This is a genomic window from Streptomyces coryli, from assembly GCF_011044975.1.
GTDB classification, from domain to species: Bacteria; Actinomycetota; Actinomycetes; order Streptomycetales; family Streptomycetaceae; genus Streptomyces; species Streptomyces coryli.
Window position 1 is genome coordinate 1 of the sequence record NZ_JAAKZV010000015.1, and the last position, 56,890, is coordinate 56,890.

48 protein-coding genes and 1 pseudogene (1 of these 49 cut by a window edge) are annotated in these 56,890 nt (G+C 70.6%); 18 read left to right on the forward strand and 31 right to left on the reverse strand.

Annotation, left to right across the window (positions count from 1 at the left end; genetic code table 11):
• Window positions 1–173: 173 nt before the first annotated feature.
• Both G5C51_RS05905 and G5C51_RS05910 read left to right on the forward strand, forming a co-directional pair.
• On the forward strand, window positions 174–806 hold the full coding sequence (locus G5C51_RS05905; RefSeq protein ID WP_165232822.1) for an ATP-dependent Clp protease proteolytic subunit: 633 nt from the start codon (window positions 174–176) through the stop codon (window positions 804–806).
• Entirely contained in the window at window positions 806–1,411 is a 606-nt protein-coding gene (locus G5C51_RS05910; protein ID WP_165232825.1) for a ClpP family protease, read from the forward strand. The genes G5C51_RS05905 and G5C51_RS05910 overlap by 1 nt, the downstream gene beginning before the upstream one ends.
• A gap of 9 nt (window positions 1,412–1,420) precedes the next feature.
• On the opposite strand, the gene G5C51_RS05915 is transcribed toward G5C51_RS05910, so the two are convergent.
• Together G5C51_RS05915 and G5C51_RS43985 are read right to left on the reverse strand one after the other, a co-directional pair.
• Window positions 1,421–2,083 (reverse strand): response regulator, encoded by a 663-nt coding sequence (locus tag G5C51_RS05915; RefSeq protein ID WP_165232828.1) that lies wholly within the window; start codon window positions 2,081–2,083, stop codon window positions 1,421–1,423.
• Window positions 2,080–3,405: a histidine kinase gene (locus tag G5C51_RS43985; protein ID WP_206313494.1), complete on the reverse strand. Its 1,326-nt coding sequence runs from the start codon at window positions 3,403–3,405 to the stop codon at window positions 2,080–2,082. The genes G5C51_RS05915 and G5C51_RS43985 overlap by 4 nt, the downstream gene beginning before the upstream one ends.
• A gap of 127 nt (window positions 3,406–3,532) precedes the next feature.
• Here G5C51_RS43985 and G5C51_RS05925 point away from each other — a divergent pair, with 127 nt between their 5' ends.
• A complete protein-coding gene (locus tag G5C51_RS05925; RefSeq protein WP_206313495.1) occupies window positions 3,533–4,627 on the forward strand; it encodes a pectin acetylesterase-family hydrolase in 1,095 nt (364 codons plus the stop codon).
• A 9-nt stretch (window positions 4,628–4,636) separates the two neighbouring features.
• Here G5C51_RS05925 and G5C51_RS05930 read toward each other — a convergent pair whose 3' ends face one another.
• The 12 genes from G5C51_RS05930 to G5C51_RS05985 form a co-directional block, all read right to left on the reverse strand.
• Entirely contained in the window at window positions 4,637–5,038 is a 402-nt protein-coding gene (locus G5C51_RS05930; protein WP_165232836.1) for a helix-turn-helix domain-containing protein, read from the reverse strand.
• Window positions 5,039–5,163: 125 nt separating this feature from the next.
• Window positions 5,164–6,210: an ABC transporter ATP-binding protein gene (locus tag G5C51_RS05935; protein WP_165232839.1), complete on the reverse strand. Its 1,047-nt coding sequence runs from the start codon at window positions 6,208–6,210 to the stop codon at window positions 5,164–5,166.
• Window positions 6,203–7,201, reverse strand: coding sequence for an ABC transporter ATP-binding protein (locus G5C51_RS05940; RefSeq protein WP_338118029.1), 999 nt, complete (start codon window positions 7,199–7,201; stop codon window positions 6,203–6,205). Before G5C51_RS05940 ends, G5C51_RS05935 begins: the two co-directional genes overlap by 8 nt.
• Before the next feature lie 12 nt (window positions 7,202–7,213).
• The gene (locus G5C51_RS05945; protein WP_165232845.1) at window positions 7,214–8,143 is read right to left on the reverse strand and encodes an ABC transporter permease; all 930 of its coding nucleotides are present in this window, start codon (window positions 8,141–8,143) and stop codon (window positions 7,214–7,216) included.
• Window positions 8,136–9,068 carry an ABC transporter permease gene (locus G5C51_RS05950; protein WP_165232848.1) on the reverse strand — a complete coding sequence of 311 codons (933 nt, stop codon included), beginning with the start codon at window positions 9,066–9,068 and terminating at the stop codon, window positions 8,136–8,138. Before G5C51_RS05950 ends, G5C51_RS05945 begins: the two co-directional genes overlap by 8 nt.
• Before the next feature lie 104 nt (window positions 9,069–9,172).
• On the reverse strand, window positions 9,173–10,795 hold the full coding sequence (locus G5C51_RS05955) for a peptide ABC transporter substrate-binding protein (RefSeq protein WP_165232851.1): 1,623 nt from the start codon (window positions 10,793–10,795) through the stop codon (window positions 9,173–9,175).
• A 351-nt stretch (window positions 10,796–11,146) separates the two neighbouring features.
• Window positions 11,147–12,316, reverse strand: a complete 1,170-nt coding sequence (locus tag G5C51_RS05960; RefSeq protein WP_165232854.1) for an ABC transporter ATP-binding protein — start codon at window positions 12,314–12,316, stop codon at window positions 11,147–11,149.
• Window positions 12,309–13,364: an ABC transporter ATP-binding protein gene (locus G5C51_RS05965; protein ID WP_165232857.1), complete on the reverse strand. Its 1,056-nt coding sequence runs from the start codon at window positions 13,362–13,364 to the stop codon at window positions 12,309–12,311. Before G5C51_RS05965 ends, G5C51_RS05960 begins: the two co-directional genes overlap by 8 nt.
• Before the next feature lie 11 nt (window positions 13,365–13,375).
• Complete coding sequence (locus G5C51_RS05970) at window positions 13,376–14,308, reverse strand: ABC transporter permease (protein ID WP_165232860.1); 933 nt, start codon at window positions 14,306–14,308, stop codon at window positions 13,376–13,378.
• Window positions 14,301–15,227, reverse strand: a complete 927-nt coding sequence (locus G5C51_RS05975) for an ABC transporter permease (protein ID WP_165232863.1) — start codon at window positions 15,225–15,227, stop codon at window positions 14,301–14,303. The genes G5C51_RS05970 and G5C51_RS05975 overlap by 8 nt, the downstream gene beginning before the upstream one ends.
• 99 nt (window positions 15,228–15,326) lie before the next feature.
• On the reverse strand, window positions 15,327–16,952 hold the full coding sequence (locus G5C51_RS05980) for a peptide ABC transporter substrate-binding protein (RefSeq protein ID WP_165232866.1): 1,626 nt from the start codon (window positions 16,950–16,952) through the stop codon (window positions 15,327–15,329).
• Window positions 16,953–17,275: 323 nt separating this feature from the next.
• Complete coding sequence (locus G5C51_RS05985; protein WP_165232869.1) at window positions 17,276–18,406, reverse strand: serine hydrolase domain-containing protein; 1,131 nt, start codon at window positions 18,404–18,406, stop codon at window positions 17,276–17,278.
• A gap of 128 nt (window positions 18,407–18,534) precedes the next feature.
• On the opposite strand from G5C51_RS05985, the gene G5C51_RS05990 reads away from it, so the two are divergent.
• Window positions 18,535–18,957 (forward strand): hypothetical protein, encoded by a 423-nt coding sequence (locus G5C51_RS05990; protein ID WP_165232871.1) that lies wholly within the window; start codon window positions 18,535–18,537, stop codon window positions 18,955–18,957.
• A gap of 234 nt (window positions 18,958–19,191) precedes the next feature.
• Here G5C51_RS05990 and typA read toward each other — a convergent pair whose 3' ends face one another.
• On the reverse strand, window positions 19,192–21,066 hold the full coding sequence (gene typA / locus G5C51_RS05995; protein WP_165232874.1) for a translational GTPase TypA: 1,875 nt from the start codon (window positions 21,064–21,066) through the stop codon (window positions 19,192–19,194).
• 127 nt (window positions 21,067–21,193) lie between these two features.
• Window positions 21,194–23,368 (reverse strand): ABC transporter family substrate-binding protein, encoded by a 2,175-nt coding sequence (locus G5C51_RS06000; protein ID WP_165232877.1) that lies wholly within the window; start codon window positions 23,366–23,368, stop codon window positions 21,194–21,196.
• A 287-nt stretch (window positions 23,369–23,655) separates the two neighbouring features.
• Between G5C51_RS06000 and G5C51_RS06005 the strand changes: the two genes are divergently transcribed.
• The 7 genes from G5C51_RS06005 to G5C51_RS06035 all read left to right on the forward strand — a co-directional run bounded on the left by G5C51_RS06005 (window position 23,656) and on the right by G5C51_RS06035 (window position 32,054).
• Complete coding sequence (locus G5C51_RS06005) at window positions 23,656–23,943, forward strand: hypothetical protein (RefSeq protein WP_165232880.1); 288 nt, start codon at window positions 23,656–23,658, stop codon at window positions 23,941–23,943.
• A gap of 59 nt (window positions 23,944–24,002) precedes the next feature.
• Window positions 24,003–24,842: a hypothetical protein gene (locus G5C51_RS06010; RefSeq protein ID WP_165232884.1), complete on the forward strand. Its 840-nt coding sequence runs from the start codon at window positions 24,003–24,005 to the stop codon at window positions 24,840–24,842.
• Window positions 24,843–24,858: 16 nt separating this feature from the next.
• A complete protein-coding gene (locus G5C51_RS06015; protein WP_165232887.1) occupies window positions 24,859–26,802 on the forward strand; it encodes a fumarate reductase/succinate dehydrogenase flavoprotein subunit in 1,944 nt (647 codons plus the stop codon).
• Window positions 26,799–27,587: a succinate dehydrogenase/fumarate reductase iron-sulfur subunit gene (locus G5C51_RS06020; protein WP_165232890.1), complete on the forward strand. Its 789-nt coding sequence runs from the start codon at window positions 26,799–26,801 to the stop codon at window positions 27,585–27,587. The genes G5C51_RS06015 and G5C51_RS06020 overlap by 4 nt, the downstream gene beginning before the upstream one ends.
• 74 nt (window positions 27,588–27,661) lie before the next feature.
• Entirely contained in the window at window positions 27,662–29,245 is a 1,584-nt protein-coding gene (dacB, locus tag G5C51_RS06025; protein WP_206313496.1) for a D-alanyl-D-alanine carboxypeptidase/D-alanyl-D-alanine endopeptidase, read from the forward strand.
• Window positions 29,246–29,300: 55 nt separating this feature from the next.
• The gene (locus G5C51_RS06030; RefSeq protein ID WP_165232893.1) at window positions 29,301–31,256 is read left to right on the forward strand and encodes a TPM domain-containing protein; all 1,956 of its coding nucleotides are present in this window, start codon (window positions 29,301–29,303) and stop codon (window positions 31,254–31,256) included.
• Between the two features lie 39 nt (window positions 31,257–31,295).
• Window positions 31,296–32,054, forward strand: coding sequence for a PspA/IM30 family protein (locus tag G5C51_RS06035; RefSeq protein WP_165232896.1), 759 nt, complete (start codon window positions 31,296–31,298; stop codon window positions 32,052–32,054).
• 3 nt (window positions 32,055–32,057) lie between these two features.
• Here the strand turns inward: G5C51_RS06035 and G5C51_RS06040 are convergent, their stop codons facing one another.
• The 5 genes from G5C51_RS06040 to mgtE all read right to left on the reverse strand — a co-directional run bounded on the left by G5C51_RS06040 (window position 32,058) and on the right by mgtE (window position 37,756).
• Window positions 32,058–34,499 carry a SpoIIE family protein phosphatase gene (locus tag G5C51_RS06040; RefSeq protein WP_165232899.1) on the reverse strand — a complete coding sequence of 814 codons (2,442 nt, stop codon included), beginning with the start codon at window positions 34,497–34,499 and terminating at the stop codon, window positions 32,058–32,060.
• A 169-nt stretch (window positions 34,500–34,668) separates the two neighbouring features.
• Window positions 34,669–35,121 carry an ATP-binding protein gene (locus G5C51_RS06045; RefSeq protein ID WP_165232902.1) on the reverse strand — a complete coding sequence of 151 codons (453 nt, stop codon included), beginning with the start codon at window positions 35,119–35,121 and terminating at the stop codon, window positions 34,669–34,671.
• A gap of 89 nt (window positions 35,122–35,210) precedes the next feature.
• Complete coding sequence (locus G5C51_RS06050; protein ID WP_165232905.1) at window positions 35,211–35,402, reverse strand: SPOR domain-containing protein; 192 nt, start codon at window positions 35,400–35,402, stop codon at window positions 35,211–35,213.
• Window positions 35,403–35,547: 145 nt separating this feature from the next.
• The gene (locus tag G5C51_RS06055; protein ID WP_165232908.1) at window positions 35,548–36,300 is read right to left on the reverse strand and encodes a GntR family transcriptional regulator; all 753 of its coding nucleotides are present in this window, start codon (window positions 36,298–36,300) and stop codon (window positions 35,548–35,550) included.
• A 100-nt stretch (window positions 36,301–36,400) separates the two neighbouring features.
• A complete protein-coding gene (gene mgtE / locus G5C51_RS06060; protein ID WP_165232911.1) occupies window positions 36,401–37,756 on the reverse strand; it encodes a magnesium transporter in 1,356 nt (451 codons plus the stop codon).
• Between the two features lie 140 nt (window positions 37,757–37,896).
• Here mgtE and G5C51_RS06065 point away from each other — a divergent pair, with 140 nt between their 5' ends.
• Window positions 37,897–38,649 carry a PIG-L deacetylase family protein gene (locus G5C51_RS06065; protein ID WP_165232914.1) on the forward strand — a complete coding sequence of 251 codons (753 nt, stop codon included), beginning with the start codon at window positions 37,897–37,899 and terminating at the stop codon, window positions 38,647–38,649.
• 85 nt (window positions 38,650–38,734) lie between these two features.
• Entirely contained in the window at window positions 38,735–39,484 is a 750-nt protein-coding gene (locus G5C51_RS06070; protein WP_165232917.1) for a MerR family transcriptional regulator, read from the forward strand.
• Window positions 39,485–39,496: 12 nt separating this feature from the next.
• Here the strand turns inward: G5C51_RS06070 and G5C51_RS06075 are convergent, their stop codons facing one another.
• Complete coding sequence (locus G5C51_RS06075; protein ID WP_165232919.1) at window positions 39,497–40,492, reverse strand: GlxA family transcriptional regulator; 996 nt, start codon at window positions 40,490–40,492, stop codon at window positions 39,497–39,499.
• 71 nt (window positions 40,493–40,563) lie between these two features.
• Between G5C51_RS06075 and G5C51_RS06080 the strand changes: the two genes are divergently transcribed.
• Together G5C51_RS06080 and G5C51_RS06085 are read left to right on the forward strand one after the other, a co-directional pair.
• Window positions 40,564–41,850 carry an APC family permease gene (locus G5C51_RS06080; RefSeq protein WP_165232922.1) on the forward strand — a complete coding sequence of 429 codons (1,287 nt, stop codon included), beginning with the start codon at window positions 40,564–40,566 and terminating at the stop codon, window positions 41,848–41,850.
• A gap of 98 nt (window positions 41,851–41,948) precedes the next feature.
• On the forward strand, window positions 41,949–42,794 hold the full coding sequence (locus G5C51_RS06085; protein WP_165232925.1) for an SDR family oxidoreductase: 846 nt from the start codon (window positions 41,949–41,951) through the stop codon (window positions 42,792–42,794).
• Here the strand turns inward: G5C51_RS06085 and G5C51_RS06090 are convergent.
• The 9 genes and pseudogenes from G5C51_RS06090 to G5C51_RS06130 form a co-directional block, all read right to left on the reverse strand.
• Window positions 42,787–43,116: pseudogene (locus tag G5C51_RS06090) on the reverse strand (flotillin); the annotation flags it as partial. The gene G5C51_RS06085 and the pseudogene G5C51_RS06090 overlap by 8 nt on opposite strands.
• Window positions 43,035–43,247, reverse strand: a complete 213-nt coding sequence (locus G5C51_RS44235; RefSeq protein ID WP_165232985.1) for a hypothetical protein — start codon at window positions 43,245–43,247, stop codon at window positions 43,035–43,037. The gene G5C51_RS44235 and the pseudogene G5C51_RS06090, both read right to left, overlap by 82 nt.
• 126 nt (window positions 43,248–43,373) lie before the next feature.
• On the reverse strand, window positions 43,374–44,066 hold the full coding sequence (locus tag G5C51_RS06100; RefSeq protein WP_165232928.1) for a hypothetical protein: 693 nt from the start codon (window positions 44,064–44,066) through the stop codon (window positions 43,374–43,376).
• A 130-nt stretch (window positions 44,067–44,196) separates the two neighbouring features.
• Complete coding sequence (locus G5C51_RS06105) at window positions 44,197–47,169, reverse strand: CHAT domain-containing protein (RefSeq protein WP_165232931.1); 2,973 nt, start codon at window positions 47,167–47,169, stop codon at window positions 44,197–44,199.
• A 4-nt stretch (window positions 47,170–47,173) separates the two neighbouring features.
• Window positions 47,174–49,090, reverse strand: a complete 1,917-nt coding sequence (locus G5C51_RS06110) for a caspase family protein (protein WP_165232934.1) — start codon at window positions 49,088–49,090, stop codon at window positions 47,174–47,176.
• A 16-nt stretch (window positions 49,091–49,106) separates the two neighbouring features.
• On the reverse strand, window positions 49,107–49,688 hold the full coding sequence (locus G5C51_RS06115; protein WP_165232937.1) for a nucleotide exchange factor GrpE: 582 nt from the start codon (window positions 49,686–49,688) through the stop codon (window positions 49,107–49,109).
• Window positions 49,685–50,833 (reverse strand): tetratricopeptide repeat protein, encoded by a 1,149-nt coding sequence (locus G5C51_RS06120; RefSeq protein WP_165232940.1) that lies wholly within the window; start codon window positions 50,831–50,833, stop codon window positions 49,685–49,687. The genes G5C51_RS06115 and G5C51_RS06120 overlap by 4 nt, the downstream gene beginning before the upstream one ends.
• A 21-nt stretch (window positions 50,834–50,854) precedes the next feature.
• Window positions 50,855–52,459 carry an Hsp70 family protein gene (locus G5C51_RS06125; protein ID WP_165232943.1) on the reverse strand — a complete coding sequence of 535 codons (1,605 nt, stop codon included), beginning with the start codon at window positions 52,457–52,459 and terminating at the stop codon, window positions 50,855–50,857.
• A gap of 102 nt (window positions 52,460–52,561) precedes the next feature.
• Window positions 52,562–53,137: a TetR/AcrR family transcriptional regulator gene (locus G5C51_RS06130; RefSeq protein ID WP_165232946.1), complete on the reverse strand. Its 576-nt coding sequence runs from the start codon at window positions 53,135–53,137 to the stop codon at window positions 52,562–52,564.
• 101 nt (window positions 53,138–53,238) lie between these two features.
• On the opposite strand from G5C51_RS06130, the gene G5C51_RS06135 reads away from it, so the two are divergent.
• The 3 genes from G5C51_RS06135 to G5C51_RS06145 form a co-directional block, all read left to right on the forward strand.
• On the forward strand, window positions 53,239–54,627 hold the full coding sequence (locus G5C51_RS06135) for an MFS transporter (RefSeq protein WP_165232949.1): 1,389 nt from the start codon (window positions 53,239–53,241) through the stop codon (window positions 54,625–54,627).
• A gap of 135 nt (window positions 54,628–54,762) precedes the next feature.
• Entirely contained in the window at window positions 54,763–56,217 is a 1,455-nt protein-coding gene (locus G5C51_RS06140) for an MFS transporter (RefSeq protein ID WP_165232952.1), read from the forward strand.
• A 161-nt stretch (window positions 56,218–56,378) separates the two neighbouring features.
• A protein-coding gene (locus G5C51_RS06145) for a polysaccharide deacetylase family protein (RefSeq protein WP_165232955.1) crosses the window boundary here: on the forward strand, window positions 56,379–56,890 show its 5' portion. 352 nt of this gene lie beyond the right edge of the window; only the first 512 of its 864 coding nucleotides appear in the window; it begins with the start codon at window positions 56,379–56,381; its stop codon lies off the right edge, out of view.

Sequence of the window (56,890 nt, forward strand, 5' to 3'; positions counted from 1 at the left end):
GGCGGGTGGGTACAGCCACGGCGCGCAGCGCCGGAAACCCCGCGCGCAACCGGCGGCCGCAGACATCGCTCTGCCCTCGGCAGATCTGCCCCCGGCAGAGATCCCTGGCGCGCCGGGGCCCCCGCGACGGACAGTCGCAGCAGTAGGCCCGACCAGTCAGGAGGCAAGGCACCATGACTCAGCAACCCAGGGCGGCGGACGGGGACACCGCCCCCACCCCCTTCGACGATCATCTGGCGACGCAGCTGCTCGGGCAGCGCATCGTCGTTCTCGGCACCCAGGTGGACGAGGTCTCCGCCAATCGCGTGTGCGCGCAGCTGCTCCTGCTGTCCGCCGAGGACCCGCGCACGGACATCGCGTTGTACGTGAACAGCCCCGGCGGCTCCGTACACGCCGGCCTCGCCATCTACGACACGATGCGGCTGATCCCGAACGACGTCGCGACCGTGGCGATGGGCTTCGCGGCCAGCATGGGCCAGTTCCTGATCACGGTCGGCACCCCGGGCAAGCGGTTCGCGCTGCCGAACGCCCGGATCATGATGCACCAGCCCTCCGGCGGCATCGGCGGCTCCGCCGCGGACATCGAGATCCAGGCGGAGAACCTGGAGTTCGCCAAGCGCGAGATGGAGCGGCTGATCGCCGAGCACACCGGCCAGACCCAGGAGACGATCGCCCGCGACGGCGACCGGGACCGCTGGTTCACGGCGGAGCAGGCGAAGGAATACGGAATGGTCGACCGGGTGGTCGAGTCGATGGCGGACGTGCGTCCGGCCAGCACGCGCAAGCAGAGGGTGGGGCTGTACTGATGAGCTCGTACACGATTCCGAACGTCGTCGAGCGCACGCCGCAGGGCGAGCGCGCCTACGACATCTACAGCCGGCTGCTCAACGACCGCGTCATCTTCCTCGGCACGGAGATCGACGACGGGGTCGCGAACGTGGTCATCGCCCAGCTCCTCCACCTGGAGTCGGACAGCCCGGGCAGCGAGATCCAGATCTACATCAACTCGCCCGGCGGATCGCACACTTCACTGATGGCGATCTACGACACGATGACCTACGTGCAGGCCCCGATCTCCACGACCTGCGTGGGCCAGGCGGGCTCGACCGCGGCGCTGCTGCTGGCGGGCGGCGCCCCCGGGCGCCGGGCCGTACTGGAACACGCCCGCGTGCTGCTCGGCCAGCCCGCGACCGGCGGCATGCAGGGCACGGCATCGGATCTGAGCGTGCAGGCCAAGGAGGTCCTGCGGATCCGCTCGCAGATGGAGGAGGTCCTGTCCCGCCACACCGGCCACGACGTGGCGACGCTCAGGGCCGACATGGACCGGGACAAGGTCTTCACCGCGGAGGAGGCGGTCGCGTACGGACTCGCCGACTCGGTGCTGAGCCGGCGGCTGCAACCGGCGGCCTGACGGCCGCCGTCACATGCCGGCGCGGACCAGGCCGCATTCGTAGGAGAAGATCACGGCCTGCACCCGGTCCCGGAGGCCGAGCTTGGTCAGAATGCGGCTGACGTGGCCCTTCACGGTCCCTTCGGTGAGGAAGAGACGGCCGGCGATCTCGGCGTTGGACAGGCCTCGGGCGATCAGTTCGAGCACCTCGCGTTCGCGCTCGGTGAGGACCCGGAGTTCGGCCTCCGTACGCGGCAGCGGGTCGCCGGACGTGCCGATGTGGCGTTCGATCAGCCGCCGGGTCACCGGTGGCGCGACGATGGCGTCGCCGTTCGCCACCACGCGGATCGCGGACAGCAGGTCGGCGGCGAGGGTGTCCTTGAGGAGGAAGCCGCTGGCGCCGGAGCGCAGCGCGGAGTACACGTACTCGTCGAGATCCCAGGTCGTGAGGATGAGGATGCGCGGCCCTTCGGGAAGCGACGCGCGGATGCGGCGGGTCGCCTCGAGGCCGTCGACCTCGGGCATCCGGATGTCCATCAGGATGACGTCGGGGGCCGTTTCGGCGGCCAGCGAGGCGGCCGTGGCGCCGTCGTCGGTCTCCCCGACGACGGCCATGTCCTCGGCGTTCTCGAGGATCATCCGCAGGCCGGTACGGAGCAGGTCCTGGTCGTCGACCAGGAGGACACGGATCATGCGGTCGCTCCCGGATCGAGTCCCGGATCGAGGGGGATGCGGGCCCGTACGGCATAACCGCCGTCGGGGCCGGGGCCCGCGGACACCTCGCCGCCGAGCAGCGCCGCGCGTTCGCGCATGCCCCGCAGCCCGTTGCCGGTCCCGTCGGCGGCCGGCACGGCGGCGGCGCCGTTGTCGCTGATATCGAGCCGCAGCTCGTCGCTGCCGTAGGCCACCGTCACGTGGGCGCGGGCTCCGGGCCCGGCGTGCTTCATGGTGTTCGTGAGCGCCTCCTGGACGATCCGGTACGACGAGACGTCCGCGCCGGCGGGCAGCGGGCACGGCGATCCGTCGATGCGCAGCTGGACCGGGGTGCCAGCCTGCCGTACCTGGTCGATGAGGCGGGGCAGTTGCGCCAGTCCCGGCACCGGCCGCGCGGGGGCGTCGGGCTGCTCGGGCTGCTCGGGCGCGGACAGCACCTGCCGCATGTCGGCGAGCGAGGCGCGGCCGGTCGCCACGATGGTGTCCAGCGCGGCGAGGGTGTCGGTGGGCCGGTTGGCGAACGCCGCGGCGCCGCCCTGCGCCTGCATCACGATGACGGCCAGGCCGTGCGCCACCACATCGTGCAGCTCGCGGTGGATACGGGCCCGTTCGGCGGCCACGGCGAGCGCGGCCTGCTGGTCGCGCTCGCGCTCCAGGTCCTGTGCCCTCGCCCGGAGTTCGGCGAGATAGGCGCGGCGGCTGCGCAGGCCCCACCCGATCGCCCAGGCGCCGGCGAGCAGGGGGCCGAGGACGGGCATCCCGCCCCAGTCCGTCGGGCCGAACGTGGGTCCCTCGGTGGGCGGCGGTACCTCACCGGCCGCGGCTCCCGGCGGGCGTTCCTGTCCGCCGCGGCCGAAGGGGCCGCCGTGCAGCCAGCCGTCCGTCCTGCCGTCGTACGCCACGAACGCCGACCAGACCGTCGCCAAGGCCAGGGCGGCACCGAGCAGGACGAGCGACACCTTGGGCGGCCGCTGCGCGGCGATCGTATAGAGGGTGATCGGAACGGCCAGGTCGGCGGGCACCGGCCCCGCCGCCAGCGCCATCTGCCCCACGGCGGCGAGCGACGCCGCGGCGAACGCCGGAACCGGCCACCTGCGGCGCACCGCCACGGCGGCGACGCAGATCCCGATCAGGACCCACTGGACCAACGGCTCCCGCAGCCCGGCCGCAGCGGCGAACGAGTCGCTGAGCACCGGAGTCACGGACGCACCGGCACCGGCCCACGTGCCGGCCAGCAGCAAGGCGGCGAGGCCGGCGTCCTGAACGCTCGACCGGCGTAAGGCGCCCCGTAAGCCTGCCACCTGACTCTTCATAGGAGGCAACACCTTAAGGCCCGGCGTCGCCGCCCGATACCCGCCGAAAGTCAGGGTTCGGAGCATGACTCCGGGCAGGCGCGCGGCCGTTGCGACACCGCGCAGCCTGAGCAGCATGATGAAGACACCACTGCTTCTCCTCGCCGCTACGGCCCTCGTGCTGGCCGGGTGCGGCGCCCCCGGGCACCACGCCGCCGACCCGCTGAAGTGGGAACGGGTCGTACCGGCAGGTGACTGCAACTGCGCCGACGGCAGCAAGTTCAACTTCTGGGAACACCGCGCCGATCCGGCCAAGGTCGTGTTCTTCCTGAACGGCGGCGGTGTCTGCTGGGACGCGGCCAGCTGTGCCTTCACCAGCGACGGCTCTCCCGGCGAGAGCGAGCTCTACGACTGGAATCTCCAGAACACCAACCCGGACAACCGGGGCGGGATGTTCGACGTCACGAGGGCGGACAATCCGTTCGCCGGTTACTCGTTTCTCTATGTGAGTTCCTGCACCGGTGACGCCCACCTGGGCAACGCCTCCCAGGCCTACTCGCCGGAGTTGACCGTCGAGCACCGCGGCTACGCCAACGGAACGGCGGCGCTCGACCACCTCGCCAAGCACTATCCCAACGCCAAGGAGATCGTCGTCGTCGGCAAGACCGCGGGGTCGATCGCCGCCCCCATCTACGGCGGACTCGTCGCCGACCGGCTCCCCGACGCCAAGGTCACCGTGTTCGGCGGCCAGTCCGGCGCCTGGCCCGACAATCCCGACTTCAACACCGACGTCCTCGACAAGGCATGGGGCGCCTACGACACCATGCCCGGCTGGGCCGTCCAAGGACTCACCGCCCGCCAATGGGGCGTCCCCAGATTCTGGAACCGAGCCGGCCGGCACAACGCCGACCTCGTGCTGTCCCGATTCGACTTCGCCTACGACCCCCACGCCGCCGTCGAGATCAGCGGATGGGAACCCGGCGACTCACCGAGCGTCGACACCGTGCCCGGCTTCGACGAGCTGGCCGTCATCGACGCCAACGAAAAGGCCGTCGAAGCCACGGGAACAGACCTGCACAGCTACACCGCACCCGGCGAGGGCCACGGGCTCTTCGAGTTCGAGACGTTCTACAAGCTCAAAGTGCAGGGCGTCCGGCTGACCGACTGGCTCGACACCCTGCTCCATGACAAACCGCCCGCAGACGTCCACTGCGACCCCTGCGACCCGTAAGCCCGTCGGCTACGCCGCCAGCCGCACCTCGCCCGCTCCGGGTCCGGCCGCCCGCGTGGCCGAGCTGCGGCTGCCCAGGCGGGTGACCGACGCGAGCGAGGTCTCCGACCGCAGAGCCGGCTGCGCGGTGCGCAGGATCTCCTCCTGTACGCGCCCGAGAAGATCCGCCAGCCGCAGGCCGAGCGCATGCGCCGCCGCCGCGAGGACCTCCGACGAGGCCTCCTTGCGGCCGCGTTCCACCTCGGAGAGGTAGGGCATGGAGATGCGCGCCTCCTCGGCCACCTCCTTGAGCGTGCGCTCTTGCGCAAGACGCTCGCGGCGCAGGACGTCGCCGACGACGTCGCGCCACAGGGGCTCCTTCGGCTGCGGCAGGGGTACGACTCGGAGAGGCTCCGGCTGCGTGGTCGTCATCGCCTCAGCATAGGAGCGCCGCGGCCCGCAAGGCAGGGACCGGCGTTCCGCCCTGGGCGAAGCACGTAAACGGGCAAAGGCCCCGAGCTCCCCCCCTTGGGGTGCCCGGGGCCCTCGTTGATGGGTTACGCCGCGTGCACGACGTCCTTCTCCTCGGCGAAGTGGCACGCCGACTCGTGTGCCGCGCCCGAGTCCGTGTCCCGGAAGCGCTCGGGCACCGCGAGCAGCGGCACCTCCTCGGCGCACTTGTCCTGCGCCTTCCAGCAGCGGGTACGGAACCGGCAGCCCGACGGCGGATTCGCCGGCGACGGCACGTCGCCGGAGAGGATGATCCGCTCGCGGCCGTCCCTGGCCTCGGGGTCCGGCACCGGGACCGCCGACAGCAGCGCCTGGGTGTACGGGTGCGTCGGGTGGTCGTAGATCTCGGTGTCCGTGCCGATCTCCGCCATCTTGCCCAGGTACATCACGCCGACCCGGTCGGAGATGTGCCGCACGATCGACAGGTCGTGCGCGATGAAGATGTAGGAGAGGTTGAACTCGTCCTGCAGCTTCTCCATCAGGTTGATCACCTGCGCCTGCACCGACACGTCCAGCGCCGACACCGGCTCGTCGCAGATGATGATCTCCGGGTTCAGCGCCAGGCCGCGCGCGATGCCGATGCGCTGCCGCTGGCCGCCGCTGAACTGGTGCGGATACCGGTTGATGTACTCGGGGTTGAGGCCCACGACGTCCAGCAGGTCCTGGACCTTCCGGCGGCGGTCGCCCTTCGGCGCCACCTCCGGGTGGATGTCGAAGGTCTCGCCGATGATGTCGCCCACCGTCATACGGGGGTTCAGCGAGGTGTACGGGTCCTGGAACACCATCTGGATGTTCCGGCGGACCTCCTTCAGCGCGCGCCCGGACAGCTTGGTGATGTCCTGGCCCTTGTAGAAGACCTCGCCGGCCGTCGCCTGCTCCAGGTTCATCAGCAGCTTCGCCACCGTGGACTTGCCGCAGCCGGACTCGCCGACGATGCCGAGGGTCTCGCCCTGGAACAGGTCGAAGGAGATGCCGTCGACGGCCTTCACCGCGCCGACCGTCTTCTTGAAGACGACCCCCCGGGTCAGCGGGAAGTGCTTCTTCAGGTTGCGAACCTGGAGAATCGGCTCTCGCTGCGAAGTCTGCTCAGCCATTGAGCGTCTCCTTCCAGAAGTGGCACGCGCTGCCGCGGTCCTCGGATACGGCGGCCAGCGCCGGCAGCTCCGTACGGCAGATGTCCTCCGCCTTCGGGCAGCGCGGGTTGAAGGCGCAGCCGGACGGGACCCGGAGCAGGTTGGGCGGCAGGCCCTTGATCGCGTAGAGCTCCTGGCCCTTCTGGTCCAGGCGCGGGATCGAGTCGAGCAGGCCGCGGGTGTACGGGTGGGCGGGCTGCGCGTACAGCTCCTTCACCGGAGCCGTCTCCACGATCCGGCCCGCGTACATGACCGCGATCTTGTCGGCCACGTCCGCGACCACGCCGAGGTCGTGGGTGATGAGGATCAGGCCCATGTGGAACTCCTGCTGGAGCTCCGCGAGCAGGTCCATCACCTGCGCCTGGACGGTGACGTCCAGCGCCGTGGTCGGCTCGTCCGCGATGATCAGGTCCGGCTCCAGGGCCAGTGCCATCGCGATCATGATGCGCTGGCGCATGCCGCCGGAGAACTGGTGCGGGTAGTCGTTCACCCGCTGCGCCGCGGCCGGGATCTTCACCCGGTCCATCAGCTCGATGGCCTTCGCCTTGGCCTGCTTCTTGTTCAGGCCCTGGTGGACGCGGAACATCTCGCCGAGCTGGTAGCCGACGCTCAGCACCGGGTTCAGCGACGACAGCGCGTCCTGGAAGATCATGGCGATCTTCTGGCCGCGCAGCTGCCGGCGCTCCTCGCGGGACATGGTCAGCATGTCCTGGCCGCGGAAGCGGATCTCGCCCTGCGGGATCTTCGCCGGCGGCATGTCGAGGATGCCCATGATCGCCTGCGCGGTGACGGACTTGCCGGACCCTGACTCGCCGAGGACGGCGAGGGTCTCGCCCGAATTCACCGAGTAGTTGACGCCGTTGACCGCGCGGACCACGCCGTCCCGGGTGTGGAACTCGACGTGCAGGTCGCTGACTTCGAGCAGCGGGGTGGTGTTCTCTGCAGTAGTCACTTGACGCCTCACTCAGCGCAGCTTGGGGTCGAGGGCGTTGCGGACCGCTTCGCCGAGCATGATGAACGCCAGCACACAGATGCTGAGCATGACCGCGGGGGCCATCAGGGTGTGCGGGGCGTTGCGGAGGTTGTCGGCGCCCTGGGAGATGTCCAGGCCCCACGAGACGGCCGGGTCGGACAGGCCGAGACCGAGGTACGACAGCGTCGCCTCCGCCGTGATGTACGTACCCAGGGCGATGGTCGCGACGACGATCACCGGGGCGAGGGCGTTCGGCAGGATGTGCCGGAGCATGATCCGCGGCGTGGAGGCGCCGAGCGCCTTCGCGGCCTGGACGTAGTCCGCCTGCTTCACCGTGATCACCGAGCCGCGCATGACGCGGGCTATCTGGGTCCAGCCGAGGAAGGCCAGCGCCAGCGAGACCATCCACCACTTCCGGTCGGTGAAGGCCTGCATCACGACCATCGCGCCCAGCAGGAACGGGATGCCCAGGAAGATGTCGATCACCCGGGAGAGGACCGCGTCGACCCAGCCGCCGAAGTAGCCGGCCACCAGGCCGACGAGCCCGCCGAAGAAGACCACCAGCGCCGTCACGCTGATGCCCACCAGCACCGAGGCACGGGTGCCGTAGATGAGCCGGGCGTAGATGCTGCGGCCCTGCTTGTCGTAGCCGAACCAGTCGGTCTGGAAGAAGTGGCCCCAGTTGGGCTCGCCCAGGTAGTGATTGGCCAGGTCGGCCCGGCGCGGGGAGGCGCCGGTGAACAGGCCGGGCCAGGCGGTGATCACCAGCAGCAGCACGATGAGCAGCGCCGAGACGATGAAGTACGGGTTGCGGCGCAGGTCCCGCCAGGCGTGGCCCCAGAGGCTGCGGGCCTTGTCCGGGGCCGGGGTGGCGGCTTCGACGGCCGGAGCCGGGGCGTCCTTCGTAAGCGTGTCAGGCATAGCGGATCCTCGGGTCCAGGACCGCGTAGAGCAGGTCGACGATGAGGCTGGCGGCGAGGTAGATCAGCACCATGACGGTCACCAGGCCGACGACCGTGGTGCCCTCCTGCCGTTGGATGGCGTCGAAGAGGTAGTAGCCGACGCCCTTGACGTTGAACATGCCCTCGGTGACCACCGCGCCCGCCATCAGCGAGCCGATGTCGTAGCCGAGGAAGGTGACCACGGGGATCAGCGAGTTGCGCATCAGGTGCACGCCCACCACGCGGCGCCGGGGCAGGCCCTTGGCGACGGCGGTGCGCATGTAGTCGGCGCGCAGGTTCTCCGCGATCGAGGTGCGGGTGAGCCGGGCGACGTACGCGAGCGAGAGGGCCGCGAGCACGGTCGCCGGGAGGAACAGCTCGCTGACGGACATGGAGTCCTGGACGTTGGGCGTCACCCAGCCGAGCTGGTTGGCGAAGAGCCACTTGAAGAGGAAGCCCAGGACGAAGACCGGGACCGAGATCAGCAGCAGCGTCAGCAGCAGCACCACGTTGTCGCGCAGCTTGCCGGCCTTCAGGCCGGAGACGATGCCCAGCGCGAGGCCCAGCACCAGCTCGATGCCGAACGCGATAAGCGCCAGCCGCATCGACACCGGGAACGCGTCGCTGAGCACGTCCGTGACCGGCCGGCCGCTCTGGATCTGGGTGCCGAAGTCGCCGTGCAGCACCATGCCGGTGAGGTAGTCCCAGTACTGCTTGATCAGCGGCTGATCGAGACCGAGGTCGTGCCGGATGTGCGCGAGGGTCGCGGGGTCGGCACCCCGGTCCCCGAACATGGCGCGCACCGGGTCCCCGGGCAGCGTGTACGCCATGAGAAAGATCAGCAGAGTGGTCCCGACGAACACCGGGATCATCTGGAGCAGTCGTCGTACGACGTAACGCCCCATCGTGCCTCCATATGAGCGGGCGCGGCAGCGGCGGCCGACGGGCCTTCCCCGGGTCGTACGGGGTGTGGGCCCGCCGGCCGCCGTCGCGAACTACGCGGTGACTGCTACTTCTTCAGGACCTCGACCTGGTGGAACACCGGGTCGCCGTGCTGGTCGAACTCCACGTTCTGGACGTTCTCGGAGTAGCCGGAGTTCACCTTCTGGTCCCAGAGCGGGATCGCCGGCATCTCCTTGACCAGCTCCTTCTCGACCTGCTGGTACGCCTTCACGGAGGCGTCGAGGTCCTTGGCGGAGTCAGCCTTGGCCATCATGTCGTCGACCTTCTTGCTGGAGAAGTCCGACTGGTTGCCCGCGCGGCCGGTGCCGTACAGGTCCTGCATGAAGTTCATGTTCAGCGGATAGTCCTGCACCCAGCCCGAGCGGTACATCGACTTGACCTCCTTGGCGTCACGAGCCTTCGTGTCCGCCTGGAAGGTGGTCTTCGCCGCGCCGGTGCACTCCACCTTCACGGCCTGGCGGATGGAGTTGCAGACCGCGTCCACCCACTCCTTGTGACCGCCGTCGGCGTTGTACTGGATGGAGATCTTGTTCTGCGGAACGCCGCCGCCGGCCTTGATGAGCTGCTTGGCCTTCTTCGGGTTGTACTTGGTGACGTCGCCGGCGGCGTTCTTCTGGTAGCCGAACACGGTCGACGGCACGAAGCCGGTGGCGGGCACGCGGGTGCCCTGCAGCACGGTCTTGGTGATGGTGTCGCGGTCGATCGCCATCGACAGGCCCTGGAGGACCTTCGGGTCGACGTCCTTGAACTGCTTGCCGTAGAAGGCCGGGACGATCGTCTGGGTGGCGGAGTACGGCTGGTCGATGGCGCGGTCGCCGAGGTCGTCCTTGTACTTCGCCAGGTCGCGCGGGGCGAGCTGGGTCATCGAGTCCACGTTGCCGGACTGCAGGTCCTCGTAGGCAGCCTCGAGCTTGGTGTAGTTCTTGAAGATCACGCCGCCGTTCTTGGCCTGGTTCGGGCCCTGGTACTTGGCGTACTTCTTGATCTCGATCTGCTTGTTGTGCTCCCAGCTGACGAACTTGTAGGCGCCGTTGCCGACCGGCTTCTGCCCGGCGGCCTTCGGGTCCTTGTAGAACGACTTCGGCTGCGGCGAGAACGCGTAGTAGCCGAGCTTGTACGCGAAGGCCGGCATCGGGTTGTTCAGCTCGATGGTGAAGGTCGTGTCGTCGACCACCTTCAGACCGGCCAGCTTGTCGGCCTTCGGGTCACCCTTCTCCGGGTGCACGTCCGCGAAGCCCTTGATGTCGGAGAACCAGGAGGCCTGCGTCTGGTTGTTCTTCGGGTTGGCGGCCCAGTTCCAGGCGTCGACGTAGGAGTCGGAGGTCACCGGGGTGCCGTCGTGGAAGGTGTAGTCCGGCTTGAGCTTGACGGTCCAGGTCTTGTTGTCCTTGGACTCCACGGACTCGGCGTTCTCCATGGTGAGCTTGCCCTTGGAGTCATAGCCCGTGAGCTGGTCGAAGACCGTCATGGCGATGTAGGCGCCGTTGGTCTCCATGGTGCTCGTCGGCACCAGCGGGTTCTGCGGCTCGCCGCCCTGCATCTTGAAGATGCCGTTCGGGTCGACCTCACCCCCGCCGCTGCCGCTGTCGCTGCTGCCACCACAGGCCGTAGCCGCGAGACCGACGGCTATCGCGCCGGCGACCCACTTAGCGCTCTTCGCACCGCGCATGGGTTCCTCCTAGGAGTGCACTGTTCTGATCTGAAGGGGGTGAGCACCCGGGTAAGGAACCGAGCCTCAAGTGAATTCACTATCGGTCACGACAGTGCCTGTAAACCACACTTAAAAGGTCTCGATCAGATCACGCAAGATCCTTTAAGAAAGACAAATAGGGACAGACCGTACTAGACAGATCACGCAAAAACGGACTCTGTTGCGTTCACCACACATCATCGTCCGGTATACGGACGAGTAACAGATCCCGCCCTGACGTCCATCCGCGTAAGCGTCTGCGAACGAAAAAGCGGCCCGGCGCCCCGACTTCGGGGCACCGGGCCGCTCGGCCCGCGCAGCGCTCGCGCCTCAGCCCGCGAGCACGCTCTTCTCCTCGGCGAAGTGGCACGCCGACTCATGGTTCGCCGGCGAGTCCGACCCGCTGAAGACCGCCGGCACCGCGAGCAGCGGCTCCTCCTCGGCGCACTTGTCCTGCGCCTTGAAGCACCGCGTACGGAACCGGCAGCCCGACGGCGGATTCGCCGGCGACGGCACATCGCCGGTGAGGATGATCCGCTCCCGGTCCTCGCGCACATCCGGGTCCGGTACGGGCACGGCGGACAGCAGCGCCTGGGTGTACGGGTGCGTCGGGTGGTCGTAGATCTGCCGGTCGGTGCCGATCTCCGCCATCCGCCCCAGATACATCACGCCGATGCGGTCGGAGATGTGCCGGACGACGCTGAGGTCGTGCGCGATGAAGAGGTAGGACAGGGTGAACTCGTCCTGCAGCTTCTCCATCAGGTTGATCACCTGCGCCTGGATGGAGACGTCCAGCGCCGACACCGGCTCGTCGCAGATGATGATCTCCGGGTTCAGCGCCAGGCCGCGCGCGATGCCGATGCGCTGCCGCTGGCCGCCGGAGAACTGGTGCGGGTACCGGTTGATGTGCTCCGGGTTGAGCCCCACCGTCTCCAGGAACTCCTGGACCTTCCGCCGCCGGTCGCCCTTCGGCGCCACCTCGGGGTGGATCTCGAACGGCTCCCCGATGATGTCGCCGACCGTCATCCGCGGATTCAGCGAGGTGTACGGGTCCTGGAAGACCATCTGGATGTTGCGGCGTACGGCCTTCAGCGCCCGGCCGCTCAGCCGGGCGATGTCCTCGCCCTTGTAGAAGATCTCCCCGGAGGTCGGCTCCTCCAGCTTCATCAGCAGCTTCGCCACCGTGGACTTGCCGCAGCCGGACTCCCCCACGATGCCCAGGGTCTCGCCCTGGTGCAGGTCGAAGGAGACGCCGTCGACCGCGCGGACCGCGCCGACCTGCCGCTTGAAGACGATTCCCTGGGTCAGCGGGAAGTGCTTGACCAGGTTCCGTACCTGCAGGATCGGCTCGCCGCGCTCAGCGGGCCGGTCGATGACGGCGATCGCCGACTCGTCCGTCGCCGCGTCCACCTGCTCCACCTTGGTCAGGCTCGGCGTCTCCGGCACCGCGTCGGCCGGCTGGTCGTTCGGACCGCCCCCGGGCTTGTCGAGCTCAGCCATCGAGCGTCTCCTTCCAGAAGTGGCACGCGCTCCCGCGGCCGGGCATCGCCCGGTCGTCCGCGTCCTTCACCTCGTACAGCGGGGGAATGTCGGTGCGGCACACGTCCTGCGCCATCGGGCAGCGCGGCTGGAAGGCGCAGCCGGGCGGGATGTTGGTCAGGGTCGGCGGCAGCCCCTTGATCACGTACAGCTCCTGGCCCTTCTGGTCCAGGCGCGGGATCGAGTTCAGCAGGCCCTTGGTGTACGGGTGCGCGGGGCGCCGGTACAGCTCGTGCACCGGAGCCGTCTCCACGATCCGGCCCGCGTACATCACCGCGATCTTGTCGCTGACGTCCGCCACCACACCCATGTCGTGGGTGATCAGGATCAGGCCCATGTTGTACTCGCGCTGCAGCTCCGCGAGCAGCTCCATCACCTGCGCCTGCACCGTCACGTCGAGCGCGGTCGTCGGCTCGTCCGCGATGATCAGGTCCGGCTCCAGCGCCATCGCCATCGCGATCATGATGCGCTGCCGCATGCCGCCGGAGAACTGGTGCGGATAGTCGCCCACCCGCTGCTTCGCGGCAGGGATACGGACCCGGTCCATCAGCTCGATGGCCCTCGCCTTCGCCTCCTTGCGGGAGGCGCCCTGGTGCTTGCGGTACATCTCGCCCAGCTGGTACCCGACGCTGAAGACGGGGTTCAGCGCGGAGAGTGCGTCCTGGAAGATCATCGCGATCTTCCGCCCGCGGATCTTGCGCCGCTGCTCGCTGGACATCTTCAGCAGGTCCTGGCCGCGGTAGAGGATCTCACCCTTGGTGATCTTCCCCGGCGGGATGTCGAGGATGCCCATGATGGTCTGGGCGGTGACCGACTTCCCGGACCCCGACTCGCCGAGCACCGCCAGGGTCTCGCCGGCGCTCACGCTGTAGCTGACGCCGTTGACGGCCTTGGCGACGCCTTCGTTGGTACGGAACTCCACGTGCAGATCGCGGACTTCCAGCAGCGGGCCGCTGTCCGGCTCCGAACGCGGGGCCGGCAGGTCCGCCGCCTTGTCGATGAGTGTCATCGCACGCCCTCCTAACGCAGCTTCGGGTCGAGGGCGTCGCGCACCGCGTCGCCGAGCATGATGAATGCCAGCACTGTCACGCTCAGGAAAAGCGATGGATAGAGCAGCATGTGCGGGTGGTTGAGGAATCTGCTCTGGGCGTCAGCGATCATGAGCCCCCAGGAGATGTTCGGCGACTGGACGCCGATGCCCAGATAGGACAGGGCCGCCTCCGCCGAGATATAGATCCCGAGGTTGATCGTGGAGAGCACGATCACCGGGGCGATGGCGTTGGGCAGCACATGGCGAGTGGCTATCCGCCAGGTGCCCGCACCCAGCGCGCGGGCCGCGATGACGTAGTCGTTGTGCTTGTTGGACAGCACCGCACCACGCATGATCCGGAACACCGAAGGCCAGCCGAGCACCATCAGGATGAGCGCCACGGTGTACACATTGCCGGTGTCGAACATCGACAGGAAGAGCAGGCCGCCCAGCATCAGCGGGATGGCGAAGAAGATCTCGGTGATCCGGGAGAGCACCGTGTCCACCCAGCCGCCGCGCAGTCCGGCGATCAGCCCGAGGACGCCACCGACCATGGAGGTCATGGCGCTGGTCAGGATGCCGACGATGACGGAGTTGCGGGCACCGTAGATGGTGCGGGTGTAGACGTCGCAGCCCTGCACGTCGTAGCCGAAGGGGTGCCCGCTCTTCGGCGGCTCCATGGAGTTGCTCAGCTGGCAGAAGCCCTTCTCGTACGGGCTGCGCTCGGTGAACAACTGGGGCGCGACGGACAGCACGATCAGGCCGAGGATGATGACGGCCGAGATCAGGAAGATCGGATTGCGGACCAGGTCCCGGCGGGCGTCGGACCACAGGCTGGCGACGCGCTCGGACTTCGCCTGCTCGTCGGCACCGTCCGTGGTACCTGGCGCGGGCATGGTAGGTGCGGCCGTGGGGTCAGTCATAGCGGATCCTCGGGTCGAGCACGGCGTACAGGATGTCCACCAGCAGGTTGGCGGCGATATAGACGAGAATCAGCACGGTGACGAAACCGACCACCGTCGTCTGCTCCCGCAGATAGACCGACTGGAACAACTGGCTTCCGACGCCGGGGATATTGAAGATCTGCTCGGTGATGATCGCGCCGCCCATGAGGGAGCCGAGGTCGTAACCGAGATAGGTCACCACCGGGATCAGTGCGGTGCGCACCGCGTGCCGGCCGATGACGCGCTCGCGGCGCAGGCCCTTGGCCACGGCGGTACGGACGTAGTCGGCCCGCATCGACTCCATCAGGCTGGTGCGCATCAACCGGGCGAGATACGCCGTCGAGATGGAGGCCAGCACGAACGCCGGCATCAGCAGGCTGGTGAAGCTCTCCTCGTCCTTGTAGGTGACGGGGAGCAGGTCCCACTTCACACCGACCATCAGCTGCAGGACCGAGCCCAGCACGAAGATCGGGATAGAGATCAGCAGCAGCGTGCTGAGCAGCACCAGCTGGTCGAGGAACTTCCCCTTGCGCAGCGCGGCCAGCACGCCCGCGAGCACGCCGAGCACGGCCTCGATGAGGAAGGCCAGGCCGGTCAGCTTCAGGGTCACCGGGAAGCGCTCGCTCATGATCTCCGAGACTTCGCGGCCCGTATAGGTCTCGCCGAAGTCACCGGAGAACACCCCGGACATGTAGTACCAGTACTGCACATACCAGGGGTCATCCAGGTGGTACTGCTCGCGCAGCTGCGCCGCCACGGCCGGGCTCAGGCGGCGGTCTCCCGCCAGGGCCTGGAGGGGGTCGCCGGAGAGCGCGAAGACCAGCAGAAAAATGATCAGGGTGGCGCCGAGCAGTACAGGGATCGCCTGCAGCAGGCGCCGGACTAGGTAGCGGCCCATCAGGTCTCCAGTAATGCGGATTGTTCGGGCGCGGACCGCAGCGCCGGGGGGTCCCCGGCGCTGCGGCTGCCGCCCTGGAGCGGTGTTTCTGTGGACCGGTTACGAGGCGGGCTTGACCGTCTTCCAGTCCACCTCACCCGACGGGTCGAAGACCAGCGGGGCGAGCTCCTCGCTGACCGCGCCGACCCGGCTGTAGTTGTAGATCGGGATGTACGGCATGTCCTTGACGAGGACGTCATCCGCGGCCTGGTACTTCTTCATGGCCTCGTCCTCGTTCTCGGACTGGTCGGCCTCGTCCATCAGCTTCTCGAACTGCGGGTTGATGTAACCCGAGTAGTTGGAGCCGTTGGTGATGGCCTCCTCCGAGAACAGCGGCCGCAGCCAGTTCTCGATGGACGGGTAGTCCTGGATCCAGCCCATCCGGAAGGCGCCCTCGTACTTCTTGTCACCGAGGTCGTTGAGGATGCCCTGGAACTGCTCGAAGGGCTTCACGGTGACGTTGATGCCGAGGTTCTCCTCGAGCTGGTTGCCGACCGCCTCGATCCACTGCTTGTGGTCGCCGTCCGCGTTGTACGCCAGGGTCAGCTTGTCGCCCGGCAGGCCCTTCGAGGCGCCGTAGAGCTTCTTGGCCTCGGCCGGCTCGTACTTGCAGGAGTCGCAGTTGCCCTCGCGGTAGCCCGGGACACCGGAGTTGACGAAGTCGTCGGCCGGCGTACGGCTGCCGGCGTAGATCTTCTCGGCGATGGTCTTCCGGTCGATGGCCATCGAGATGGCCTTGCGGGTGTCGGCGTCGGTGGCCTTCAGCGTCTTGTTGTCGAAGCCGATGTACGCGACCGAGGCCTCGTCACCCTTGATGAAGCGCTCGCCGAGGTCACGGTCGGCGGTCTCCAGCGCGGACACCGGGATGGTGTCCATGATGTCGACGTTGCCGTCCTGCAGCTCGCGGTAGCCCGCCTCCAGATCCGCGAAGATCTTGAAGGTGACACCGGCGATCTTGTAGTCACCGGCGTCGGGGTGCTTCTTGTTGAGCACCGTCTTGATCTGCTTGTTGTGCTCGAACTTCCCGCTCATCTTGAACGGGCCGTTGCCGATCGGCGCTTCCTCGAAAGCCTTCGGGTCCTTGAAGAACGCCTCCGGCAGCGGCATGAAGGGGTTGAAGCCCAGCATGATCTTGAACTGGCTGAACCGGTCCGTCAGCGTGACCTCGAAGGTCTTTTCGTCGACGACCTTCAGGCCCTTCATGGTCTTCGCCGTCGGCTTCTTCTTCTCGCCGGGGTTCAGGTCCTTGTACCCGTCGATCTTCGCGAACAGCGGGTTGGTCTCCTGCGCGTTCTCCTGGTTGGCGCCCCAGTTCCACGCGTCGACATAGGACTTGGCCGTGACCTTCTCACCGTTGTGGAAGGTGTAGCCGTCCTTCAGCTTGATCGTCCACTTCTTGCTGTCCTCGGTCTCGATGGACTCGGCCATGGCCAGCTGCGGCTCGCTGGTCTTGGCGTCGTACGAAACAAGGCCGGTGAACAGCGCCTGTATGACCTGCGTGCCCTCGGACTCGTACGTGTTGGACGGGATCAGGCCGTGCTGAGGCTCGCCTGAATACATGGTGACCTGGGGCTTCGATGCACCCTTGTCGCCATCGCCACCGTCATCGCCACCGCCACAGGCCGTCGCCGCCAGCGCGACGGCTACAGCCGCCGCCGCCCATTTGGCACTTGTCGCACCCCGCATGGGTAAGCCTCCTCGAGAATCACTGTCCAACGAGTCGAAGCACAGGGCCAGTTGATGCCGGTTACGCAACCCCCGGCACTACTCCCCCGCCTTGCGCACGCTCGCATGCCGACATGCCAATACGTTGGCCTGCCATGTGGTCGAGCTCAATGCCCATCACTATCGGGGAAGTTGGGCACGGCAACTACGCCGGGTTGGTCTCGATCCGATCACACCTCGTGTGATGGATTGGCCGAAATATGGACACAACAAGGCTAGACAGACAGTCACGAAACGGTCTGTTAACGCGAGATGCGGGCCGGACCGTCCGAATACCGGACGTTTCATGATCGACGAGAGAGGTAATTCGCTAGGCCGAAGGTGATGTCCTCCTCTAGCGTCTCCAGGTTCCAGCGTCCGCCGCGATACGCGGTGTTGGTCACCCAGAAGACGGTGATCCCGTCGCCCGTTATGGTCCTGCCGGTACTGGCGAAGGACCAGTCGTTCCCGCCGTTGTGCCAGGCGGCGCGCCCGACGCGAGTGTCGGCGAAGGCCCACCCGTATCCGTACGAACCGCTGCCGCCCGGCTCCCGCACGTACGGGGTGAAGAGCTTCCGGAGCTGGGCTTTCGGCAGCACGCCGCCCTTTCCGCTGCCGCGGCTGAGGGCGCGGTGCCAGGCGAACGTGTCGCGGGCGGTGGAGAGCATCCCGCCATTGCCGCGCAGGTTCCAGTACGGGCCGTCATCCGCCCACGGGTGGTCGAGGGGCGTGCCCTGGCTGCGCCCGCGGGCGTCGTACTCGACGGCGATCTTGTCCCTGTCCCAGCGCGGCAGGACGTATCCGGTGTGCCGCATGCCGGCGGGCTCGAAGAGCCGGGTGGCGAGGAAGCGCTCGTACGGGAGGCCTGAGGCGTGCTCGACGACGGCGGCGAGGAGGCTGTAGCCGAGGTTGGAGTAGTGGAAGCCGCGGTCAGGGCGGAGGTCGGCGCGCAGGGCGCGTTGGATGAGCTGTCGGCGTGAGACGGGCTCGTAGTCGTCGCCGAGACCCTCGGGCAGCCCGGAGGTGTGGGTGAGGAGCTGATGGAGGGTGATGCCGCGCTTGTCCGGCGGCACGATGGCGCCGTCGGCGCCGAGATGGGTGCTGAGTCGATCGCTCACTTTCAGCCGCCCCATCGCCTCCAGCTTCAGCACCGCGGCGGCGGTGAACTGCTTGGTGATCGACATGACGTCGTAGACGGTGTCGCAGTCGTTGCCGGCGCGGCGGGGGTGGAATCCGGCGCAATGGACCAGCTTGTTCCCGCGGGCGGCCATGACGGTGCCGGTGGGGCCGTCGGGGAGGGTGCGGCGGAGGAAGGCGTCGATACGACGGTCGACGGGGTCGCGCGGCGGCTTCGCACCGATCCGGGCCTCGGCGTGCCCGCAGCCGATGAGCAGCAGGGCGGTGAGAACGGCGGCGATGGCGGCACGGATCTTCATGGGCTCGCTCCTCGGGTCAACTCGGCGGCTGATCCCGCAGGTTGACCCCAGCTGGGCGGCCTGCCCAAGATGGCGAGGTGTCCGAGACCGTACGAATCGCCGTACGGCCAGGTCAGCGAGGAGCCGCCATGACCGTCGTGCCACCCCCGGAACCGCCCGCGACGGCGGACGAGGCGGAGTTCATGGCATCACTGCGCCGCCTGAAGACGTGGTCGGGCCGCAGCTACCGGCAGCTGGAGCGAGCGGCGTCGGCGGCCGGGGAGTGGCTTCCGTCGTCGACGGCGGCGTCGATGCTGACGCGGCAGACGCTGCCGCGTGAGGAGCTGCTGTGGGCGTATGTACGGGCCTGCGGCCTGGCCGAGGAGCCGGCCGAGGCGTGGCTGGCGGCGCGCACCCGCACGGCGCTGGGCGACGATGCGTGCGTACGCACGCTGCCTCGCCGTTTGCGTGTATCGGTGGCCGCCGCAGCTGCGCTGGCCGCGCTGGCCCTGGGCGGAACGATGGCCTTCCAGGCCGAGGAGCACGACGTGCGGGTGACGACGTCACGCTGACGCCCTTCGCGCCTGCGGCGCGGTTCCGCGCTCCGCGCGGAGTCCTCAAACGCCGGACGGGCTGATAGTAGGTGCGCCCGCAGCGCCGACAGGCTGATAGTGGATGGCCCGCAGCGCCGACAGGCTGATGGCGGTGCGCGCGCAGCGCCGGACGGGCTTGATTCGGCGGCACTGGACCACCAAATCAAGCCCGTCCGGCGCTTGAGGACTTCCGCGGCGGAGCCGCAGGAAACCTCAGGCGTGCTTCGCGCGCGAGATGGCGCGGGCCCGCTCGCGCGCATCCAGCGCGACCTTACGGATGCGCACCGTCTCCGGCGTCACCTCCACACACTCGCCGTCGCGGCAGAACTCCAGCGACTGCTCGAGCGACAGCTTGCGCGGCGGGACGATCGACTCCGCGATGTCGGACGTCGCCGAGCGGATGTTGGTGAGCTTCTTCTCCTTGGTGATGTTGACGTCCATGTCGTCGGCGCGCGAGTTCTCGCCGACGATCATGCCCTCGTACACCTCCGTACCCGGCTCCACGAAGAGCGTCCCCCGCTCCTGCAGGTTCGTCATCGCGAAGGCCGTCACCGCACCCATGCGGTCCGCGACCAGCGACCCGCTGTTACGCGTGCGCAGCTCACCGAACCACGGCTCGTGACCCTCGAAGATCGAGTGCGCGATGCCCGTACCACGCGTCTGCGTCAGGAACTCCGTACGGAAGCCGATCAGCCCACGCGCCGGCACCACGAACTCCATCCGGACCCACCCGGACCCGTGGTTCGTCATGGTCTCCATGCGGCCCTTGCGCGCCGCCAGCAGCTGCGTGATGGCGCCCAGGTGCTCCTCGGGCGCGTCGATCGTCATCCGCTCGACCGGCTCGTGCACCTTGCCGTCGATCTCCTTGGTGACGACCTCCGGCTTGCCCACCGTCAGCTCGAAGCCCTCCCGGCGCATGGTCTCCACGAGGATCGCGAGCGCCAGCTCGCCACGCCCCTGGACCTCCCAGGCGTCGGGACGCTCGGTCGGCAGCACCCGCAGCGAGACGTTACCGATCAGTTCCCGGTCCAGCCTGTCCTTGACCAGCCGCGCCGTGACCTTGTGGCCCTTGCCGCCCTTGCCGACCAGCGGCGAGTTGTTCGTGCCGATCGTCATCGAGATCGCCGGCTCGTCGACCGTGATCAGCGGCAGGGCGACCGGGTTCTCCGGGTCGGCCAGGGTCTCGCCGATCATGATGTCCGGGATGCCCGCCACCGCGCAGATGTCGCCGGGACCGGCCTTCTCGGCCGGCTTACGGGTCAGCGCGTCGGTCATCATCAGCTCGGTGATGCGGACGTTCTGCATCGTGCCGTCGCGCTTGATCCACGCGACCGTCTGGCCCTTCTTCAGCTCGCCCTGCTCGACGCGGAGCAGCGCGATGCGGCCGAGGAAGTTGTCGGCGTCCAGGTTCGTCACGTGCGCCTGGAGCGGGGCCTCCTCGTCGTACGAGGGGGCCGGGACGTGCTGCAGCAGCGTCGTGAAGAACGGCTCCAGGCTGTCGCTGTCCTGCGGGACCGTGCCGTCCTCGGGCTTGGTGAGGGACGCGATGCCGTCGCGGGCGCAGGCGTAGACGATCGGGAACTCGATCTGCTCCTCGTCCGCGTCCAGGTCCAGGAAGAGGTCGTACGAGTCGTCCACGACCTCGGCGATCCGGGAGTCGGGGCGGTCCGTCTTGTTGATGCACAGGATCACCGGGAGGCGGGCCTCCAGGGCCTTCCTGAGCACAAAGCGGGTCTGCGGGAGCGGGCCCTCCGAGGCGTCCACCAGCAGCACGACGGCGTCGACCATGGACAGGCCGCGCTCCACCTCGCCGCCGAAGTCGGCGTGGCCGGGGGTGTCGATGATGTTGATCACGACCGGCTCACCGCCGCCCTTGGGGTGGTACTTCACCGCCGTGTTCTTGGCGAGGATCGTGATGCCCTTCTCACGCTCCAGGTCGTTCGAGTCCATCATGCGTTCGTCGACCGACTCGAGGTCGTGCGCCGCGAAGGCGCCGGCCTGCTTGAGCATGGCGTCGACCAGGGTGGTCTTGCCGTGGTCGACGTGGGCGACGATGGCGACGTTGCGGATGTCGTTGCGCGTGGGCATGCGGCGGCGCTTCTCCGGGGCTCGTGGGTTGCGGCTCTTCCTGTTGTGATCCAGCCGCCGCCGGGCGGAAATCGCCTCGGCCGTCCCCCATTTTACGGGGACGGCCGAGGGTTCCGCGTTTCAGGCCTCAGCGGCGCCAGCCGATGTCCTGGTATCGGGGGGTTGCGAACCCGTGCGCACCGGTGTTCATCAGGCCATTCTTCGTCGCCACCAGCTGCGGGCGCTGGTAGAGCGGGAGCGATCCGGCGGCCGCCCAGATCCGGGTGTCGGCCTTGGCCAGCAGCTGGCGCTGCGCCGTCGGGTCCAGCTCGCCCGCCGCCTGGTCGAAGAGCTGGTCGACCTCGTCGGTGCCGACCCGGGTGTAGTTCTGCTCGACCAGCAGCGAGCCGTCGGGGGCCGGCTGCGGCTTGGCGTAGATCGGACGGGCATCGGTGGCCGGGTAGGCGGTGCCGGGCCAGGAGTACAGCGCCAGGTCGTACTGGCCGGCCGCGATGTAGTCCTTGAAGTAGCTGTCGCCGCCGGCCTTGATGATCTTCGCCTGGACGCCGATCGAGTCCAGCATCCGCACGATCCGGGCCGCCACCGCCCGCAGCTGCGCCGAGCCCTCGTCGGACGGCACCACGAACTTCAGCGTCAGCGGCTTGCCGTCCTTGACGAAGGGCCGGTTCCGCGGCGCCGCGGCCAGCGGGTCGCTCTCCTTGGCCATCCTGGCCTGGGTGGCCCGGGCCGCCTTCTTCGCCTTCGCGTACTCGGTCCCGTCCTCACCGTACTTCGAGGCCACCTTCAGCAGCTTCGCCTGCTCGCGCAGCGCCGTGCGGTGCATGTCCGCCCCGGCCGCTACGGAGAAGGGGAGCTCGATGGCGCGCGGCGCGAGCATGCCGGGCTTGGAGTCCTCCTGCTTGGCGTCCGCCGTGCCGTTCTTGCGGCCGATCGGGCCGCCCTTCCAGCCGGCCTCGGCGAGCAGCGCCTGCGCGGCCTGCACGTCCTGCTCGCCGAGCGCGGCGCTGTGGTCCTCGTAACCCTGCTGCACGCTCATGAAGAGGTGGCTGCCCAGCGGCCTGGCCGGCAGCCCGAGCGGGCCGAGGACGCTGCGGGCGACCTCGCCGCGGTCGACGGCGCGGGCGACGGCGTGCCGTACCGCCTCGTCGGCGAGGGGGCCGCTGCTGCCGTTGAGGGCAAGCTGGGTGTAGGCGGGCTCCAGGGCCTTGCGGACGGTGAATTTCTTCGGCAGCTCGGCGGTGTTCTTCTCGGCCTCGGAGAGCTTCTTACTCCCCTTGTTCTTGTCGTCGGCCTGCTTCTCCGTGCTGCTGATGTGCTTCGCGTGCTGCGGCTTGCCCGCCGCCTGGGCGGTGCGGGCCTTCTGCCGCATGGCCTTACGGGCCTGGGCGACCTCCAGCGCGAAGTCGCGGTCCACCTCGGCGATGTCGATCCGGCCGTCGGCCAGCGCCTGCTCGCGGTCGGCCCGCTTGACGGGCTTGAAGACCAGCTTGTCGAGCGCGGGGCGGCTGCCCCACCACTCGGCGTTGCGGACCAGCTCGACCCCGCGCTTCTTGCTCAGCTTGGGCTTCTTCCGGTCCTTCTTGTCGCCCTTCTTGCCGTCGTCCTTGCTGCCGTCGTCCAGCGTGAACGGGCCCGCGACGACGTCGAGTTCGGTGCGCGAGGTGTCGTTGAAAGCGTCGGGGCTGCCCATCACGCTCTTCGGGTACAGCGGCGTGAAGAGGCCCTGCCAGTCGGCGTACGGCTCCTTGAAGGTGACCTCGATCTCGCCGCTCTTCTTGCCCGGCTTGATCGACTTGATGCGGTCGTAGCCGGCGTTGCGGGCGGTCCAGAAGGCGTTGTTCTTGCCGTTCAGCGCCATCCACTGGGCCCGGAAGTCGGCGATGCCGATGCGCCGGCCGTCGCTCCAGCGGGCCTTGGGGTTGAGCTGGTAGACGACCTTCTGGCGCGGCTCCCGCTTGGTGACCTCGGCGGAGCGCAGGTAGTCCTCGTTGAGCTGCGGGCGGCCGTGCTTGTCGGTGGTGAAGAGCGCGGGCAGCACCGCCTCGGCGACGCGGTCGGTGGCCTCACCCGCGTCGACCTGGAAGGCGTTGTACGTGTGCGGCAGCGCGTCCACCGCCCAGCGCACCGTGCCACCGCTCTTCAGCGCCGAGCGCTGCGCGGTGGTGACGTCCTCGGCGGCCGTCGAGGACGCGGCCCCGCCGGAGCTGCACGAGGCCGCCAGGGGCAGCACCAGACCGGCGGCGGCCAGTGCCGCGGCGGCCCGTGCGGCGCGGTGGCGCTGCCTGCGGCTGACTTGGGTCATGTCCGTTACCTCCGCCGTGACCACGTATGGCCCCTTTTCCTGCTGATCACATCGAGTGCCAACCCACTGAATGACAGCGGTGCGGCCCGAATGGGGAGGCGCGGCGGACCCCGGACACAAAGCGACCCGTTTGGCGCAGTCGTGCGACTGTCCGACGACACGCCCCGTCAAGCGGACACGGCTTGTCCCCCGCGGGAGCGGATATCCGCAGATCCCTTCCCAAGCGCGAGTGTGACGCGCAACACTCACCAGGTCAGCGCCGCACATTGCGGAGGTGAGGGCAGAAGATGTCCCTGCACGACGAACTGACGGCGGCTCAGCGCTGTCTCGACGATCTCACGCGCACCATCGGCCGGCTCCAGTCCAGTCCCGGCGTGGGCGAGCTGGAGATCCGCCGTGTCCGTACCGACACCGAGCATCTACGCGAGAGTCTCGCGCTGCTGCGTGACGCCGCGCCGCGCTCGGCCGGGCCGCAGCCGTCGGTGGTCCGGATCCCGGACCAGCCGTACGACCGCTCCCTGTGGAGCGACTGCGACGACGAAGGACTCGGCGCGAGCGACCGACACGCTCCCTAGAGGGCCGGAGGCAGCTCCCTCTGAGCCTCACCTCCCCCATCCCCGTCCCGGAGACCACCTTGGCAACCGAAGCCACCGAACGACCCGCCCCCGACAGTCCGCCCCCCGCCGGGGGCGTCACCGCCCCCGGACGCGCCGCGATCAGAGAGCGGCATCTGCGTACGGACCGATGGTGGCTGGCACCGGCCGCCACCGCGGCCGGGCTGCTCGCCTTCGTCATCTACTCGACCTGGCGGGCCTTCGCGAACACGGACTACTACGCGGCCCCGTACGTCTCGCCCTTCTACTCCCCCTGTCTGGCGGAGAACTGCGAGCCGATGAAGGGCGGCCCCAACTTCGACCTCCTCGGCGGCTGGTGGGGCCTCTCGCCCGCGATCATCATCCTGATCTTCCCGCTGGGCTTCCGCCTGACCTGCTACTACTACCGCAAGGCCTACTACCGCGGCTTCTGGGCGTCGCCGCCGGCCTGCGCGGTGGCGGAGCCGCACAAGAAGTACTCCGGCGAGACCCGCTTCCCGCTGGTGCTGCAGAACATCCACCGGTACTTCTTCTACGCGGCCGTGCTGGTCGCCCTGATCCTGACGTGGGACACCGTGCTCGCGTTCCGGAACAGCGACTACGAGTGGGGCCACATGGGCCTGGGCACCCTCGTATTCCTCGCGAACATCGTGCTGATCTGGGCGTACACCCTCTCCTGCCACTCGTGCCGGCACATCGTCGGCGGCCGGCTGAAGCACTTCTCCAAGCACCCGGTGCGCTACAAGCTCTGGGGCTGGGTGGGGAAGCTGAACGAGCGGCACATGTTCCTGGCCTGGGCCTCGCTGATCAGCGTGGCGGCGGCCGACTTCTACGTCTATCTGGTGGCCTCGGGCGCGTTCGACGACCCGACGCTGTTCTGAGAGGGATGCACGCAACATGACGCACGTCGAAAGGCAGCAGTGGGACGTCGTGGTGGTCGGGGCCGGCGGCGCCGGGCTGCGCGCCGCCATCGAGGCCCGCGAGCAGGGCCTGCGTACGGCCGTGATCTGCAAGTCGCTGTTCGGCAAGGCCCACACGGTCATGGCCGAGGGCGGCATCGCGGCATCCATGGGCAACGTCAACTCGGGCGACAACTGGCAGGTGCACTTCCGCGACACCATGCGCGGCGGCAAGTTCCTCAACCACTGGCGGATGGCCGAACTGCACGCCAAGGAGGCCCCGGACCGGGTCTGGGAGCTGGAGACCTGGGGCGCGCTCTTCGACCGTACGAAGGACGGCAAGATCTCGCAGCGCAACTTCGGCGGGCATGAGTACCCGCGGCTTGCGCACGTCGGCGACCGGACCGGCCTGGAACTCATCCGCACGCTGCAGCAGAAGATCGTGTCGCTGCAGCAGGAGGACTTCAAGGAGACCGGGGACTACGAGGCGAAGCTCAAAGTCTTCCAGGAGGTCACGGTCACACGGGTCCTCAAGGACGACAGCGGAAAGGTTTCCGGAGTCTTCTGCTACGAGCGGGAGTCCGGGCGCTTCTGCGTCATCGAGGCGCCGTCCGTGGTGCTCGCGACCGGCGGGATCGGCAAGTCCTTCAAGGTGACGTCGAATTCGTGGGAGTACACGGGCGACGGGCACGCGCTGGCGCTGCTCGCCGGGGCGTCGCTGATCAACATGGAGTTCGTGCAGTTCCATCCCACCGGGATGGTCTGGCCGCCGTCGGTGAAGGGGATTCTCGTCACCGAGTCGGTGCGGGGTGACGGGGGCGTGCTCCGTAACTCCGAGGGCAAGCGGTTCATGTTCGACTACATCCCCGACGTCTTCAAGGAGAAGTACGCGCAGACGGAGGAGGAGGGCGACCGCTGGTACAAGGACCCGGACAACAACCGGCGGCCGCCCGAGCTGCTGCCGCGCGACGAGGTCGCGCGGGCGATCAACTCCGAGGTCAAGGCGGGCCGCGGCTCGCCGCACGGCGGCGTCTTCCTCGACGTGTCGACACGGATGCCGGCCGAGGAGATCAAGCGGCGGCTGCCGTCGATGCACCACCAGTTCAAGGAGCTGGCGGACGTCGACATCACGGCCGAGGCGATGGAGGTCGGGCCGACCTGCCATTACGTCATGGGCGGCGTCGACGTCGAGCCGGACACCGCGGCCGCGGTCGGGGTGCCGGGTCTGTTCGCGGCCGGTGAGGTCGCGGGCGGCATGCACGGCTCGAACCGGCTGGGCGGCAACTCGCTCTCCGACCTGCTGGTCTTCGGCCGGCGCGCCGGGCTGCACGCGGCGAAGTACGCGGCCGAGCTGGGCGATTCCCGGCCCGTGGTGAACGAGGACGAGATCGCGACGGCCTCCGCGGAGGCGCTGCGGCCGTTCAGCGCCGAGCCGAGCGACGAGGACGGCGCGCGGCCGCCGGAGAACCCGTACACGATCCACCAGGAGCTGCAGCAGGCGATGAACGACCTCGTCGGCATCATCCGGCGGGAGCCGGAGATGAACGAGGCGCTGCAGCGGCTCGGCGAGCTGCGCGGGCGGGCCCGGCGGGCCGGGGTCGAGGGACACCGGCAGTTCAACCCCGGCTGGCACCTGGCGATCGACCTGCGGAACATGCTGCTGGTGAGCGAGTGCGTCGCGCGCGCGGCGCGGGAGCGCACCGAGTCGCGCGGCGGGCACACCCGGGACGACTTCCCCGGGATGGACCGCGACTGGCGCAAGTCGAATCTCGTGTGCCGGCTCTCCGACCCGAGCGGCGGCCTCGCCGCCACCGACCCGGAGCGCGGCCAGATCCGCCTGGAGAAGCGGGAGATGCCGCCGATCCGGCCCGATCTGCTCGACCTGTTCGAGAAGGACGAACTGGTGAAGTACCTGACCGACGAGGAGCTGACGGCAGAGTGACCACCGCTGCTACGGGATACATCGCCAAGTTCAAGGTATGGCGTGGGGACACCGAGGGCGGTGCCCTGGAGGACTTCGAGGTCGAGGTGAACGAGGGCGAGGTCGTCCTCGACATCATCCACCGGCTGCAGGCCACGCAGGCCCCGGACCTGGCGGTGCGGTGGAACTGCAAGGCGGGCAAGTGCGGTTCGTGCTCCGCGGAGATCAACGGGCGGCCGCGGCTGCTGTGCATGACGCGGATGTCGGTCTTCACCCGCGAGGAGACCATCACCGTCACGCCGCTGCGGGCCTTCCCGATCGTCCGCGACCTCGTCACCAACGTGGGCTTCAACTACCAGAAGGCCCGCGAGGTCCCGTCCTTCGTACCGCCGCAGGACCTCGGTCCCGGCGAGTACCGGATGATGCAGGAGGACGTCAACAGGTCGCAGGAGTTCCGTAAGTGCATCGAGTGCTTCCTGTGCCAGGACACCTGCCATGTGGTCCGCGACCACGAGGACAACAAGGAGGCGTTCGCCGGGCCGCGGTTCCTGATGCGGGTGGCGGAGCTGGACATGCACCCGCTGGACGACGCGGCCGAGCAGGGCCTCGACCGTAAGGCGACGGCGCAGGAGGAGCACGGGCTCGGCTACTGCAACATCACGAAGTGCTGCTCGGAGGTCTGCCCGGAGGGCATCAAGATCACCGACAACGCGCTGATCCCGCTCAAGGAACGGGCGGTGGACCGGAAGTATGACCCGCTGGTCTGGCTGGGCAACAAGATCATGAGGCGCGGCCAGGACACCTGACGTCAGCGGTCGCACCAATGACACACCCGAAGGGGCCCTTGTGACACAGGGGCCCCTCCGCAATGCTCCTGCGCATGCGCAGACCCTTTAACCGCCGTACGCATCTGTCACTTTGGCCGCTGCTGGCGGCACTGCTGGCCACCGGCCTCAGCTACAGCGCCCCCGCGACCTCCGCGCCCGACGACGACGCCCTGACCCAGGCGCTCGACAACATCCTCGCCGACAGCCGCCTCAACGGCGGTCTGGCCTCCGTCACCGTCGCGGACGCGGCCAGTGGCGAGACGCTTTACGAGCGGGCGCCCGACGTGCGCCTGATGCCCGCGTCCAACACCAAGCTGCCGACGTCCGCGGCCGCCATGGCCGTCCTCGGCCCCGACTACACCTGGGATACGGACGTCCTGGCGACGGGAAAGCGCAGCGGCGGCACCCTCGAAGGGGACCTCTACCTGCGCGGCACCGGCGACCCGACGCTGCTCGCCGAGGACCTCGACGCGCTCGCGCAGAAGGTCGCCGCCGAGGGGATCACCAGGGTGAGCGGGCGGCTGGTCGCCGATGACACCCGCTTCGACGCCGTCCGGCTCGGGGATTCGTGGGCGGCGGATGACGAGTCGGCGTATTACGAGCCGCAGATCTCCGCGCTCACCCTCAATGCCGATACGGACTACGACAACGGCAACGTGGTGATCGAGACCAGCCCGGGCAAGCAGGCCGGGGACGCGGCGGCCGTCAAGATGACGCCGGCCAATCGCTACGTGAAGGTCGTCAACCGCGCGAAGACCGTCGGCAAGGACGAGCCGAGCACGCTGGGCGTCGAGCGCAACCACGGCACCAACACGATCGTGGTCAGCGGGAACATCCCGCAGAAGGCCGACACCGATAAGCAGTGGATCGCGGTCTGGGAGCCGACCGGCTACGCCGCCTCGGTCTTCCGCGACAAGCTGGCCGCGCACGGGATCAAGGTCGCCGGCGGCACGCGGCTCGGCGAGGCCGTACCGGACGGTGCCGACAAGCTCGCCACCCACGGCTCGATGTCGCTGGCCCGCGTGCTCACCCCGTTCATGAAGCTGTCCAACAACGGGCACGCCGAGGTCCTCGCCAAGACGATGGGGTACGAGGCGGAGAAGTCCGGCAGCTGGGGTGCGGGCCTCAAGGCCATCGGCGGGTGGCTGAAGGGCGACGCGGGCGTCGACACCGGCACGCTGCGGCAGGCCGACGGGTCGGGGCTCTCGCGCAAGAACAACGTCCCGAGCGGGCAGTTCGCGAAGCTGCTGCATCACGCACAGCAGGAGCCCTGGTTCAAGGAGTGGTACGACGCGCTGCCGGTCGCCTGCAACAGCGACCGGATGGTCGGCGGGACGCTGCGCTCCCGGATGTGCGGCACCCCGGCGGCGGGGAACGTGCACGCGAAGACCGGGTCGCTCACCGGGGCGTCCGCGCTCTCCGGGTACGTCACGGCCGCCGACGGCAAGAAGTTGATCTTCAGCGTGGTGCTGAACAACTACCTCGCCTCGTCCGTGAAGGACATCGAGGACAAGATCGCGGTGGTGCTCGCCTCGTACCGCGAGGGCGCGGAGACCATCAAGGAACCCTCGCTCACCCGGAAGGCGGCACCCCCGGCCGACCTCGAGTGCGCCTGGCAGAAGCCGCGCTCCTGCTAGCGCAGTAGTCACGCGATACCCGGCCCGGTCGCGACCGCATCATTACGGACTTATGGTGCGGAAAGGACCGGGTCGGGCGGCGGCCCGGCGCAGCGAGAAGGGCCTGGCGCGGATGCGAATACGGCGGCTTCGCTATGGGTGTGCCGTACTGGGCGCGCTCGGGACCCTGCTGCTCCAGGGCGCGTCAGCGCCCCTCGTAGACCCCGTCACCCTCGACAAGGACGGGCAGATCACCGACGAGGTCGGCGCCCTCGGCAGCCGCCGCGGTGAGGTGGCCACGGCGCTCGAGGATCTCGACAAGTCGAACAACATCCAGCTCTACGTCGCGTATGTGCGCAACTTCGCCGGCCGCGGCGGGCAGTCCTGGGCCGATGCCACCGCCGAGAAGAACGGGCTCGGGCAGAACGACATCCTCCTCGCCGTCGCCACCCGCGACCGTCAGTACGCCACCTCCGCCGCCACCGACTCCGGCCTCACCGAGGACCAGATCCAGCAGGTCAACGCCGAGGCCATCGAGCCGGCGCTGCGCCAGAACGACTGGGCGGGCGCGGCCATCGGCGGGGCGGACGGCATCGCGGCCGTGCTGGACGGCAAGCCCATCCCGAAGCCCGAGATCACCCCGGGCCCGGCTAATCCGGGCGGCGGGACCGGTGCCGAGCAGTTCACCGCCTCCGACGCGCTGGTGCCGGTGCTGGCGGTGGGCGGGGCCGCGGTGGCGGCCGGGTATCTGTTCTCGCCCAAGCGGCGCAAGCGGCGGCAGGAGGGCGGTGGCTGGGGCCGGAGCGGGCCGCAGCTGACGCCGTTGCCCGCGCTGGACTCGCAGGCCAGGACGCTGCTGGTGGAGACCGACGACGCGATCCGCACCTCGTCGGAGGAGCTGGGCTTCGCCTCCGCCCAGTTCGGCGAGGAGGCGTCCAAGCCGTTCAACGACGCCATCGGATACGCCAAGGGCGAGCTCACCGCGGCCTTCCGGCTGCGGCAGCAGCTCGACGACGCGTATCCCGAGGACGACGCCACCAAGCGGAAGATGCTCGACGAGATCATCGCCCGCTGCACCGACGCCAACCGGCGGCTCGACGCCGAGTCGGCCGCCTTCGACCAGCTGCGCGCCATGGTCACCAACGCCCCCGAGGTGCTGGCCAACGCCGAGGCGGCGGCGGAGCGGCTGCCGCAGCGGATCAACGACGCCGAGGTGCAGCTCACCGGGCTGGGGCAGGCGTACGCGTCGTCCGCGTTCGCGGCGGTGGCGAACAACCCGCGGGAGGCCAAGGACCGCTTCCAGTTCGCGGCGAAGAACCTCACCCAGGCCCGTACTGCGCTGACCGGAGGCGACCGCAACATCACGGCCGTGCACGTGCGCGCCGCCGAGGGCGCGATCGAGCAGTGCGACACCCTCACCGACGCGGTGCTGCGGCGGGCGAACGAGCTGCAGGCCGCGGCCGCGAAGGTCGAGGAGTCGCTCCGGGACATGCAGGCGGACCTCGCCGACGCCCGCGGCATGGTCTCCGGCACCAACCACGACGTGTCCACCGCCGATCTGCAGGGCCGCATCGCCCGCGCCGAGACGGTGCTCGCCGAGGTGCAGCAGTCGGTGGCGGCGGGCCCGTACGACCCCCTGGACACCCTGCGCCGGATCGAGGAGGCGGACGCGGCGCTGGAGGAGGCGCTGTCCGGCGCCCGGGAGCAGGCGGCGGCCGAGCGCAAGGCCCGCGGCCTGCTCGACCAGGCGCTGCTCGCGGCGCGCAGCGAGGTGGCGGCGGCCCGCGACTTCATCACCACCCACCGCGGCGGCATCGGCAGCTCGGCCCGCACCCGGCTGCACGAGGCGCAGCGGCATCTGCAGCAGGCCGAGAGCTTCGCGTCCGCGGACGCGACCAGCGCCCTGCAGCACGCCCAGCAGGCGGACAGCCTGGCGCAGCAGGCGCGCGAGCTCGCCGAGCGCGATGTCTACGGCGGCTACGGATCCGGCTACGGGCGGATGGGCGGCATGGGCGGCGGCGGCCGCTTCTAGTACGTATCTGATCGACCAGCTCACAAGGAGAACGGCGTCATGACCGGAAAGCAGACCATCCTCGGCCGCGTCACCCAGCTCGCCCGGGCCAACATCAACGCGCTCATCGACCAGGCGGAGGACCCGCAGGTCATGATCGACCAGCTGATCCGCGACTACACCGGCAACATCCGCGAGGCGGAGGAGGCGGTGTCGGTGACGATCGGCAATCTGCGGCTGATGGAGCAGGACCGCACCGAGGACCAGGAAGCCGCCACCGAGTGGGGCAACAAGGCGCTGGCGGCGTCGGCCAAGGCCGACGAGCTGCGGGCCGCCGGGAACACGCTGGACGCCGACAAGTTCGACCAGCTCGCCCGGGTCGCGCTGCAGCGGCAGCTGCAGCACGAGAACGAGATGCGGACCGCGGCGCCGATGATCACCAGCCAGACGGAGGTGGTCGACAAGCTGCGTACCAACCTGGAGGCGATGAAGGGCAAGCTCTCCGAGCTGAACTCCAAGCGCGACCAGCTGGTGGCCCGCTCCCGTACGGCGCAGGCGCAGAACCAGATGCTGGACGCGGTCCGGTCGATGGACGTCACCGACCCGACGGCGGAGCTGGGGCGCTTCGAGGAGAAGATCCGCCGCGAGGAGGCCCGCGCGATGGGCAAGGAGGAGCTGGCGAACTCGTCCCTGGACGCCCAGTTCGAGCAGCTCGACGACCTCGGCACGAAGGCGGAGATCGACGCGCGGCTGGCCCAGCTCAAGGGCAACGGCGGCAGCACGGTGACCGCCATCGGCGGCGGGCAGCAGGCTGCGTGATCCTCAGAACGCGCTGAGCAGCGCCTCCACCGGGTCCTCCGCCGCCGGCTGGTCGCCCGGGAGAGCGAGTTCGTACCAGACGGTCTTGCCGCGGTGGGTGCGCCTGCTGCCCCAGTTGAGGCTGAGCAGGCTGACCAGTTGCAGGCCGCGGCCGCCCTCGTCCGTGTCGCGGGCGCGGCGGCGGCGGGGCTGGACCAGGGCGGCGTCCCAGACCTCGCAGACCAGGGTGCGGTCGAGGAGGAGGCGGAGGCGGATCTCGCCTTCGCCGTGCCGGAGCGCGTTGGTGACCAGCTCGCTGACCAGCAGCTCGGTGGTGTCGACCAGGTCGTCGAGGCCCCAGTCGAGCAGCTGCGCGCGGGCGTGCTCGCGGGCGCGGGCGACGGAGCGCGGCTCGGCGGGGAGCTTCCAGTCGCCTACGGAGCCGGGCGGGAGTCCCTCGACGCGGGCCATCAGCAGGGCGATGTCGTCCTCGCCGTGCCGGGTCGGGAGCGCGTCCAGGACGTGGTCGCAGGCCTCCTCGAGGCGCTGGCCCGCCTCGTCCAGGGCTTTGCGGAGGGCGTCGAGGCCCTCGGCGAGCGGGTGCTCGCGGGACTCGATCAGCCCGTCGGTGTAGAGCGAGAGCAGCGCCCCGTCCTCCAGCTCGGTCTCGGTCTCCTCGAACGGCTCGCCGCCGACGCCGAGCGGCAGCCCGGTGGGGACCTCTAGCAGCATGGCCGGCTGGCCCGGCTCCACGACGACGGGCGGCAGGTGCCCTGCGTTGGCGATGGTGCAGCGGCGGGTGACGGAGTCGTAGACGGCGTAGACACAGGTGGCGAGATACACCTCGGAGGACTCGCCGAGGCCGCGGGCGATCTCGTCGAGCGCCGCGAGCACCTCGGCCGGCTCCAGGTCGAGCAGCGCGAGGGTGCGTACGGCCGTGCGCAGCTCGCCCATCGCGACCGCGGCGCGCAGCCCGCGTCCCATGACGTCGCCGACGACCAGGGCGGTGCGGTGGCCCGGCAGCTCGATGACGTCGAACCAGTCGCCGCCGACCTCGGTCGCGGTGTTCCCCGGCAGATAGCGGCAGGCGATGTCGAGGCCCGCGGCGACCGGGTCGCCGGGCGGGAGCAGGCTGCGCTGGAGTATGAGCGCGCGGGAGTGTTCGCGCCGGTAGAGGCGGGCGTTGTCGATGCAGACGGCGGCGCGAGCGGCGAGCTGGACGGCCAGAGCGGTGTCGCGCTCGCCGAAGTCCTCGCTGCCCTTGGCGCGGGCGAACTGGACGAGGCCGACGACGGTGTCGCCGGCGACGAGCGGGACGGCGAGAGTCGTCTGCACGACTCCCGATTCGTCGTCGCCGCTGACCACCTGCACCTGTCCGGTGCGCAGCGCGGCCGCGTACGGGGAGTGGAAGGGGAAGTGGTGGGTGGCGCCGACCGGCGTCACCGGGGAGTCGGAGACGGCGCTGGCGAAGGCGACCCGGCGCAGCTCGGCGCTGCCGTCGGCGAGCCCGGGGCGCCCCTCGTCGCCGTCGAGCATCCCCTCGTACAGGTCGACGCAGGCCATGTCGCAGAACTGCGGCACGGTCACGTCGAGCAGCTCGCGGGCGGTGGTCTGCAGGTCGAGCGAGTTGCCGATGCGGGCGCCGGCCTCGTTCAGCAGCGCGAGGTTGCGCCGGGCGGACGCCGCCTCGTGCTCCGCGCGCCGGCGGCTGGTGACGTCGGTGGCGATGGCGGCGACGCCGATGGGGCGGCCCGCGCCGTTGTGCACCCGGTACATCGACACCGACCAGCGGAGCCGCTGCGGCTCCTCCGGGGACGGGCCGAGTATCTGCATGTCGGTGACCGGCTCGCCGGTGTCCAGCACCTGCTTGAGCGCCGCGCTCATCCGCTCGGCCTCCTGCCGCGGCAGGTAGTCCTGCGGGGTGCGGCCGCGGTGGGTGTCCGGGGCGCCGCCGAAGGCGGTGGCGAAGCGCTCGTTGACCCGCAGCAGCCGGCCGTCCGTACCGAAGAGCAGGAAGCCCATCGGGGACTCGCCGAAGACCGCCTGGGAGGCGGCGAGGTCGGTCTCGATACGGCGCAGCGCGTAGACGTCGACGGCGACGCAGAGCGCGCCGCGCTCGCCGCCGACGCGGCGGGTGGGCATGACGTAGAGCTCGGCGATGCCGTCGGCGCCGGTGCCGCCGGGACGGCGATACGGAATCAGCCCGGTCCACTCGCGGCCGTCGAGGCCGCCGTCGTCGTTCAGGATGGCCGCGACCCCGCGGCCGACGCGTTCGCGCTGCTCAGCGGGGACGAAGGCGACGACCGGGTCGCGGCCGAGGGCCTCCTCCGCCGGGATGCCCAGCAGGTCGGTCGCCCGGTCGCTCCAGCTGTCGATGCGTCCGTCGGAGCCGAGGGAGAACGACGCCACCTTGATGTGGTCATAGATCGACCCCGGCGGACTGGACTGCCACAACGGGTCCGTCACGCGACCGCCCCCTTACTCAACCGGAACACACACTTCAGGTCGCGATCGGGCCCCGTCCCAGTTCCCGATCGGACCTGCGTGTACTCCTTGACACTTCTAACCGGTCAGCGGCTAGTCGAACCTCACCGTTACCGCACTCACACCATGTGTCCCGGACGAACCGGACGACTCAGGGAGCAAGGGGAAGTTCGAACCACACAGTCTTGCCGGTTCGGCCCTTCCGGGTACCCCAGTTGGTGGCCGCGTCCGCGACCAGTTGCAGGCCGCGGCCGCCCTCGTCCTCGGGGCCGGCGCAGCGTACCCGGGGTGGGTCGGGGAGCGGGTCGGAGACTTCGACGAGGAGGGCGTCGTCGAGTTCGAGGTTCTCGAGGCGGACGCCGATGGGGCCGCTGGCGTAGCGCAGGGAGTTGGTGACGAGCTCGCTGACCAGGAGGACGGTGACGTCGACGACGTATTCGAGGCCCCAGGCGCGGAGCGTCTCGCGGACCACCGCGCGGGCGGTGCGTACGGCGCCGGGGTCGGCGGGGAAGGTCCACTCGGCGGGTCCGTCAGGCGGCACGATGGCAGGAGGGCCGATAAGGGGGCCCGTAGCCTCTGCAGCATTGCTCACGCCTGACCACATCCCGGGATGCGACCCACTGGCTCGACTCGGAGCTTGTTGTCCGATTTGTGGGGATTACTACACACATACCCAGGTTTATGGAGAAAATATCACCCTTGACCGTCGGAATCGGACCGGTTGACCCGCTCCACCAGATAGAGCTGCTGGTGGCCCTTGTCGTCGAAGCGGGACGCCACCTTCTCCGCCTCCGCGCGGGTGGCATAGCGGCCGACACGGTAGCGGTTGCCGTTGTCGTCCTGGCGGATCACGACCCAGGGCAGGACGACCCCGTTCTCATCCATCACCCAGCACCGCCCCGCCGCCGCCTCCGTTCCGTCGCATATGCCGGAGCTTACGCCTGGCCTTCACGCATTGGATACGGGTTTACAGCACGGGGTGACGAAATCGTCATTCTGTTCGATTACGGGGAGTGCGGCGGCGGGGGGGCTATTTGACCGGAAGGTGATACATGACCCGGTTCCGGTCGGCCGGAATGATCACGTCCGCGGTCTCCACCGCGCGCCCCGACGCGTAGAAGGTGCGCGCCACGACCAGCACCGTCCGGCCGGGGACGCCGCCGAGGGCGAGGTTCTCCTCGGCGAGGCCGGGACGTGCGCCGACCTCCTCGACAAGGTTGTCGACGATCACGTCGATGGCGGCCATCCGTTCGACGACGCCGCGGCCGGCCAGCGGGCCCTCCTCGGGGAGCATCACCGGCGTCCGGCCGGTCAGCGCGAGCGGCTCCCAGGAGGTGGAGAGCATCGCGACCTCGCCGGCCGAGCGGAAGACGTACGACGTGCGCATCACCCGCTCCCCCACAGTGAGCTGCAGCCGGGAGGCGATCTCCGGGCTCGCCTCCTCCTGCTCGCTGCGCGACTCCCAGCTGCCCTTGGCGCGTTCGTCGGACTGCTCCTGGCGGAACGGGTTGGAGCCGGCGATGGTGCGATAGCCGCTGCGGGCGATCTTGCGCGGGGCGGGGTGCTCGCGGACATACGTGCCGGACCCGGAGCGGCCCTCGACGAGGCCCTCGGCCATCAGCACCTTGCGCGCCTCCAGCGCGACGGTGTCGGAGACGCCGTACTCCTGGCGGATGCGGGCCTGGGAGGGCAGCCGGGAGTGCGGCGCGAGCTCACCGCCGACGATCTTTTTACGCAGGTCGCCCGCCACCCTGAGGTAGGCGGGCTGCTCACCGAAAGGCACATGCCCTCCCAAAGCTTGACAGTGCGCGACAGCTTGGCAACTCTGGGTGCACGCCTGCAACCTTGGGGCAGGGATTCACTTTCCGTGAGGCAGGGCAGCGTCAGCCGAGGCCGAGGACGGTCCGCGCGATCAGGAAGTAGATGATCAGGCCCGTCGCGTCGACCAGCGTCGTCACCAGCGGGGCCGAGATCACCGCCGGGTCGATGCCGAGCCGCTTGGCGAGCAGCGGCATGCTGGCGCCGACCACCGCCGCCCAGGCGCAGATGGCTACCAGCGAGAAGGACACGGTCAGCGCGATGTCCTTGTTGGTCATGATCGTGGCGAGCACGAAGCCGACCGCGCCGAGGCCGACGCCGAGCAGGAAGCCGACCCGGCACTCGCGCCAGGCGATCTTGAAGACGTCGCTGGGCCGCAGCTCGCCGACCGCGAGCGCGCGCACCGCGCCGGTGGCGGCCTGGGCGCCGACATTGCCGCCGGTGCCGACCAGCAGCGGGATGAAGACGGCCAGCTGGGTGACCTCCTCCAGCTCGCCCTCGAAGGCCTGCAGCACCTTGGCGGTGAGGGTGGCCGCGACGATGAGCAGGAAGAGCCAGACGATACGGGACCGGGCGATCTTGAAGACGCCGGCCGCGAGGTAGTGCCCTTCGAGCGGCTGGGCGGCCGACTGGCGGGCGAAGTCCTCCGTGTCCGCCGCCTCGATGACCTCCAGCGCGTCGTCGATGGTGAGCAATCCGACGACCCGCTCCTCGCTGTCCACCACCGGCAGGTCGAGGAGGTTCGCCTCCTGCATCAGGCGGGCGGCCGATTCGGCGGAGTCGGTGGCCTTGACCCGTACGCACTCGGTGTCGACCAGGTCGGTGAGCTGCTGCGCCGGGTCGGCGAGCACCAGGTCGCGCAGCGCGACGACGCCGGTGAGGCCGCGCTGGGCGTCGACGACGGGGAGGGTGTAGACGGTCTCGGCATCGGCGCCGACCGCGCGCACCCGGGCGAGCGCCTCGGCGACGGTGGTGTGCTCCTTGAGCAGCACCGTCTCGGGGGACATCCAGCGGCCGACGGCGTCCTGGTCGTAGCCGAGCAGCTCGGCGGTGAGGCGGCGCTCGTGCGGGCTGAGGCCCGAGAGGACCCGCTGGGTGAAGTGCGCCGGGGCCTCGCCGAGCAGCCGGGCCCGGTCGTCGGGGTCCATCTCCTCGACGATGTCGTGGAAGGCGGGCTCGCGCAGGCCGTTGAGGATCTTCTGCTGGTCGCCGGGGTCGAGCTCCTCGAAGACCTCGACCGCCTCGTCCTTCTGCAGCAGCCGGAAGAGGAGGACGGAGTGCACCTCGTCGGCGCGGGCCAGTTCGTCGGCGATGACGTGCGGCGGGTGCTCGGCGAGCCAGTGCTGCAGATGCGCCACATCGCCGTCGGCGAGGAGCTCGTGCAGCTCCGCGTCCACATCCGCGTGCGCTTCTGTCGGCATGCCTTGCCCCTCCTCTTCACTCGGCCCCGAAGATCACCGTATGCCGGGGGTCAGAGCGCCGCGCGCGGGGGGCGGCTGACCGGGTCGGTAGCGTGGGCGCGGGCCGTACGACGAGGCGACGGTCCAGGGAGGGAGCCGCTATGAATGGCACGGATGACCAGCTCAAGCCGATGCCCGAGGACTTCGAGCGGGTGCTTGCGATCGTCGCGCACCCCGATGATCTCGAGTACGGGGCCGCCGCCGCGGTATCGCACTGGACGAAGGCCGGCAAGGAGGTCACGTATCTACTCGTCAGCCGCGGGGAGGCGGGGATCGACGGGCTGGATCCGGAGACCTGCGCGCGGCTGCGCGAGGAGGAGCAGCGGGCGAGTGCGGCGGTGGTGGGGGTCAGCGCGCTGGAGTTCCTCGACCATCGCGACGGCGTGATCGAGGAGGGGCTGCCGCTGCGCCGCGACATCGCCGCGGCGATCCGGCGGCACCGGCCCGAGCTGCTGGTCACGCTCAATCACCACGACACGTGGGGCGATGACGGCTGGTGGAACACGCCCGACCACCGTGCCGTCGGCCGCTCCGTGCTGGACGCGGCGGGTGACGCGGGCAACCGGTGGATCTTCCCGGAGCAGTTGGGCGCGGGCGGTCTCGAGCCGTGGGGCGGAGTGCGCTGGGTGGCGGTGGCGGGGTCGCCGTACGCCACTCACGCGACGGCGGTCGAGGAGGCGGATGTGGACGCGGCGGTGGCCTCGCTGGCCGAGCACAAGGCATATATCGAGGGGCTCGGGGTGAAGGAGTCGCCGGCGGAGTACGCGCGCGGCTTCCTGGGTCAGTTCATGGAGGCGACCGGCCGGCGGCTCGGGGAACCGTACGCGGTCGGCTTCCAGGTGTATCCGCGCTGACTGACTTCTCCTGTTTGACCTTTACGTAACGTCAACTTCTACGGTGGCATCACCGACCGCGAGAGATACGGGAACGGAGCTCGCGATGGAGTGGTCCATCCAGGAGATCGCCCGCTCGGCCGGGACCACGAGCCGCACCCTGCGCCACTACGGCGACCTGGGGCTGCTCGTGCCCAGCCGGGTGGCGGCGAACGGCTACCGCTATTACGACGAGCGGAGCCTGGTCCGGCTGCAGCAGATCCTGCTGCTGCGCGAGCTGGGCCTCGGCCTGCCCGCCATCGGCGACGTACTCGCCGGCGAGCAGGACGAGGCCCAGGCGCTCCGCAACCACCTCGAGCTCCTGCAGCAGGAGCGCCGGCGCCTCGGGCGCCAGATCGAGTCGGTGAAGACGACGCTGCGGAAGATCGAGGAAGGAGAGCAGCTGATGGCCGAGGAAGTTTTCGAGGGCTTCAACCACGCCCAGTACGAGGAGGAGGTCACCGAGCGCTGGGGCCGGGACGCCTGGGAGAAGGGTGACCGGTGGTGGAAGTCGCTGACCGAGGAGGACAAGAAGGCCTTCCGGAAGCAGCACGACGACATCGCCCGCGACTGGGGCGCCGCCCGTACCGCCGGCGAAGCCGCCGACGGCGAGGTGGCGCAGGCCATCGCGGCCCGGCAGGTGGCGTGGATGCAGTCGGGCGGGATGGTCGAGGTCACCCGTGAGTACGTCAGCTGCATCGGTGACCTGTTCGTGGGCGACCCGCGTTACGGCGAGAACTACGACAAGTACGCGGCCGGAACGTCCGGGCTGGTCCGGGACGCGCTGAAGGTCTATGCCGAGCGGAGCATGAGCTAGGCCGCTAGGCCGCTAGGCCTTCGCGGTGGCCGCCGCCGCCCGGTCCCGGAAGACGTGCCGGTACGTCTGCGGGGAGACGCCCGTCTGCCGGCCGAAGTGGTGCCGCAGGTTCGCGGCGCTGCCGAAGCCGGTGCGGCGGGCGATCGTCTCCACCGGGTCCGCCGTGGTCTCCAGGAGTTCCTGGGCCAGGCGGACCCGCTCCTGGAGCAGCCACTGCAGTGGCGTGGTGCCGAGGGTGGTGCGAAAGCGGCGGGCGAAGGTGCGCTCGGCGAGATGGGCGCGGCGGGCCAGGTCCGCCACCGTGAGCGGCTCGTGCAGGCGGTCGCGGGCCCAGGCGAGGACGGGGGCGAGGCCGTCGTCGTCGTTCGTACGGGCCACCGGGCGCGGCAGCGGTTTCGCGTACTGGGTCTGGCCGCCCTCGCGGTGCGGGGGGACCACCATGCGGCGGGCGACCTCGTTGGCGACCGCGGAGCCGTGGTCGCGGCGGACCAGGTGCAGGCACATGTCGATCACCGCGCCTGTGCCGGCCGAGGTGAGGATCGGGCCGTCCTCCGTGTAGAGCGCGTCCGGCTCGAAGCGGACCGCCGGGAAGCGGTGGGCGAAGTCGCCCGCGTTCATCCAGTGGGTGGTCGCGCGGCGGCCGTCGAGGATGCCGGCGGCGGCCAGGATGTACGCGCCCGAGCAGAGCGAGACGATCCGCTTGCCTGCCTCGTACGCCTTGCGCACCGCGGCGACCAGGCCGGGGGGCGGGTCGAGTTGTACGGGGCGGGCGGCGGCCGCGACCACGAGGGTGTCGGCGTCGGCCAGGTCCGCCAGGCCGTACGGGGTCGGGACGACGAGGCCCGCGGCGGTGGTGAGCTGTCCTGGTTGCGCGGCGCAGAGGCGCAGCTCGTACCAGGGGTCGGCGAGGTCGCTGCGGTCGAGGCCGAAGACCTCGCAGGGGACGGCGAGTTCGAAGGTGGCGGTGGCGTCGGTGACGGCGACCGCGACGACGTGCGGACTGCTCATGGCTGGAATTTAGCGCACGTAGGCATTTCCGCCTATGGCTTGGGTGGGGGTGGGCGCGGAGGCTTGATCGCATGACCGCCACCAACACTGTCCAGGCCGCTCCAGCCCCTGCGGGGCAGCTCACTGCTGCCCAGGGCACCGCGATGTACATCGGCGCCGTGCTCGGCACCGGCGTGATCACGCTGCCTGCGCTCGCCGCCGATACCGCGGGGCCGGCGTCGCTGCTGGCATGGGCGGTGCTGGTGCTGGCTTCCGTGCCGCTGGCCGCCACCTTCGCGGCACTCGGGGCGCGGCATCCGGATGCCGGGGGCGTGTCGACGTATGCGCGGCTGGCCTTCGGCGAGCGGTCGGCGACGGTGGTGGGCTGGTGCTTCTACTTCGCGATCCCGGCGGGTGCGCCGGCTGCCGCGCTCTTTGCCGGGGACTATGTCGAGTCGGTGGTCGGGGGAGGTACGACCACGACGACGCTTACCGCGGTCGCTCTTATCGCTGCTGTGACCGGCACCAATGCGGCCGGTGTGCGGCTGACCGGGCGTCTTCAACTGGGCCTGGCGACCTTGCTGGTGGCGCTGCTCGTGCTGTCGGTCGCGCTGTCCCTTCCCGAGGCCGATACGGCGAACCTCACCCCCTTCGCCCCGCATGGCTGGGGGTCGATCGCGCCGGCCGCCGCGCTGCTGGTGTGGAGCTTTGCGGGGTGGGAGGCGATCACGCATCTGGCGGGCGAATTCCGCCGTCCGGCGCGGGATCTGTCGCGGGCCACGGGGGCGGCGGTGGCGCTGGTCGGGGTGCTTTATCTCTCGGTCGCCTTCGCCGTCGTCGCCGTGCTGGGTCCGGCGGCGGCCGAGTCCCGGGCGCCGCTCGGTGACTTGATGGCCCATGGGCTCGGCGGCCCGGCGCGGCTGCTGGCGGCGGGGGCGGCGCTGCTGCTGACGCTCGGCACGATGAACGCCTACTTCGCGGGTGCCGCGAAGCTCGGCGCGGCGCTGGCCCGCGACGGTGCGCTTCCGGTGCGGCTGGCGCGCGGCAGCGAGGCGGGTGAAGTCCCGCGCCGCAGCCTGGCGTTGATCTCGGCGCTGAGCTTCGTATCGCTGGCGGCGGTGACGGTGACCGGGGCGGGGACGAAGCCGCTGGTGCTGCTGACGACGGGTTCGTTCGTGATGGTGTACGCGATCGGGGTGGCCGCGGCGCTGCGGTTGCTGCCGCGGCGGAGCAAGGGGCGGGCGGCGGCGTGGGCGGCACTGGTGGCGGTGGCGGCGTTGTTGGCGGCCAGCGGGGTGTACCTACTGTGGCCGCTGGCGGTGACGGGGGCGGCGGTTGGCTGGGTGCAATGGCGTCGCCGGGGCGGGCGGTCCGGCTAGCGTGCTGGGTTCCTTTTCGGTCATGGCTTGACCTCAAGCTTGGTTCAGGTTGCACCGTGTGAACACAACAAGGCAGCAACTTACCGAGGAGCCCCGCAATGATTCTGGTGACCGGCGCAACGGGAAAGGTCGGCCGCCAGGCCGTCGTGCAACTGCTGGACGCGGGCGTGAGCGTGCGGGCTCTGGTCCGTAACCCCGAGACGGCCGCGCTGCCCGCAGGGGTGGAGGTGGTGCGCGGGGATCTCACCGACGCTGCCTCCGTCGAGGCGGCGGTGCGGGGCGTGGACGCCGTCTTTCTCGTCTGGCCGCTGACGACCGCCGACGCCGCGCCCGCGGTGATCGCGGCCGCCGAGAAGCACGCCCGCCGCATCGTCTACCTGTCGGCCTTCGGCGTCCCGGACGACGACACCGTCGAGGCGGAGGAAGGGATCATCGGGTTCCACACCGCGATCGAGCGGGCGATCCGGGCCACGGACCTGGAGTGGACGATGCTGCGCGCCGGCGGCTTCGCGGCCAACACGCTCGGCTGGGCCGACCAGGTCCGGCAGCACGGCGCCGTACGCGCCGCGCACGCCAAGGCGACCCGGTCGCTGATTCACGAGGCGGACATCGCGGCGGTGGCCGTACGGGCGCTGACCACCGACGAACTGCTGGGCGCCACCCCGCACCTGACCGGGCCCGAGGCGCTGACGCAGGAGGAGCAGGTGCGGGCGATCGGCGAAGTCCTCGGCAAGGACGTGGTATTCGAGGAGCTCGGTGAGGAGGCGGCGGCCGCCGAGCTCGAGGCGCAGGGGATCCCGTCGTTCTACGCCCTCGCCATCGTGCAGGCGCACGGGCAGATGGTCGACGAGCCCGAGACCGCCTCGCCCGCGGTCGCGGAGATCACCGGGCGGGCGCGGACATACCGGGAGTGGGTCGCCGACCACGCGGCCGACTTCAGCTGAGTTCGGCGGGGCCGTCCTGCCGCGGCGTCTGAGGTGAAGGCGCGCGGTGGGACCCGCCGTTGTGCGCGGCCCGCTCCTCCGGGGTGCCGAGGCCGCGCTTGACCGTGTCGAGGATGGTCATGCCCTGGCCGACCAGCCCTGCCGCGATCTCGCCGAGGCCGTCGGCGCCGTTGAGGACGTTGACGTTCGCCCCGGACAGTCCGCCGCTGGCCTCCTTGACGATCTGCGGCAGCTGTTCGATCAGCATCCGGTCCAGCGCCACCCGGTCGTGCAGCGACGCCGCCTCCGCCTGCATCCGCATCCGGTCGGCCTCGGCCTGCGCTCGTCCGACCAGGCGAGAAAGTGCTCGGAGCCACCGCGGACCCGCACGGACACCTCCCCGGCACCCGCGGCTCCGCGCGTCCCGAGCGTCAGCACGCCCGTGCGACCGATCACGGCGTCGTCCGGGATCATCTCCCCGCCGCCCCCTCACGCCACTTGGCCCGTTCCTGCGACGTTAGCGGCGGGGTGGGGGCGGGGCACATGGGCTGGTCGGGTTTTGCTGCGTTCTTGACGTAACCGGCGTCGTGGGCCCGGTGCTCAGCCCGCCTGGCGATCGCGGCTGCGCAGTCTGTTCAGGAGGCCTGGGTTGCGGGGGGTGGGGCCGGTGGCGTTGACCCGTATTGCGGTGTCCAGTTCAGATGGGTCGTGTAGCAGGGGGGAGCAGCCGATGGCGTTGCCGGGGAGGATGAGGGCGTCGCAGGCGCGGGTGAGGAGCGCGTCGCCGGTGGGTTGTTCGAGGCCTGGGCCGGACTCGTTGCGGATGGTGGCCAGCTCTGCGGCTGCGTCCGGGCGGGACAGCAGGGTGGCGATGCGGCCTGCTCTGGATTCCCACTCGGCCAGCCGTGCGTGGCGTGCCTCCGGGTCGGGCGTGAGTGGCGGCTCCGCCGCCCACGACAGCGCCAGCGGTGGGCCGCCTCGCGCCGGTACCGCGCACAGCCGCGCTCGCAGGTCCGCGGAGAGCAGCAGTGCCACCGGGTCGCCCAGGCGGCGCGCGAGCGCCATCGCCGGGTGGAGCAGGGCGCGTTCTGCGACCGGGCCGCCTCCGCGGGCTGCCGGGGCGTCGAAGAGGACGCTCACGCCGCCGGGGCCCTCGAGTACGTAACCGCCGACCGGTCCGTCGGCGACGGCCGCCGTCACCGCCTCGACCCGCTCCCTGCACACCACCGCGTAGGTCGCCACGCCGACGCCCGCCCCTCTGTCCTTGCCCGTCCCGCCGAATCGGCGCTCCACCTGCGCCTTTTCCTGAATCCTCGGCGCGGTTACGGGCGCCGGGCAAGGGGCGGTGTCCGGCAAATACCGGGATGGGCGGTCAAGGTTTGGTTACGCCGGAATGGTTGCCCCCGCGCCCCGGTGAAGTGCGTCACCAGCCCTGGTGGGTGAATCCCGCCCAGCCGGCCAGGTCCTGCGCGCGGATGAGCCGCACCCGGTTCGCGAGGTGCGCCGGCATGTCCGGCGGGGGTCTGCGGTGCGGGTCGAGCATCCACAGCTGGGCCCGGCGCAGGGCCGCGGCCGGCGCGGCGGACTGCCTGCGGAGGTAGTGGTGGGCCATGTACATCAGCAGCGACGTGGCCTCGTCCGGCACCGGCCACAGCGAGCCGAGCACCGTGCGGGCACCGGCGGCGAGGAACGCCGTGGCCAGGCTGTAGGCCTCGTCGTAGCCACGGCCCGAGACATTGCTCCAACAGGCGGCCAGGCAGACCAGATCGAGCCCGCCGCCCGGCCCGGCCGCCTCGGTCAGCTCCTCCGCCACCAGTCGGCTCCCGCCGGCCAGTTCCAGATACGCGCTGTGCCGACCGCCGGGGCGGACCACCCCGTGACAGGCCAGATGCACGGTCCCGGCCCGGCCGCCGCGCAGCCGCGCGAGCACCGCCGGGGCGGTGGCGTCGCGGGCGTCCAGGTGGACCCCGGCCGGGTAGAAGACGCGGTGAATGGCCTGCGCCTCTTCGCCCGCGTGCCGGAGGTCGCCGGTCGGGTTGCCGACGACGACGGCGGGCGTGGCCACTCCCGTCGCGCCGCCGGGTGCGGACCTGGCCGCGACCTCGCAGAGCATGCGGGCGGAGGGCATATAGGAGATCTGCAGGTCCTGGAGGGCGTATCGGCGCCCGGCAGGGCCCGTCTCCGCGTACCGGCGTCCCACGGGGCCCGTCTCCGCGTCCCGCCAGGCCGCGTGCCACGGCACCACGCCGAGCTCCCCGACCGGCACGAGGACGACGGCAGGTTCGGCGGAGCCCCCGGAGCGGGTCAGTTCCTCGGCCACCGTCCCGAGCGCCGCCCGCCAGGCCCACCCGCACAGCCGGTCCAGCGCCGCTCCCGCCTCCGGGTGCGGCCGGCCCTGCGGGCCGCCGTGGACCGGATCGCCGTCGACCGGGCCTGCCACCCGTGCGGCACGGGGCACCGGGCTGGGGCTCCCCACCTCCAGATACGCCGCCAGCTCCGGCGCGTCCAGCCGCAGCCGGGGCAGCTCCACGGCCCGTACCCCGCCGTCCGCCGTCACGATCACCGCCGCGCCCGGCGCGAACGCGTCCCGCTCCGGCCGCTCGCCTCCCGGCACCAGAAACACGAAGGCGTCCGCGCCGATCGCCCGCAGCGCGCCCGCCACCTCCCCGGTGGACGGGGCGCTGAGCAGCCGGTCGCGGTACGGCGAGGCCGCGAGCACATCGAGCACCCGGCGGCGCAGCGGCACGTCGGGGCCGGTGCCCGTGCCCGTGCCGGCCCCAGTACCCATCGCCGCGCGCGGGTCGGCGAGCTCACCCTCAGGCGCCGGCGCCCCCGCCCGCCGCCACTCCTCCGCCAGCCCCTCCTGGCCCAGCTCCCGCAGCATGTCCGGGACAGTCGCCGCCACCCGCGCCGCATGCAGCACCAGCCCGCGACCGCTCTCCAACGCCTCGACCGCATCGCCCAGTTCACCGTCGGCAATGCACCAACGAGCCACGTCGAGGCAGCGGCCCATCGCCCGGTTCGCCGCCTGCGTCGCGTGCTCGGTGCCGGACTGCAGCAGCGCGGCCCAGGCGTACCCCGGCAGCGCGGCGAGGCCGAACTCCCGGGCCTCGGCCCGCATCCGGCGCGCGGCGGCCGCCCGTACCGGCGGAAACGCCTGCGCCCGGATGCGCAGCGCGTCCGCCAGGCCGGTGCCGATCATGGCCCAGTGCGGGTGGGCGGGGCCGCCGGCCGCCCGTACCACCCGGCGCAGGAGGTCGATGCCCTGGTCGAGGTGGGTGAGCACGTCCCGTCCTGCCCGGCCGACCGTGAGGAGCGGCCCGGCGTGCTGCTGCCGGACGATCTCGGCCCGCAGCAGGTGCGCGGCGGCAAGCGCGCTGGCGCACCTGATCCATTGGTCGCTGTCGTCGGGGCACTGCGGCAGCGCCTCGGCCAGCATGCCGATCGCCTCGTCGAGACCCGCCACGTCGCGGTCGAAGATGGCCTGCCCGGTGACCATATGGGCCGCCGCGATCAGGGCGTTGGGGCCGGAGCCCGGCGCCGGGCGGGCGACGGTGGCGCGTGGCCTCCCCTGCCGGGCGTCGGGCATCCGCCCCGTACGCTGGGCTACCAGCATCCGCAGCTTGTCGCGGTCGTTGGCCAGGCAGGCCTCGGCGCTGGACCGCTCCGGATAGTGCCGGGGCAGCCTGGCCAGCGCCGTCTGCTGCTCGCGGATGTGCCGGGCCAGCGCGTCCTCGTCCTTTCTGCGGTACGCGCCCTCGGCCCGCAGGGTGGCGACGTAGCAGCGGTAGTACAGCTCCTCGTCGGGCCGCAGCGCACCGCTCCCGCACACCTCGGCCAACTCGTCCGTCGCCCGCTCGAGTTCCGCCAGGCCGCCGTGCTGCTGCGCCTGCTCGGCGCGGGCCGCGGCGCGGATCAGGGCGATGCCCGTAGCGGCCGGATCGCCTCGCTCGGACAGCTCGGCGGCGGCGGTGCCGAGATTCTCCATGGCGTCGTCATTACGGGTCATCTCCTGCTGCCCCGACGCCCGGTCCGTCAGCCCCGCCAGGCCGTCCACCCCGCGTATCCGGGCCTGCCACACCGGGTCCTGATGCGCGAGCGCGGCCTGCACCAGCTCCCCCTGCTGCGTGGGTGTGCAGCACGGCCCGTGCAGCCGCATGAGGGGTACGAGCTGCAGCAGATAGCCGGCGTACAGCGCCCGTTCGGTGCCCGCCGCGGCCATGCCCCGCCAGTGCGCGTAATGCCCGTCGAAGGCGGCGACGGCATCCGCGGTGCCGGCGTGCTCCGCGATCAGCTCGGTCCACTGACGCGCGTATTCCTCGGTTACGGCCGCCCGGGTGCCGAACTCCGCCTGGATGCGGCGCAGCAGGTCCTCGAGATCGCGGAGCTCGGCCATCCGGCTACCCGGGCACCACGGTGCGCACCTGGACGGTGTGCGTCGCCCACTGCCCCGGCCCGCCGGCCGGGACCGGCCCCGCGACCCGGCTGCCGTGCGCCGGCGGTTCGAGGCGCAGCACCCCGTCGGGGCGTTCCCCGGCCGCCGCCCGGCTGAGCGCGGCCGCCGGATCCCACGGGTCGAGGTGGAACGGGACGGTGTTGAGCTCGCCCTCGGCCACGATGACCTTGAGCCAGTCCACCGTGGCGGCCCCCGGCACCGGCGGACGGCGCTCGGGCAGCGACAGCTGCACCTCGGCCCCGTCCAGCGCATGGCCTACGTGCCCGGCGCCGACGAAGTCGCCGGTGAACAGGCCCGTATGGCAGCCGTATTCATCGGTCAGATCGAGCAGCACGCACCACAGCCGACGGCCGGGCGCGGCCCCCTCGTGCCGAAGCCGGATGGAGACCCTGGGCGCCACCGGCCCCCGCGGCCCGTACTCGTACCGGCGCACGATCTCGCCGCTGCCGTCCGGCACCAGCGGAGGGCCGTCCTTCCCGGCCGCGACCTCGACGCGCACCCGCCCGCGCAGCGGCGAGAAGGCGGGCGCGTCGAGGTCCCGCAACTGATGCCAGCGGGCGAGATGGACAAGGCAGGCCGCGACGCGGTGGACTGCGTCGGGGTCCGCGAGCGGCAGCGGGGCGACGAAGGCGGAGCCGTCGCGGCGCAGCACGTGGGCCGCGCCCTGGTGCACCTCCACCCGGAACCAGAGGTCGCCGGCGTGCTCGGCTCCTTCCACGAGCCGGAGCAGCGGTGACGGCCCGCCGCCCGGGCCTGCCTCCCCCAGCGCCCCGGCCAGCGCCCGCTCGATCGCGGGCTGCCCCGGCGCCGCCAGCGTGACGGAAGCCGGCGGCAGCTCCAGCGCGGACAGCGCGACCGGGTACACCTCACCGGGCTCGGGCCGCCAGTCCGCGGGCGCGACCAGGGTCCGTTCCGGCTCCACCGCCTTCGCCCGCACCACCTGCCCCCGCGCCGCCGGCCCGGTCACCGTGAACTCGGTCCCCGCCTCCTCCGCTACGAGCCCGTGCCCGCTGCCGCAGTCGACCTCCCAGCCGTCCCGGCCGTCCCGCAGCAGGTGCGGGCTCGGCGTCCGGGTGCCGAGGCCGCCGAGGAACGGCTGGTCGGCTAGGCCGCCGGGGTCCACCGGTGAGAGGACCGGGTGCTGCCTCGCGTTCCACTTCTGCACCTGGGCGTTGAGGGCCGCGTGCAGCTCCCGGTAGGTCACGCTCGGGCCGTACGCGGTGAGCCGGTCGACCAGCGCGCGGGTGAACAGCCCGTGGTAGCGCCCGTCGAAGGAGCCCTCGCACGAGGGCTGGTCGAGCCTGCTGCCGGCGAGCAGCACATGCCGGCCAGGCCCGTCCGGCAGCAGCGCCGCGCGCCCGGCGAACCGCTGCCATCCCGGGTCCGGCGGCGTGAACCTGGCCGTGAGGTGCGGGCCGCCGCGGGTGGCGCCGCCGGAGAAGCAGGAGTCGAGCACGGCGGCGGTGTGGGCGCCGCCGGCGGCCACCTGGTTCAGCAGCGCGCCGAGCCGCTTGTCGACGAGCGGCCGCCCGTCGGCGCAGACCAGCGCCTGCATCCGGCCGGTGGCCTCGATGCGGAGGTACGCGGGGTCGGTGACCTCGAAGTCGCTGCCGTGGCCCGCGTACCAGAACAGCGCCGTGTCGTCGGCGCCCGCCCGGCCCAGGTGGCCGCGGATGCCGTCCTCGACCGACTCCGGGGTGGCGTCGGCGTCCAGCAGCTCCCGGACGGCGAGCCGCCCGCCGAGCCGGCCGGTCAGCAGGGTGCGGACCGCCGCGATGTCGTTACGGCAGCCCTTGAGCGACTCGAAGCGGCCGGGCGGGTAGGCGTTGATGCCGACCAGCAGCGCGTAGACGGTCCCCATGCGATACGGGCCGGCCCTACTGCGCGGTGTAGACGCGGACCTGCTGGGGGCGGACGATGCGCTCGCCGATCCGGTAGCCGTGCCGGACCAGCTCGGCGACCTCGCCGTTCTGCTCAGGGGCGAGCGCGGCGAGCGCGCCCACGGCCTCCTGCACGGCGGGGTCGAACGGGCCCCGGGTCACGGGGATGCGCTGCATCCCGTACTTCTCCATGATCACGAGCAGCTCGGCGGCCACCGAGTCGGCGAACCCGTCCTCCTGGCCGGGGTGCCGGTCCACCCGGTCCAGGAGCAGGACGAGGTCGTAGAGCAGCGGCTGCAGGGTGCGGCCTTCGGCGTCCTTGCGGGCGTGGTCGAGTTCGCCGTGCAGCTCGTCCAGGCTGCGGCGGGCCTCGCGGTCGTTGAGCAGCCGGCGGCGGAACTGGTCGTTCAGCGTGGCCAGTTCCTCGCGCATGCCGTCCACGGCGTCGGCGACGATCCCGAACGGGTCGGGCCCCTGCTCCGGAGCGGGCGCGGGCGGCGGGACCGGCGCCGGCTCCGGATCGAGCGCCAGCCGGGGGTCCTGCTCGGGCGGCGTGGCGGATGCGGGCGAGGCGGTCATCGGACCCTCCCTTGGGGCAGCGGCGGCCTGGTGTGCACCGGCAGGTCGTTGTACGTGTGCCGCCACCGCGGCTTGATGCCCATGGCGACGGGCAGGCCGAAGAAGGCGAAGAGGGCCAGGGTGCTGAGCAGGTTGGGCAGCGTCAGCATGAGGACGAAGCACACCGCCATCACCCCGGCCATGCTCTTGCGCCAGCGCCAGGTCTTGGACTGCGCCGCGAGGGCGGTCGCGCGGTACCGGGTCAGCTTGCTGATCAGCTCGCCGTCCGCGACCCCCACCGCCAGGGCCTGGTCCACGCAGTGGATGACGTGCTTGGCGCTTTCGGCGGAAGGGATGACGAAGCGCTGGTGGAACGGGTGCAGGGTCATGGCACCCTCGGCCCGCAGCGCCCAGATGCGGCCCACCTGGTCCTTGACGACGGAGTCGTCGGGCCGGCCGATCAGGGCCTGCTCGTAGTTCTGCAGCGCCTCGTCGTAACGCTGGGCCAGATAGAGGCTGTTGGCGGCCCCGAGCCTGGCGTCGAAGTCGGCGGGAGCGAGCTCGACGGCCTTCAGCGCCCAGTCGGCTGCCGCCGAATGCTGGCCGGTCTGCGCGCACACCTGCGCGATGAGGGTGTGGGTGAGCGCGTCGCCCGGGTGCAGCGCGAGGGCCCGCTGCAGCTCCTGCAGCGCGTCGCCGTGCTGGCCCTGGTTGCTGTGGATGACGCCGAGCAGTCGCCAGGCGTCGGCGTCGCGGTCGTTGTGGTGGACCGCCTGCCGGAGCTCGTAGACGGCGCCCGCCTCGTCGTTCACCTCCAGCAGCGCACGGGCCTGGGCCACCCAGTCCCGACCGCTCTGGGTGGGCTCGGGACGGGGCGCGGCCTTCGGCGTCGCGGTCTTACGGGGCTGCTGCCGGGGCTGCTTGGCCTGCGCCAGCCGGCGGTCGTACGCGCCCCGCTTCGCCCGGTCGAGCAGCTCCTTGCGCGCCTCCCCGACCAGCGCCACCTTGTCCTCGGCCACCCGCCGCTTCGCGGCGTCGGGTGCCCGGCTGGCACGGCTGGACCAGGTGCGGAAGGCCGCGTCGAGCAGCCTGGGGAGCTGGTCCTGGGCGGCGGCGGGGTCGATCTCGAGTTCCGCGTAGTAGTCGGGCACGTCGTCGGTCGTCATGGTGAACGGCGCTCCCGGAGGCTAAAGGGTCGCCGCGCGGGCGACGCGATCGGTGGCCTCGGCCATCTCCTCCGCGCCCAGGTTGTCCGGCCGCTCGAGCTCGAACTCCCCGATCCACTTGCCGGTGGTGCCGTCCTTGAGCTCGACGTGGATGATGCCGTCCACGTCGTACGAGTAGGTGACCTCGAAGGGTGCGCCGGCCTTCGGGTACTGCGGGATGTCGAGGGTGCTCTCACCGACGACCTTGACGTAGTCCAGGTCCTCGTCGTGGCCCTCGGTGACCTGCACCCGCAGCCTCGACTGCATGTCGTCGAGGGTGTAGAAGGTCTCGCTCTTCTTGGCCGGGACCGACGTGTTGTGCGGAATGATCACGGAGTTGTACTGGTCGTTGCGGTTCGTCTCGCGGGTGGTGACCATGCCGAGCGACTGGGATGTGACGTCCTTGATGGACTTCACCTTGCCCTTGGTGAGCCGGGCCAGACCGTCGCCGGGCGCGGACTCGGTGCTCGCGCCGCTGCCCACGTACTTCTTCTTCTCCTCCGCGTCCTCCTTCCGCACCGCCGCGTCCAGCGCGACCAGCGCGGCGCCGAGGGCGACCACCTCGTCCTGGCTGATGCCGCGCTCCGGCTCCTTGTCCGAGAGCCGCTCGATCAGCGCCTGGACCATGGGCATCCGGGTGGAGCCGCCGACGAGCAGCACCTTGTCGATGCCGCTCCAGTCGAGCCGCGCCTCCTGCAGCACGCCCTCGGTGATGATGCGGGTGCGGTCCAGCAGCTCGGCCGAGATCTCCTCGAACTTCTCCCGGGTCACCCGGATCTGCTCGTGCTTGCCGCCGGCGGAGAGCATCACGACGGCCTGCGGGGCGTTGGAGAGGGTGCGCTTGGCGATTTCCGCCTTGTCGCGCAGCTCGGCCTGCAGCGCGCTGTCCTCGTTGAGATCGGGGCCGCCGGCGGCCATGAAGGCGTCGTTGAGGAAGTTCATCAGCGCGCCGTCCCAGTCGAAGCCGCCGAGATTGCGGTCGCCGTCGGTCGCGGTCACCTCGTAGTCGCCGTCCACGACGCGCATCACGGTGACGTCGAAGGTGCCGCCGCCCAGGTCGTAGACGAGCACCGTGCCGATCTCGGTGCCGCTCTCGCCGTCGGACTCGGCGATGCCGTAGGCGAGCGCGGCGGCGGTGGGCTCGTTGACGATCCGCAGCACCTCGAGGCCTGCCAGCTTGCCGGCGTCCTGGGTGGCCCGGCGGCGGACGTCGTCGAAGTACGCGGGCACGGTGATGACCGCCTGCTCGACCGGCTCGCCGAGCATCATCTCGGCGTCCTCCTTGAGCCGCTTGAGCAGCAGCCCGGAGATCTCCTCCGGCCGGTACGCGGTGCCGGACTCCGACTGGTACACCGGGTTGGTCTCGCCCATGTACCGCTTGACGAACTGCACCACGTCGTCGGGTGCGGTGACCGCCGACCGCTTCGCCTGCGATCCGACGACGACGGTCTCGCCCTGGAACATCACCACGGAAGGGGTGATGTTCTCGCCCTCGCGGTTGCGGACGATGGACGGGCTGCCCGACCTGTCGGCGACCGCCACCGCGGAGTACGTCGTACCCAGGTCGATACCCACCACGCGCGTCACTTGACTCCCCCTCACCTTCCGGCCGACAAGCTAATCAAACCAGCAACGGGCAGCACATGGCGCCAAGTTGATTCACAACCGGCCGAAAGGCGTCAAGCGAGCTCAGGCGGCCAGCACCGACAGCACCGACTTCACCGCGACCGGGCCCGCCTCCGCCTTCCGCAGCCGCCCGGCGGTCCGCTCCGCCGCCGCGCCGTGCAGGATGTAATGCACCACGCTGACCAGCCAGACCGTGGGCAGGTCGGTACGGAACGCGCCTTCCTCGCGGCCGCGTTCGATCAGCTCCTCGACGCGCTTCGCGGGGCCCTCGTGCAGCTCGCGCAGCCGTCCCGCCGGGAGCACGCCCTGGGCCGCGTCCAGCAGCGCCCCGGACTCGGCGACCAGCTCCCAGCTCGACTCCAGCAGCCGCTCCATGACGGTCCGCGCGTCCCCCTCCAGGTCGACGGCGGCGAGCGGCTCCTCCGCCGCCCGCAGGGCGTCGACCATCGCGGCCTCGACCAGCTCGGCGCGGGTGCGGAAGTGCCCGTAGAGCGTCATCCGGCCCACGCCCGCGGCCTTGGCGATGTCGTCGGTGGTGGCGTTCGGGTCGGCGGCGAGGCGGGCGCGGGCCGCGGCCAGGATGCGGGCGATGCTGCGCTCGGCGTCGGCGCGGCGGGCACGGGGGCGGGCGGTCGTCATGCCGCCCATCGTAACTCGCTATCTCGTACGGGAATGTACGAGCTATGCTCCCGGTTAGAACTCGTACATCTACGTACGAGATAAGGGGACGGGAGACTCCGATGTCGACGCAGTCACAGCACCAAGAAGGCCCCAAGCAGGCGGCCTTGAACCCTGCGCGCTGGCGCATTCTCGGCTTCCTCGGGATCGCCCAGCTCATGCTGATCCTCGACGTCACCGTCGTGGCCATCGCGCTGCCGCACATGGGCGCCGACCTCGGCATCGGCCGCGAGGCGCTGACCTGGACGGTGAGCGCGTACACCCTCACCTTCGGCGGCCTGATGCTGCTCGGCGGCCGGATCGTGGACCTGATCGGCGCCAAACGGGTCGTCCTGACCGGGCTGTTGCTCTTCACCGCGGCCTCGCTGGTGACCGGGCTCGCCGACTCGGCGGCGCTGCTGCTCGGCGGCCGGGTGGCACAGGGCGTCGGCGCGGCGCTGCTCTCACCCGCCGCGCTGTCGCTGGTGATCACGCTCTTCGACGGCGAGGAGCGCAACAAGGCGCTCGGCATCTGGTCCGCCCTCGGCGGCGGCGGCGCGGCGCTCGGCGTGCTGCTGGGCGGGGCACTCACCGCGGGTCCCGGCTGGCCGTGGGTGTTCTACGTCAACGTGCCCATCGGCCTGGTCATCGCGGCCGCCCTGACCAAGCTGCTCCCGAAGCAGCTCCCGCCGACGAACCGCCCGCGCCTCGACCTCCTGGGCGCGCTGCTGGTGACGGCCTCGTCCGCCGCCCTCATCTACGCGCTGATCGCCGCGGGCGAGGACGGCTGGCTCACCGCGACCACCGGGTGGCTGGTGCTCCTGTCCGTCGTCGGGTACACGCTCTTCGCGACCTGGCAGCGCAAGGCGCGGTCGCCGCTGATGGACGTGCGGCTGCTGGTCCGGCGGCCGGTGGCGACCGGCGCGTTCCTCATCCTCATCGCCACGGCGCTGCTGATCGCGATCTTCTTCCTGGGCACGTTCTACTTCCAGCACAGCGAGGATTACGGCGCGCTGCGCACCGGGCTGCTGTTCCTCCCGGTGGCGCTCGCCACCATGCTCGGCGCCAACCTGACCGGCCGCGTCCTGGGCCGCTTCGGCGGCCGCCCGCTCGCGGTGGCGGGGCTGCTGATCGCGGCGGCCGGGCTGGCCGCGCCGGCCTTCGAACTGCACCCGGCCACGGTGGTCGCGGGCGTGGCGCTGACCGGCGCCGGGACCGGCGTCATCTTCGTCGTCGCCTCGGCGACGGCGCTGGGCCAGGTCGCCCCGCACGAGTCGGGCATCGCGTCCGGCATCGTCTCCACCTTCCACGAGCTGGGCGCCTCGCTCGGCGCGCCGGTCGTCTCCAGCGTCGCGGCGGCGAGCCTGGTCGGCCCGACCCTGACCGGTTTCACCGACGGCTTCACGGTCGCGGCGATCGCCGCGGCGGTGGCGGCGGTCATCGCGGGGGTGCTGACGCCGGGCAAGCACTGACAGCACCCGTAACACCGGAGCCGGAGAGCGGGCATGCGCCGCTCTCCGGCTCTTGCATACCCCCCACCGGTATGTTACAAATCCCTTCCACAGATACCCCCTAGGGGTATCTGATCCAGAGAGGGGAACAACCTCATGTCATCCGTCGACCCCCGGCGCTGGTGGGCGCTACTCGTGCTCGCCACCGCCCAGTTCATGGTCATCATGGACACCTCGATCATCGGCGTCGCGCTGCCCGAGATGCAGCGCGACCTCGGCTTCTCGCAGGGCGACCTGCAGTGGGTCTTCAACGCGTACGTGATCGCCTTCGGCGGCCTGCTGCTGCTCGGCGGCCGGCTCTCCGATCTGCTCGGCGCCCGCCGGGTGTTCACCGCCGGCTGGGTGGTGCTGATCGCCGGCTCCGTCGTGGCCGCGGCGGCCACCACCGCCTGGGTGGAGGTACTCGGCCGCGCCGTGCAGGGCGTCGGCGGCGCGCTCATCGCACCCGCGGCGATGACCCTGCTGATGATCCTCTTCAGCCACGACCCGAAGGAGCTCGGCAAGGCCCTCGCCCTCTACGGCGCCGCCGCCCCCGCGGGCGGCACCGCCGGAGTCTTCCTCGGCGGCGTCTTCACCGAATGGCTGAGCTGGCCGTGGGTGTTCATCATCTACGTCCCGATCGGCGTCGCCACGCTCCTGGCCACCGGACTGCTGCCCGCGGTCACCGGCCGCCGCGGCGGCGTGGACATACTCGGCGCCACCGCCGTCACCGCAGGTCTGGCGCTCGCGGTCTTCGCGGTCGTCCGGGCACCCGAGACCGGCTGGGGCTCCGGCGCGACCGTGCTGCAACTCCTCGGCGCCGCCGCCCTGCTGGCCCTGTTCGTCGTACGCCAGCGCGCCGCCCGCACCCCGCTGATGCCGCTCGCCATCTGGCGCGCTCCCGGCCTGGCCCCGGCCAATGTGGCGATGACGCTGCTGGGCGCGGCCTGGATCCCGATGTGGTACTTCCTCAACCTCTACCTCCAGCAGGTCCTCGGCTACGGCTCCTTCGCCTCCGGCGCCGCGCTGCTGCCGATGACGGTGCTGCTGATGGTCTTCATGACGGCCATCACCGCCCGGCTGCTGGGCCGTTACGGCCCGAAGCGGCTGCTCGTCGGCGGCCTGCTGGTGCTCGCGGCCGGCCTGCTGTGGCTGTCCGCGGTGGAGCCCACCGGGACGTACGCCGTCGACGTGCTGCCGGCCTCGCTGGTGGCGGCGCTCGGCATGTCCCTCGCGTACATCCCGGGCCTGATGAGCGCGATGTCCGGCGCCCCGCCGGAGCAGGCGGGTCTCGCCTCGGGCATCGTCAACACCACCTACCAGGTCGGCTCCGCCCTCGGCCTCGCCGCCCTCACCGCCCTGGCCACCTCACAGGGCGCCGGCGAACTCGGCGACCTGCCCGCTCTGACCGACGGCTTCAGCGCCGCCTTCACCGGCGCCGCCGCGGTGGCCGCCGCGGGTGCGCTGCTCACCGCGATCTTCATGGACCGCGGCAAGCGCCCGGCCACACCCCAGGACGCCCCAGGCGACCTCGCCGAACAGCGCCCGCAGCCCGGGGAGGTGACCCGCTGAGCCCCGTCCCGTGCCGGGCCCGACCCGGCTGCCGCACTTGCCGGGCAGGGCCGTCGCAGGGAACTCCCCGCGGCGGCCCTCGCCCGTAGGAGACGGAATCGATCGGGCACCGGAGGCGCTTATCAGGGTGCTGCGGACCCGCCCCGAAAGGAAGCCTGATCATGGAGAACGAGCTCTACGACTACAGCCCGATCACCGAGCGGGAGCCGATCCGCTGGCCGGACGGCGCCCGTGTGGCGTTCTATGTCGGGCTGAACGTCGAGCACTTCAAGCTCGGCGTCCCCTCCACCAGCCTCAACGACGGCACCGCCCACCTCACCCCGGACGCGCTCAACCACGGCTGGCGGGACTACGGCCCGCGAGTCGGCTTCTGGCGCGTCATGGAGGCCCTCGACCGGCACGGGGTCCGCGCCAGCGTGCTGCTCAACTCCGATGTCGTGCACCACTACCCGCAGATCATCGAGGCGGGCAGGGCCCGCGACTGGGCCTGGCTGGCGCATGGGCAGACCAACTCCAAGCTGCAGGCCGACATGACCGAGGACGAGGAGCGGGCGTACCTCACCGAGGTCGTCACCACCATCGAGAAGGCCACCGGCCGCAGGCCCCGCGGCTGGATGGGCCCGGCGCTGACCGAGACCTTCAACACCCCGCGGCTGATCGCCGAGCTGGGCCT

Excerpts from the sequence above, each read along its gene's own strand:
- dacB (WP_206313496.1), top strand. The coding sequence starts at position 27,662 with ATGCGCAGACCCTTTAACCGCCGTACGCATCTGTCACTTTGGCCGCTG.
- G5C51_RS05925 (WP_206313495.1), top strand. The coding sequence starts at position 3,533 with ATGATGAAGACACCACTGCTTCTCCTCGCCGCTACGGCCCTCGTGCTG.
- G5C51_RS06015 (WP_165232887.1), top strand. The coding sequence starts at position 24,859 with ATGACGCACGTCGAAAGGCAGCAGTGGGACGTCGTGGTGGTCGGGGCC.
- G5C51_RS06075 (WP_165232919.1), bottom strand. The coding sequence starts at position 40,492 with ATGAGCAGTCCGCACGTCGTCGCGGTCGCCGTCACCGACGCCACCGCC.
- G5C51_RS05930 (WP_165232836.1), bottom strand. The coding sequence starts at position 5,038 with ATGACGACCACGCAGCCGGAGCCTCTCCGAGTCGTACCCCTGCCGCAG.
- G5C51_RS06005 (WP_165232880.1), top strand. The coding sequence starts at position 23,656 with ATGTCCCTGCACGACGAACTGACGGCGGCTCAGCGCTGTCTCGACGAT.
- G5C51_RS44235 (WP_165232985.1), bottom strand. The coding sequence starts at position 43,247 with ATGATCCCGGACGACGCCGTGATCGGTCGCACGGGCGTGCTGACGCTC.
- G5C51_RS06135 (WP_165232949.1), top strand. The coding sequence starts at position 53,239 with ATGTCGACGCAGTCACAGCACCAAGAAGGCCCCAAGCAGGCGGCCTTG.
- G5C51_RS05935 (WP_165232839.1), bottom strand. The coding sequence starts at position 6,210 with ATGGCTGAGCAGACTTCGCAGCGAGAGCCGATTCTCCAGGTTCGCAAC.
- G5C51_RS06085 (WP_165232925.1), top strand. The coding sequence starts at position 41,949 with ATGATTCTGGTGACCGGCGCAACGGGAAAGGTCGGCCGCCAGGCCGTC.
- G5C51_RS05905 (WP_165232822.1), top strand. The coding sequence starts at position 174 with ATGACTCAGCAACCCAGGGCGGCGGACGGGGACACCGCCCCCACCCCC.
- G5C51_RS06035 (WP_165232896.1), top strand. The coding sequence starts at position 31,296 with ATGACCGGAAAGCAGACCATCCTCGGCCGCGTCACCCAGCTCGCCCGG.
- G5C51_RS05945 (WP_165232845.1), bottom strand. The coding sequence starts at position 8,143 with ATGCCTGACACGCTTACGAAGGACGCCCCGGCTCCGGCCGTCGAAGCC.
- typA (WP_165232874.1), bottom strand. The coding sequence starts at position 21,066 with ATGCCCACGCGCAACGACATCCGCAACGTCGCCATCGTCGCCCACGTC.
- G5C51_RS05955 (WP_165232851.1), bottom strand. The coding sequence starts at position 10,795 with ATGCGCGGTGCGAAGAGCGCTAAGTGGGTCGCCGGCGCGATAGCCGTC.
- G5C51_RS05915 (WP_165232828.1), bottom strand. The coding sequence starts at position 2,083 with ATGATCCGTGTCCTCCTGGTCGACGACCAGGACCTGCTCCGTACCGGC.
- G5C51_RS05975 (WP_165232863.1), bottom strand. The coding sequence starts at position 15,227 with ATGGGCCGCTACCTAGTCCGGCGCCTGCTGCAGGCGATCCCTGTACTG.
- G5C51_RS06105 (WP_165232931.1), bottom strand. The coding sequence starts at position 47,169 with ATGGCCGAGCTCCGCGATCTCGAGGACCTGCTGCGCCGCATCCAGGCG.
- G5C51_RS05990 (WP_165232871.1), top strand. The coding sequence starts at position 18,535 with ATGACCGTCGTGCCACCCCCGGAACCGCCCGCGACGGCGGACGAGGCG.
- G5C51_RS06050 (WP_165232905.1), bottom strand. The coding sequence starts at position 35,402 with ATGGATGAGAACGGGGTCGTCCTGCCCTGGGTCGTGATCCGCCAGGAC.
- G5C51_RS05950 (WP_165232848.1), bottom strand. The coding sequence starts at position 9,068 with ATGGGGCGTTACGTCGTACGACGACTGCTCCAGATGATCCCGGTGTTC.
- G5C51_RS06070 (WP_165232917.1), top strand. The coding sequence starts at position 38,735 with ATGGAGTGGTCCATCCAGGAGATCGCCCGCTCGGCCGGGACCACGAGC.
- G5C51_RS06045 (WP_165232902.1), bottom strand. The coding sequence starts at position 35,121 with ATGTGGTCAGGCGTGAGCAATGCTGCAGAGGCTACGGGCCCCCTTATC.
- G5C51_RS05910 (WP_165232825.1), top strand. The coding sequence starts at position 806 with ATGAGCTCGTACACGATTCCGAACGTCGTCGAGCGCACGCCGCAGGGC.
- G5C51_RS05960 (WP_165232854.1), bottom strand. The coding sequence starts at position 12,316 with ATGGCTGAGCTCGACAAGCCCGGGGGCGGTCCGAACGACCAGCCGGCC.
- mgtE (WP_165232911.1), bottom strand. The coding sequence starts at position 37,756 with ATGCCGACAGAAGCGCACGCGGATGTGGACGCGGAGCTGCACGAGCTC.
- G5C51_RS06140 (WP_165232952.1), top strand. The coding sequence starts at position 54,763 with ATGTCATCCGTCGACCCCCGGCGCTGGTGGGCGCTACTCGTGCTCGCC.
- G5C51_RS05970 (WP_165232860.1), bottom strand. The coding sequence starts at position 14,308 with ATGACTGACCCCACGGCCGCACCTACCATGCCCGCGCCAGGTACCACG.
- G5C51_RS06080 (WP_165232922.1), top strand. The coding sequence starts at position 40,564 with ATGACCGCCACCAACACTGTCCAGGCCGCTCCAGCCCCTGCGGGGCAG.
- G5C51_RS06065 (WP_165232914.1), top strand. The coding sequence starts at position 37,897 with ATGAATGGCACGGATGACCAGCTCAAGCCGATGCCCGAGGACTTCGAG.
- G5C51_RS05985 (WP_165232869.1), bottom strand. The coding sequence starts at position 18,406 with ATGAAGATCCGTGCCGCCATCGCCGCCGTTCTCACCGCCCTGCTGCTC.
- G5C51_RS06130 (WP_165232946.1), bottom strand. The coding sequence starts at position 53,137 with ATGACGACCGCCCGCCCCCGTGCCCGCCGCGCCGACGCCGAGCGCAGC.
- G5C51_RS05980 (WP_165232866.1), bottom strand. The coding sequence starts at position 16,952 with ATGCGGGGTGCGACAAGTGCCAAATGGGCGGCGGCGGCTGTAGCCGTC.
- G5C51_RS06120 (WP_165232940.1), bottom strand. The coding sequence starts at position 50,833 with ATGACGACCGACGACGTGCCCGACTACTACGCGGAACTCGAGATCGAC.
- G5C51_RS05965 (WP_165232857.1), bottom strand. The coding sequence starts at position 13,364 with ATGACACTCATCGACAAGGCGGCGGACCTGCCGGCCCCGCGTTCGGAG.
- G5C51_RS06000 (WP_165232877.1), bottom strand. The coding sequence starts at position 23,368 with ATGACCCAAGTCAGCCGCAGGCAGCGCCACCGCGCCGCACGGGCCGCC.
- G5C51_RS06115 (WP_165232937.1), bottom strand. The coding sequence starts at position 49,688 with ATGACCGCCTCGCCCGCATCCGCCACGCCGCCCGAGCAGGACCCCCGG.
- G5C51_RS06110 (WP_165232934.1), bottom strand. The coding sequence starts at position 49,090 with ATGGGGACCGTCTACGCGCTGCTGGTCGGCATCAACGCCTACCCGCCC.